Raw genomic sequence first — 56,585 nt, forward strand, 5'->3', positions numbered from 1 at the left:
GCTTCACCGTTCGACTTGCATGTGTTAAGCACGCCGCCAGCGTTCGTCCTGAGCCAGGATCAAACTCTCCGTGAATGCTTCCACGAAAGAGCGGCACGGCAACCACCGGAATAGGGCGGCCCCGCGCACTGCGTCCTCGCTAGTGTTCTACTTCAAAAGGAATCTCCAACCCCGAACAGAGTCGAGGCCGGGGATGTCAACATATCTGGCGTTGACTTTTGGCACGCTGTTGAGTTCTCAAGGAACGGACGCTTCCTTCGACCAGCCTTCCGACCGTATCTCCGGGCGCTTCGTTCTTTCGTGTTCCCAGCTTATCAGATCCGAGCTCGTGCTCTTTCCCGACTCGCTTTCGTCTTCCGCGACCTGACGGCCCTTCCGACGTTTCAAACTCTAGCCGATCCCCACTCCGAAAAGCGAATCGACCGCAATCTCCGAAAAAGCGTACGACAAATACGAACGGGGACGCGAAAGACACGCGACCCGTCACGGATCAGCCGAACCGGTTTCTCAAGGGATTGGCCACCCCGGGACCGTCCACGCAGACACGTGTCCGGTGCTCCCTGCCGAGCGACCAGTGAACACTACGCCGAATCCGGGCCCGGTGCAAACAACCGCCCGCGGCCGGCCCGGGAGGTGTCTCCCGGACCGGCCGCAGGTGGGGTTGGGGTGGGGTTCCAGGGGGTCAGACCTGGCGGGCCATCTCCTCGGCGATCGCGGCGGCGAAGGAGTCGATGTCCTGTTCGGTGGTGTCGAAGGCGGCCATCCAGCGGACTTCGCCGGTGTGCTCGTCCCAGAAGTAGAAGCGGTAGCGCTTCTGGAGGCGCTCGCTGACCTCGCGCGGGAGGAGCGCGAAGACGGCGTTGGCCTGGACGGGGCGGACCACGGTGACGCCGGGGATCTCGCGGACGGCGGCTTCGAGGCGGCGGGCCATCGCGTTGGCGTGGCCGGCGTTGCGGAGCCAGAGGTCGCCGGTGAGGAGTGCCTCGAACTGGACGGAGACGAAGCGCATCTTCGAGGCGAGCTGCATCGAGGTCTTGCGCAGGTACTTGAGGTTGCGGACCTTCTCGGGGTCGAGGACGACCACGACCTCGCCGAGCAGCAGGCCGTTCTTGGTGCCGCCGAAGGAGAGGACGTCGACCCCGGCGTCGGTGGTGAACTCGCGGAACGGGACGCCGAGCGAGGCGGCGGCGTTGGCGAGCCGGGAGCCGTCGAGGTGGACGAGCATGCCGCGTTCGTGGGCGTGCTCGCAGATCGCCCGGATCTCGTCGACCGTGTAGAGGGTGCCGAGTTCGGTGGACTGGGTGATCGAGACGGCGAGCGGCTGGGCGCGGTGCTCGTCGCCCCAGCCCCAGGCCTGCTGGTCGATCAGGGCGGGGGTGAGCTTGCCGTCGGGGGTGGGGACGGTGTGGATCTTGATGCCGGCGAGCTTCTCGGGGGCGCCGCCCTCGTCGACGTTGATGTGCGCGCTCTCGGCGGCGATCACCGCGCCCCAGCGCGGGAGCAGCGCCTGGAGGGCGACGACGTTGGCGCCGGTGCCGTTGAAGACGGGGTACGCCTCGGCGCGGTCGCCGAAGTGGCGGCGGAAGACGGTCTGGAGGTGCTCGGTGTAGGCGTCCTCGCCGTAGGCGACCTGGTGGCCGTCGTTGGCGAGGGCGATCGCGGCGAGCACCTCGGGGTGGACGCCGGCGTAGTTGTCGCTGGCGAAGCCGCGGACGGCGGGGTCGTGGTGCCGTACCGCGTCGGTGGTGCCGGGGGTGCCGGGGGTGGAGGTGGTCATCGGGCTGTCAGCCACAGGTGCTGTCCGTTCAGTTCTGCTGCGGGGCGGTCCCAGAGGGACGCCAGGGTGGTGGCCAGGTCGGCGGTGTCGGTGAAGCCGGCGAACTTGGCGTCCGGCTTCTCGGCCCGCATCTCGGGGCTGACCAGGGCCTTGATGACCAGGATGACGGCCGCCGCGGTGGGGTCGCCGTCGGGGGCGGTGGTCTCCTTGCGGAAGGAGTCGGCCATCGCCAGGGTCCACGCCTCGGTGGCGGCCTTGGCGGCGGCGTACGCGGCGCCGCCCGCGGTGGGCTTGTGCGCGGCGGCGGCGGAGACCATGGCGTAGCGGCCGGCGGGGCTGCGGAGCAGGGCGGGCTGGAAGGCCAGCGAGGTGTGCTGGAGGGTGCGGACGACGGTGTCGTGCAGGAAGTCCCAGTCGTCGATCCGGGACTCGAAGAAGGTCTTGCTGCCGCGCCAGCCGCCGACCAGGTGGAGCAGGCCGTCGACGTGGCCGTGCTCGGCCTCCAGGTGGTCGGCCCAGTCGTGGACCTCCTGCGGGTCGAGGAGGTCGATGACCTGGCTGTGCGCCTTGGCGTCGGGGACGGCGGTGCGGACGGCGGCGAGGGCGGCGTCCAGGCGGTGCTGGTCGATGTCGGCGCCGATGACGGTGGCGCCGTCGGCGGCGAGGCGGCGCAGGGCGGCCTGGCCGGCCGGGCCGCTGGCTCCGGCGACGGCGATCACCTTGCCGTCGAGGGGGCGGGTGCTCATGCGGCGACCTCCTGGGTGCTGGTGCCGGTGATGCCCTTGGTGTCGGCGATCACGCGGCGGAGTTTCTTGGACAGGGCCTCGTAGAACATGCTGAGCGGGAACTCGTCGGGGTGGACGGCGTCGCACAGCGCCTTGCGCAGGGCTTTGTCGTCGGCGAGGTCGAGCGGGAGCGCCTCGGGGCCCTTGGCCCAGGTGGAGGCGGGGTGCGGGGTGAGGTAGCGGGAGACCAGCTGGTAGGCGGCGATCCAGTGCGCGGTCTTGGGGCGGTCGATGCCGTCCCGGTAGAGCGTCTCGATCTCGGCGCAGAGCGCGTTGGTGGTGGCGGCGACCCGGTCCCAGTCGATGGTGAGGCGGTTGTCGCGCCAGCGCAGGGCGTCGTGCTTGTGCAGGTAGGCGAAGAGCAGCTGGCCGCCCATGCCGTCGTAGTTGCGGACCCGGTCGCCGGTGACCGGGAAGCGGAACAGGCGGTCGAAGAGGATCGCGTACTGGACGTCGCGGCCCTGGGGGTGGCCCTCGGCCTCCAGTTCGACCGACTCCTTGAAGGTGTTGAGGTCGCAGCGGAGCTCTTCGAGGCCGTACATCCAGAACGGGCTGCGCTGCTTGATCATGAAGGGGTCGAACGGCAGGTCGCCGTGGCTGTGGGTGCGGTCGTGGACCAGGTCCCACAGGACGAAGGTCTGCTGGGTGCGGTCCTGGTCCCGGAGCAGCTCGGCGGCGTCGGCGGGGATGTCGAGGTCGAGCTGGCGGACGGCGCTGGTGGTGACGGCGCGGAAGCGGGCGGCTTCGCGGTCACAGAAGATGCCGCCCCAGGTGAAACGTTCCGGCGCTTCGCGGACGGCCACGGTCTCGGGAAGAGCACGGCGGAGTTGGTGTCGTAGCCGGCGGTGAAGTCCTCGAAGGCGATGCCGAGGTAGCCGGGGTTGTCGAAGCGGGTGCGCTCCAGTTCGGCGATCCAGTCGGGCCAGACGACCTTGAGCAGGACGGCTTCCAGGTTGCGGTCCGGGTTGCCGTTCTGGGTGTACATCGGGAAGACGACCAGGTGGCCGGTGCCGTCGACGCGGTGCTCGTTCGGGCGGAAGGCCAGCAGCGAGTCGAGGAAGTCGGGCTCGCGGTAGCCGGTGTCGGCCCACTTGGCGAGGTCGGTCCGGACGGCGTCCAGGTAGGCGGCGTCGTGCGGGAAGAGCGGGGCGAGCTCGGCGACGGCCGCGCGGACGGTCTCGACCAGCGGGTCGACCGTGGGGCGCGGCACGGCGGAGAGGTCGATCGAGCCGTCCTTGGACTGCAGCGGCCGGAGGGCCTCGACGGCGTTCTTGAGGCGGGTCCAGGCCGGGTGGGCGACCGGGTCCGCGGCGTGGGCGTCGCCCGCGAGCGCGAGCGTCGACGAAAGATTCTGCATCACAGGCTCACTTCGACAGGAGTTATTTCGACAGGACCACGTTAAATGCGAAAGGTTCTCCGGCTCAAGACCGGTCTGACGGTAGACGCTCCAGTTCGTAGTACCGCCGCCCGCCGTTCCCGCCGCGGTGGATGAAAACGGACAGATGCGACGCCGGCCGGACCGGGGCGGCCGACCTGCCCCGACCATGCCCCGGCCCCCACCGGCCCGCCACCGGGGCACCCACGCCGGTCACGGGCCCGCTCGCGCCTCGGTGCGCCCCCGTTCACGCCCTGCTGCACCCGGGCGGGGTCGGTGATCGTGGGGGACGGCGACATCCGGCGGGTCCGGCACGGGAGAGGAAGCGGCGCACCGTCCGGCGCTGGTGGAGTGGAGGGCGCCGGGACGTCCGGCGGGTCCGGCACGGAGGGGGACGCGATGCACGGTCCGGCGCTGGTGAGCTGGCTGCTGGCGGCACTGGCCGCGAGCAGCGGCGGTTACTGCGGGTGGCGGGTGCGCCGCTGGAGCACCGGTCCGGCCTGCGGCGGGCGGCACCACCTGGCCCGCCGGGAGTCGGACGTGCTGGAGGCCGCGATGGGCCTGGGCATGGCCGGGATGGCGCTGCTGCCGGGGGTGTTCTGGGGCTGGCCGTACGCGCTGCTGGCGGCGGTGCTGCTGGTCGGCGCGCTGGCCGGGCGCGGTGCGGGGCTGCGGGTGCACCGGCTGCACCACGGGATCGGGGCGCTGGCGATGGCGTACATGGCGCTGGCGATGGCGGGCGGCGGCGGGTCGGCGGGCGGGCACGCCGGGCACCACGGGCAGCCGGGCGGTCTGCCCCTGCTCACGGGGCGCTGCTGGTGTACTTCGGGGTCTACGCGCTGTGGGAGGGCAGCCGGGTGCTGACCGCGGGCGGCGCGGTGGCGGTGGCGGGCGGTCCGGCGGTGGCGGTGGCGGTGGCGGCGCCGCTGCCGCGGGCCTGCCGGGCGGCGATGGGGATCGGGATGTTCGCGATGCTGCTGTCGATGTGAGCACGGGCGCCCGGGCGGGCCGGTCCCTCCGCGCGCGTTCCTCCGCCGCTTCCCCTCCGCTTCCCCGTTCCGCTTCCCTCCTCCGCACGTTCCACTGCCGCACGGGCGTGCGGCCGGCGGGAGGGCTGACGGGGCGTCGGGCGGGGCCGGGGCGGTGGGGGCGTGGCCTTGGTCACTGGACCGACCCGGCCGTTCCGCCCGGGCGTGCGGCGGCATAGGTTGGGGGGAAGCGCACCGCCGCGCCTCGAACCCCTCCCTCGGGGAGACCTTGCCATGACGGCACTGCTGAGCCTGCTGCTGCTCGGACTGCTGCTCGCCACCGTGGCGCCCAGCCGCCTGGCCCGGGCCCGCTGGCCGGAGCGCGAACCGGTGCTGGCCCTGTTGGTGTGGCAGATGCTGGTGGTCGCGGTGCTGCTGTGCTGCGTGCTGAGCCTGCTGCTGGCGAGCGCGGCGGCGCTGCCGGCCTGGCGGGACGTGCTGTTCTCGGCGCCCCGACCGGGGTGGAGGGCGCGTACGAGCTGGCGGGCCGCGAAGGGTGGGGCGGCTGTCGGCGGCGGTGCTGGCGGCGGGCGGGCTGTGGACGGCGGTGTCGCTGGCCCGGGAGGTCCGGTCGGCGCGGGCGGAGCGCGGTCACCGGCACGCCCAACTGGTGCGGCGCGCGCCGGAGTTGCCGATTTCGCTGCTGCCGCGTCGGCGCCGGGGGCGGGGACGGGAGCCGCTGGTGGTGCTGGAGAACGTCCGGCCACAGGCCTGGTCGCTGCCGGGGCCGCGGGCCCGGCTGGTGGTGACGACGGGGGCGCTGCAGCAGTTGTCGGACCGGGAGCTGGCAGCGGTGCTGAGCCACGAGCGCGGGCACGTCCGGGCCCGGCACCACTGGCTGGGACAGTGCGCGCAGGCGCTGGCGACGGGGTTCCCGGGGGTGGGGGTGTTCTCCGCGTTCCGGGACCAGGTGGCGGTGCTGGTGGAGCTGGCGGCGGACGACCGGGCGGCCCGGCGGCACGGGCCGGTGACCACGGCGCTGGCGCTGGCGGAGCTGAACAGCGAGGTGTTCGCCTCCTGCCCGCCGGCCCAGCTCGCGCAGTCCCCCGCCCGGGTGGACCGGCTGCTGCTGGGCGAGCCCCGGCTGCCGGTGCCGGCCCGGCTGGGCTGGACGCTGGCGGCGCTGGCCGCCCCGCTGGGCGCGGCGGCCCTGGCGGTGGCGCCGGGGCTGTCGGCGCTGCTCTGACCGGACCGCGGCCCGGCGCCCTCGCGCGGCACGGCCGTTGACGACTCGTCGGCGCCGCCCCGACGCCCGCCGCCCCGACGCCCGCCGGACGCCGCCGACGGGCCGTCAGTCCTCGGGGGCGAGCGTCTCGGCGAGGATTCGGCGGTGCACCGGGCGGGCCCGGCGGTAGCGCTCGCGGCCCTCGTCGGTGAGCGCGATGTAGATGCCGCGCCGGTCGTCGACGCAGTGCGTGCGCTGGACCAGGCCGGCCTTCTCCATCCGGGCGACCAGCCGGGAGAACGCGCTCTGGCTGAGGTGGACGGTGCCGGCCAGGGTCTGCGCGCGCTCGCCGAGGCCGGGCTTCTCCCGTTCGAACTCCCGCAGCCGCTCCAGCAGTTCGAACTCGCTGACGCCGAGCCCGTACGCCTCGCCCAGCTCGCGGTCGATGGCGCAGGAGGTGGCCGCGTGCCGGGCCAGCAGGGCGCGCCACTGCTCGCTGAGCGCCGTCTCCGCGGACGGATCGTGGTCTGGGTCGAAGTCGGTCACGCCGCCAGGTTAGCACATGCATGCGCATCTGTTGCGTCCACATTAAATGCGCTTGCATCCCATGCACATGCATGTACCGTTCTGTGCCATGACCGACACGACGGTGACCCGCACGCCTGCGGCCGACCATCCGCCCGCGACCGACCAGACCCACTGGAGCCCGCGCCTCTGGGGCGCCCTGGTGGTGCTGTGCGCCGCGATGTTCCTCGACGCGCTCGACGTCTCGATGGTCGGCGTCGCCCTGCCCTCCATCGGCGCCGACCTGCACCTGTCCGACTCCGCCCTGCAATGGGTGGTGAGCGGCTACGTCCTCGGCTACGGCGGGCTGCTGCTGCTCGGCGGCCGCGCGGCCGACCTGCTCGGCCGCCGCCGGGTGTTCCTGGTGGCCCTGGCCGTCTTCGCCGCCGCCTCGCTGCTCGGCGGCCTGGTGGACAGCGGGCCGCTGCTGATCGGCGCCCGCTTCCTCAAGGGCGTGAGCGCCGCGTTCACCGCCCCGGCCGGCCTGTCCATCATCACGACCACGTTCCCGGAGGGCCCGGCCCGCAACCGCGCGCTGTCCATCTACACCACCTGCTCGGCCGCCGGCTTCTCGCTCGGCCTGGTGATCAGCGGCCTGCTGACGTCGGCGGGCTGGCGGCTGACGTTCCTGATGCCCGTCCCGGTCGCCCTGATCGCGCTGGTCGCCGGCGTCAAGCTGCTGCCCCGGCGGCACGACGGGCACCGCGCCTCCGGCGGGTACGACCTGGCGGGCGCGGTCACCGGCACCGCGGCCGTGCTGCTGCTGGTCTTCACGGTGACGGAGGCCCAGGGCGCGGGCTGGCTGTCGGTGCGCACGATCGGGTCGCTGCTGCTGGTGGCGGCGCTGGCCGCGGCCTTCCTGGCCATCGAGGCGCGCACCGCCCACCCGTTGGTCCGGCTCGGCATCTTCCGCGACGCGGGCGTCCGCCGGGCGAACCTGACGGCGCTGACGCTGATGGGCAGTTACGCGGGCTTCCAGTTCGTGGCCACGCTGTACCTCCAGCGGCTGCTGAACTGGTCCGCGCTGGAGACGGCGCTCGGGCTGCTGCCCGGCGGCGCGGTGGTGGCGTTCTCGGCGGGCGCCGTCGGCCGGCTGCTGGACAGGTACGGCCCGGCCCGGGTGCTGCCGGTCGGCGTGGCCTCGATGGCCCTCGGGTACGCGCTGTTCCTCCGGCTGGACGAGCACAGCGGCTTCCTCGGCCTGGTGCTGCCGAGCATGCTGCTGATCGGCGCGGGCTTCGCGCTGGCCTTCCCCTCGATCAACGTGGCGGCCACCTCGGGGGTGGCGGACGACGAGCAGGGCCTGGCCTCGGGCCTGGTGAACACCGCGCTCCAGGTCGGCGGCGCGATCGTGCTGGCCGTCACCACCGCGGTGCTCACCGCGGGCAGCGCCGGCGGCACCGACGCGCACGCCCAACTGGCCGGCTACCGACCCGCTCTGCTGCTGGTGACGGGCACCACGGCGCTCGGCCTGCTGATCGCGCTGACGGGCGCGGTCCGGGCCGGTCGCCGCGGCCCGGCAGCCGGTCCGGCCCCGGTGCCCGACTACGTCTACCCGGCGACGCCGGCGGCGGCGCGCCCGGCGGAGACCTCCGCGTCGGAGGCGCTGCTGTCGGAGCGCTGAGGAGGGCCCGGGCGGTCGACCCCTCGCCGCTCCGAGCACTCCGGCCGCCGCCCGTCGGATCGTCCTCGGGGAGCCGGCTCCACCAAACCCCCGTGTTGGTGGAGCCGGTACGCGCGGTCCGCCCCAGGCCGGGCCCGAACGAACGGTTCGGGCGGACGGCGCGGTGCGGGCTTCGGAGCAGACACCATGGCAGTTGGCCGGGCCACGGTCAATGCACCCAGCCGCTCCGAGACCCAACCGACGCACTGCTCAAGGAGGTTGGGCCGCACCCCGCGCCATCCGCGCGCCGTCGGCACCACCCGCGCACCACCCGGGCCCCCGGCAGGCGGGGCGGGCAGGCCGGACGAGCAGGCGGGCCTATGGGCGGAACGGCAGCCGGACCGGCGGGCAGACCGGCCGCCCCTACTGGTTCTTGAGGATGGACTGCAGCAGGTCGAGGGTCTGCTGCGGGGTGAGGCTGTCCACGCACAGCCGCTCCATCACCTGGAGGTACTCGTCGACGTCGTCGCGCTTGTCCAGGTAGAGGGCGCTGGTGAGCTGCTCCAGGTAGACCACGTCGGGCAGGTCCTGCTCGGGGAAGCGCAGCACCGAGAAGGCGCCGCTCTCACCGGCGTGCGCGCCGAACCGGAACGGCATCACCTGGACCACCACGCTGGGGAGTTGGGCCAGTTCCACCAGGTGCTCCAGCTGGGCCCGCATCACCTCGGGGCCGCCGACCGGGCGGCGCAGCGCCGCCTCGTCGATGACGGCCCAGAACGTGGGGCCGCGCCCGTCGGTGATCAGCTTCTGGCGGCGGGCGCGCAGGGTGACCCGGCGGCCGATCTCGGCCTCGTCCAGGGTGGGCCGGTTCTGGGCGAAGATCGCCCGGGCGTACTCCTCGCACTGGAGCAGGCCGGGGACGAACTGCACCTCGTAGGTGCGGATGAGGGCGGCGGCCTCCTCCAGGCCGATGTAGGTCTGGAACCAGTTGGGCAGCACGTCGTTGTAGCTGTGCCACCAGCCGGACTTGTTGGCCTCGCGGACCAGCGCCAGCAGGGCTTCCCGGTCGGGGCCGGCGGCGAGCCCGTAGAGGCTGAGCAGGTCGGCGACGTCGCGCTCCTTGAAGGAGACCCGGCCGAGTTCCATCCGGCTGATCTTGGACTCCGAGGCGCGGATCGCGTAGCCGGCGTCCTCCCGGGTGATGGCGCACCCCTCGCGGAGCCGACGGAGCTGCGAGCCGAGGAGGATGCGGCGCACCATCGAGCCCCCGCCGGGCTGAACTGTGGTCATCTGACCAAACCTCCACGTGGACGGACCAGTTGCACAGTCTGCCATCAGTCGGGCGCACTGAGTGCCGGTAGTGGCACAGCAGGTTGCCGCTTCGGCCACTCCGGGGTCCATCTTGCACGTGCATCCGGGCCATGCATATGCCAATCGCACGACTGCACGTGAATCGACTCTTGCATCTGCCGTGAGCGCAGAGGACCATGGTGCACGTGCACTTGCACGCCCTGGCAATCCCGCGGGCACCGCGTCGACCCCATGCGCGAATCCGCACACCTTCCCGGCAACGCCCGTGCGTCGCTGGGTACTTGCGTGTGCGGACCGGTCGGCCGACGGTCCGGCGGCCGAGCGAGTCGGAGGTGACCGGCATGACCCCGGTGGGTCCCGCCGTGTCCGCCCCCTTATGGGAGGAGCTCTTCATGAGCACCGGTACGGTCCTGGCGACCGACCCTCATGTGGTCAGCTGCACCCTCGCTCCCCGCTTCGAAGCCGTGCGCACCGCGCGGGAGTTCACCAGACGGTCGCTGGACGCGTGGGGGCTCGGGGACATCTTCGACGACGTGGCCCTGGTGGCCTCGGAGTTGGTGACCAACGCGCTGCGGCACGCGCTCGGCCAGAGCGAGCCGTCCCTGGTGCCCGCGCAGGGCGCTCCGCAGCCGACGGCCGGGTCGCTGCCGATCCGGATCAGCCTGGTGCACCGCGCGCCGCAGGTGGTCTGCGCGGTCAGCGATCCGTCCAGTACCGGGCCGATCGCGCGGGAGGCCGACTTCGTGGCCGAGTCCGGCCGCGGCCTGCACCTGGTGGACTCCTTCTCCCGCTCCTGGGGCTGGCACCCGCTGGCCGGCGCCGGGAAGGTGGTCTGGGCGCTGTTCGACGCCCGCACGGAGCTGCCGGGCCCGGAGCAGCTGTCGAACGCCGGCCGGCACCGCCGCTCCGCCTGACGCACCCGCCGCCAGCCGTCCGTCGCCCGTCGCCCGTCGCCCGTCGCCCGCGAGCGATCCCCGCGGCCCCGAGTTCGGCAACCGCCGTCACCGCCCCGCGCCCGTCCACGGCCGGCCGCGCCCGGGGGCCGGAAGGAACCGGCCGGAAAGGACCGGAGAAGCACGAAGGCCGTCGTGGGAAGCCCCACGACGGCCCGGACACCCGGGAGTCGGCCCTTGGTCAGGGCGTGCCGCCCAGGTGGTCGAACTCCCCGTCCTTGACGCCGAGCAGCATCGCGGTGATCTCGTCCCGGGTGTAGACCAGCGCCGGCCCCTGCGGGAAGCGCGAGTTGCGCATCGCCACGTCGCCGTTCGGCAGCGCGGCGAATTCCACGCAGTTGCCCTTCGAGTTGCTGTGACGGCTCTTCTGCCAGACCACCCCGTCCAGGTCCGTCGCCGCCATGCCGTTGTACGCCTCACGCATTGTTTTCTCCCCATAGCCTGGCGAATGCCTCACTTGACGTGATGATAGCTCTCCTGCACGTGCATCAGCATGGGAAATTTCCTGTGCAAAGGAACGTGCCGATGCCGACACCATCCCTTCACAGCAGCGTAATTGACGGTGCGTAAGCGGACACAGCCGGGCGAAACGCCAGTCACTCCATGACCGTCCGCACACACTCGCCAGCGCGTTGTCGATCATCACCACCTTCCACACGGTTCACAGGCAGTCACGATTCACCCTGTGATCACTGTCACTTCCTGACGGAAAGCCGCCCGCTGTCGGCATCCGGCTGCAACGCGCGCGGGCACATGTCCTACGATCTGGCGCATGAGCACCGCAGCCATCCCGGGCGCGCCACTGCCCGTCCGTACGCCAGGCTCCCGTGCGCGGGGGCGCCACCGCCGTCCCGAGCGCCCCGAGATCATGCCCGGTTCGCCCGCCCTGGTGCTGGCGGTCCCGGCCGCCGCCGGGCCGGAGAGCCGCCCGGTCGTCGAGGAGCTGCTGTCCATCGTCCGCACCGAGCAGTCGGGCATCGAGGTGACGGCGGCCTACCTGGGCGGCGAGGGCGCGCCGACGGTCGCCGACCTGCTGGCGGCCGCCGCCGAGGCGGGCCTGCCCGCGCCGCTGGTGGTCCCGCTGGTGCCCGGGCCGCACGACTTCCTGCCCGAACTGCACAAGCTGGCCGCCGAGACCGGCGCCCGGGTGCTGGACCCGCTGGGGCCGCACCCGCTGCTGGCCGAGGCCGTGCACGTGAGGCTGTCCGAGGCCGGGCTGGCCCGGGCCGACCGGGCCCGGCTGTTCGCCATCGCCACCGCCGCCGACGGCGTGGTGCTGACCACCGTCGGCGGCGAGGAGGCGGCGGCCTCGGCCGGCATCACCGGCGTGCTGCTGGCCTCCCGGCTGGCGGTCCCCGTGGTCCCGGCCGCGCTGGACGTGCCGGGCTCGGTCGCCGCGGCCGTCGCGCACCTACGGGCCACCGGCTCCGAGCGCCCGGCGCTGGCCCCGCTGGTGATCGGCCCGGAGGCCGACCCCGAACTGCTGGCCACCGCCGCCGAGGAGACCGGCTGCGCGAGCGCCGCCCCGATCGGCGCCTACCCGACGGTGGGCCAGCTGATCGCCTCCGCCTACCTGGCCGCGCTCCCCGAGCCGACCCAGGAGCAGCTGGAGGCCGCCGAGGCCGCGGCCGAGCAGCAGCGCACCAGCTCGGGGGCGCACGCCGCGCGCTGACCCCGGCCCACGGACCGCGACGGGCGGGAGCAGCGAATCGACGCGCTCCCGCCCGTCGCGCTTCCCCGCCACCGGCCTGCGGCCCGCCACTCCCCCGCACCCCGACCCCGCCCCGCGCCCCGACCCGGACGGCGGCCCGACCCGGACGGCGGCCCCGGCGCAACAACAGCGGTCCGCAACAGCGGTCTGCAACAGCGGTCCGCAACACCGGCCCGCGGCGCCGCCCGTGCCACCCGGCCCGCGCGCCGGTTCAGCCCGCCGTGACGCGTCCGGTCCGCGGCGCGCTGTCGGTGAAGGCGAGCGCAGGCAGGGCCACCGGACGCGGCGGGACGGGCGCCTCGGCCGGCGCGGTGACGGCGTTCCACCGGCCGCCCGCCACCCCCTGCCCCCGCCCCCGCCTCCCCCGCCCTTGCTGAGCGCGACGGTCTGCGTCTGCCCGGCCGGGCGGAACAGGATGCGGGTCGGCTCGGGCGACTCCGGGTCGAGCCACAGCTCGCTGCCCGCCGGGCCGCCGAACTCGCAGTCCAGCACCGCGATGTCGTCGGGCTTCCCGTCGTCGGTGGCCCGGAACGCCACCCCGGCCTTGCGGTAGCCGGTCAGCCGGCTGCGACTCAGGGTGACCGGCTCCCCGGCGAGTTGGTGCTTGAGCGTGGTCACCGCGTAGTCGGACTGCCCGGCGGCGTCGATGAGCAGCCCGTCGAGGACGGTGCCCCGGTCGCGGCCCAGCGCGTGCACCGCGATGCCGCCGGCGGCGTTGCCGTACAGGACGGAGGCGGTGTAGTCGAAGTCGTTCAGGTAGGCGCCGTGCTCGATGCCCCAGCCGCCGTTGTGGTAGGCCGCGTACTGGGTGACGGTGTGGTGGTGCTCGGCGTTCAGCCAGACGAAGACGCCGTCCTCCAGGTTGTTGTGCGCCAGGCAGCGTTCGAAGGTCCAGACGCCCTCGCTGGTCTCCGGCCACTCGTAGCCGGACGCGCCGGTGGCGCCCTGGACGCCGACGGCCACGCAGTCCCGGGCCGAGGAGCCCGTCCCGGCGCCGAGGCTGAACCCGGTGAGCCGGTAGCCGCGCGGGTTGGGCTCGAAGACGGTGCGGGAGGCGACGCAGCCCTCGTAGGCGATGTCGTCGGACGGGCCCTGCGGGGTGCGGGTGTCGATCGGGCCGTCCCACCAGTAGGCGTCCTCCCAGGTCTCGTGGGAGATGCAGCCGCGGAAGGTGATGCCGTGGCTGGCGTGCGGCACGAACGCGTGGCTGCCGGTGTCGCGGACCACCACGCCCTCGACCACGGTGCCGCGCGAGGTGTCCAGCAGCATGTGGAAGTGCAGCCCGTACCGCCCAGCACCGCTTCGGTGACCGGCTTCCCCTCCCAGGTGTCCTTGCCGTCGGCGCGCGGGCCGAGCCAGCGCAGCGCGGCGTGCCGGACGTCGGGCGGGCGGCTGGAGGTGAGGTGGACGTGCGCCCGGCCCTGCGCGGTGCCCTCGACCCGGACGTTGCGGCTGAGGTTGAGCACCTCCGCGCCGAAGGTTGCGCCGCCGCCGAGCGCCACCCGGGGGTGGGCGTGCCGCAGCGGGGCGGTCAGGGTGACGGTGGCGCCGTCGACCCGCGCGACGGTCACCAGGTCGTACGCGGTGGAGAAGTCCTCGGTGTCGGGCGGCGCGGTGGGGGTGACGGCCAGTTCGTCGCCGGGCTGCCAGCCCTCGGGGCGGCGGCCAGCTTCAGCACGGTGTCGCCGGGCCCGAGGTCGGTGGCGGCCCGGGTCCAGGCGGTGCGGGGGGCGCCGTCCAGCCGCAGGTAGCCCTGGCCGGTGACCCACAGGCCGGTGTCGCTGTCGACGACGGTCATGCCGCCGCCGGCGAAGCGGCGCTCGTCGACGTGCGGGAAGCGCAGGGTGTGGGTGTGCGCGGCGTCGGGGGCCAGCGCCAGGACGCCGCGCACCTCGACGTTGCCCGCGCTGGCCAGGGTCAGCGTCCGGTCCGCGGCGAAGACCAGCGAGCCGCTCCGCTCCACCAGCAGCGAGCCGACCTCGGCGTCGGCGTCCAGCACCACCTTGTCGGTGATCCGCACCGCGCTGCCGGGGCCCGGGGGCTTGCCGCCCCAGCCCTTGGCGTCCGACCACTTGCGGCCGCCGCCGTCCAGCACCGGGGGCGGCACGGAGGGCTGCGGGCTGCCGGACGCGGGCGGCGGGGCGCCGGGGCCGTGCTGGTGGCCGGACGGCGCGGTGGCGCCGTCGCCGAGCGGCCCGGGCCGGGCGGCGGGTTCGTCGGCCCCCGCCAGGGACTGCCGCAGGACCACTCCCCCGCCGAGCGCCGTCGCCGTCCCGACCGCCAGCCAGGTCAGCATCCTGCGCCGGCCGACCGGCGGGCGCCGGTGCCGCGCCGGGGGTTGCTCGCCGTTCCGCTGCTGTTCCACCACGACCGCCTTTCCGGGGCCCGCGCCCCAGAGTCGTCGGGGGCAGCATAGGCGGGACGGCCGCCGGAAAGCGGCCGATTCCCTTTCTCTTAAGCATTCTGACGTACCGTCAGTCACCTGTTCGACGCCCGCGCCGAGGCCCTTCGCACGGCGCCCGTCGGGCGGACATAACGCCTGAACCAGTCAAATGACCCACGCCGAATACCAACAAATGCGAATATTCACCCACACATCACCATAGAGCCATAAAACGGGCACAAGATCGCTTATCGACTGACGCCCGGCCAGGTTCCGCCACCCGTCCGGGAGTTCGCCGAATATTCCTTGATCGCCGATTTCGAGCCCTGTGACGCCCGTCACCGGCATTTGCGGATTCTCCTGAATTCCGCTTAATCTCCTGCCCACGTTCGTGGACACACGGACCCAGCTCACCCGGGACGCCGAGTCCTGCCGCCGGGTGGGCCGGCTCATGCACAACGCACCACGGCAGGGGCGGGGGAACCAGGTAAGTCGCCCCGGGCGGTCGAAGGACCGCACGGGGCTCGGGGTGAAGCCGGGCGCACCACACGGTGCGCGCGGCCGGGCAACTCCAGCCCGAATCCGACAGCTCACCTCGCAGGCGTGGGAGAGGAACGCTTCTTCATGCTGCCCATCAGCGCCAAGCGCGCCCGCCGCCTGATCGCCACCACCGGTGTCGTCGGCATCGGACTCACGATCCCCTGCCTGACCGGCGGCGCCGCCTCCGCGGCCACCGTCTCGACCTGGGACAAGGTCGCGCAGTGCGAGTCCACCGGCAACTGGTCGATCAACACCGGCAACGGCTTCTACGGCGGCCTCCAGTTCACCGCCTCCACCTGGGCCGAGTTCGGCGGCACCGCGTACGCCTCGCGCGCCGACCTGGCCACCAAGGACCAGCAGATCTCCGTCGCCGAGAAGGTGCTGGCCTCGCAGGGTCCCGGCGCCTGGCCGGTGTGCTCGATCCAGGCCGGCCTCACCAAGGGCGGCGCCGCTCCCGAGGTGAACACCTCCGGCTCCGCGCAGACCCAGGCCCCGGCCCAGACCCAGACCCAGCAGCCGCAGACCCCGCAGTCGCAGCCGCAGTCCGGCGGCAAGGGCAAGTCCCAGCACAGCTGGTCGCAGGGCACCTCGCAGGCCCAGCCGCAGGCCGAGCAGAGCGCCCCGGCCGCCACCACCGACCGGGCCGCCGGCACCTACACCGTCGTGGCGGGCGACTGGCTGTCCGCGATCGCGCAGAACCAGCACGTCGACGGCGGCTGGCAGAAGCTGTACGACCTGAACCGCTCGGTCCTCGCCGAGGGTCCGGACATGATCTACCCGGGTCAGCAGCTCTCCCTCGGCGGGTCCGCCACCGCGCAGCAGTCGGCGCCGGCCACCAAGCCCTCCACCACCAAGTCCTCCACCGCCAAGTCCTCGGCCGCCCAGGGCTCGTCCTGGACGAACAACCGCTCCGCCGCCAAGCCGTCCGGCGCCCCGGCGAAGTCGTCGACCGGCTCGACGCAGACCGCCACCGCGTCGACCGCCACCACCGCGGCGACCACGACCGCCGGCACCACCACCGCCGCCAAGGCGACCGGTTCCAAGGCCGCCGCGATCGACTTCGCGCTGTCCAAGGTCGGCCAGGCGTACGTCTACGGCGGCACCGGCAACGGCGGCTGGGACTGCTCGGGCCTGACCCAGGCCGCGTTCCGCCAGGCCGGCATCAGCCTGCCGCGCGTCGCCGCCGACCAGGCGGACTACTCGACCCGCGTCTCGCTGGACAGCCTGCAGCCGGGCGACCTGCTGTTCTGGTCGAACAACGGCTCGAACTCGGGCGTCTACCACGTCGCCCTGTACGTCGGCGACGGCAAGTACGTCGAGGCCGCGAACCCGAGCGCCGGCGTCCGCACCGAGACCGTCGCCAACTGGGCCCCCGACTTCGCGGGCCGCGTCTGACACCCGGCGCACCACCGCTGCCCCCGGGGACCCTGGTCGGCCCCGGGGGCAGCGGCCTATCCTCGGCCCGAGAAGGCCCGACGGCCGACGGCCGACGACCGACGCCCGACGACCGGGGAGCAGCACCATGGCGAAGACGACGATCACGCTGGACGCGGACCTGGCCCTGGAGGTGATGATGCGCGTCGGCGCCGCCAGCCCCCAGGACGCGGTGGAGCTGGTCGTCCGCGACTACCTCTCCACCGACCGCCGCACCATCGCGCGCACCGGCGGCACCCGGGACGGCGAGCGCTTCCTCCCCCAGCCCCCCACCGCGGAAGAGGGCTGACCCCCCGGCAGGCGGCCGGGGCGCCCCGGAGCCCGCAACCTCCGTGACTGTCAAGTAACTTACCGTCTAGTAAGTTTACCGGCGAGTACCTAACCTGGGCGAACCCCCACCCCACCCAAGGGAGTTCGCTCATGGCACACCCCCTCGCCCGGGCCGCCCGCGCCGCCCGCCCACCCGTCGAGGTGCTCCGCACCGACGGGCGGGTCGTCGAGACCCGGTCCCCGTACCTGGTGCCACCGCCCGAGGAGGGGAGCCTGGGCGACCTGCCGTTCCGCAACGCGGAGGACGCACCGGAGGCGGTGGTGCTGACGCGCCGTCAACCGGACGGCTCCTGGCGGGACGTGACGGCGCGGGAGTTCGCGGACCAGGTCGCGGCGGTGGCCCGCGGCCTGGTCGCGGTCGGGGTAGGCCCCGGCGCGCGGATCGTGCTGATGTCGCGGACCAGGTACGAGTGGACGCTGCTGGACTTCGCCGCCTGGGCGGCCGGCGCGTGCGTGGTGCCGGTGTACCCGACCTCCTCGGTGGAGCAGGCGGAGTGGATCGTCCGGGACTCGGGGGCGGTGCTGGCGCTCGCGGAGGACGCCGGAACCGCCGAGGTGCTGACCGTCGCGATCGCCCGCACCGGCGGCACGGTCCCGCTGTGGCGGTTGGACGAGGACGCCGTCGGCGAGCTCACCGCGCTCGGCCGCCCCGTCCCCGCCGAGGAGCTGGGCCGCCGCCGGAGGGCCCGAGGCCCGGCGGACGAGGCGACGCTGATCTACACCTCGGGCACCACCGGCCGCCCCAAGGGCTGCCTGCTCACCCACGCCAACTTCCTCACCGAGGCGGCGAACTGCCACGCCCTGCTGGAGCCGGTCTTCGAGGAGGCGACCGGCCGGGCGCCGTGCACCCTGCTGTTCCTGCCGCTGGCGCACGTGCTGGGCCGGATGATCCAGGTGACCTGCGTGTACGGCCGGGTCCGGATCGGCCACAGCCCCTCCCTGAAACCGGCCGACCTGCGGCCGGACCTGGCCGCCTTCGGCGCGACCTTCCTGGTCGGCGTCCCCTACCTGTTCGAGAAGATCCACCAGTTGGGCCGGGCCGAGGCGCAGGCGAAGGGCGCGGTGAAGGTGTTCGACCGGGCGGCCGCGGTGGCGGTGCGCCACGCCCGGGCCGAGCTGGACGCGCTGGCCGGCGGCCGCCCGGTGCCGCTCCCGCTGCGCCTGGCGCACGGCCTGTACGACGCGCTGGTGTACCGGCGGGTGCGGGCGGCGATGGGCGGCCGGGTGCGGTACGCGATCAGCGGCGGCTCCTCGATCGACCCGGAGCTGCTGCTGTTCTTCGCGGGCGCGGGCGTGCTGGTGCACGAGGGCTACGGGCTGACCGAGAGCAGCGGCCCGTCCACGGTGAACCCGCCGCTGCGGCCGCGTCCGGGCACGGTCGGGCAGCCGGTGCCGGGCAGCGCGGTGCGGATCGCCGAGGACGGCGAGGTGTTCCTGTCCGGCGGTCAGCTCTTCGACGGTTACTACGAGTTGGGAGCGCCGCGGCCCCGGCGGCCGCAGTGGTTCGCCACCGGCGACCTGGGCCGGCTGGACGAGGACGGCTACCTGACCGTCACCGGCCGCAAGAAGGAGGTCCTGGTGACCTCCGGCGGCAAGAACGTCTCCCCCGGCCCGCTGGAGGACCGGCTGCGCGGCCACCCGCTGATCAGCCAGGCCCTGGTGGTCGGCAACGGCCGCCCGTACGTGGGCGCGCTGCTCACCCTGGACGCCGAGGCGGTGGAGCGCTTCCTCGCGCTCGACCCGCCCGCCCCGCCCGCCGCCGCACCCGCAGCACCCGCCGCGCCGGACGGCGTGGACGTCGGCAGCGCCGTCCCGGTGCACCCGGCGGTGCTGGCGGCGCTCGCCGAGGCGGTGCGGGGCGTCAACGCGACCGTCTCGCGCGCCGAGTCGATCCGGCGGGCGCGGGTGGTGGCGGGCGACTTCACCGAGGAGCGCGGCCTGCTGACGCCCTCGCTGAAGGTCCGCCGCCAGGCTGTCGGCGCCGCCTACCGCCGCGACGTCGAACAGCTCTACGCGTAGCGGACGGCCCCCGGGAGGTGGTCCTCCCGGGGGCCGTCCGCGCGGGGCGCCTCAGCCGTGCGGGGCGCCCCAGCCGTGCGGGGCGCCTCAGCCGTTGCGCGGACCCGACCCGGTGGAGCCGCGCATCACCAGCTCGGGCTGGAACATGAACTCGGAGCGCTGCGCCGGGTTCCCGCCGACCTCCTCCAGCAGGGCGTCGACGGCGGCGGTGGCCATCGCCTCGACCGGCTGCCGGACGGTGGTGAGCGGCGGTTCGGTGAACGCTATCAACGGGGAGTCGTCGAAGCCGACCACCGAGACGTCCTGCGGCACCGACAGCCCGCGCTGGCGCACCGCCCGGATCGCGCCGAGCGCCATCATGTCGGAGCCGCAGACGATCGCGGTGCAGCCCTTGTCGAGCAGCGCCTGGGCGGCGGCGTGCCCGCCCTCCACGCTGAACAGGGTGTGGTGGACGAGTTCCCCGGCCTGCTCCTCGGTGCGCCCGGTGAGCTGCCGGACGGCGGCCGTGAAGCCCTCGATCTTGCGGAGCACCGGCACGTACCGCTTCTGGCCGACCGCGAGGCCGATCTTCTCGTGGCCGAGTTCGACCAGGTGCTGGACGGCCATCCGCATCGCGGCCCGGTCGTCCGGGGAGATGAACGGCGCGGCGATCTTGTCGCTGTAGCCGTTGATCAGCACGAACGGGACCTGGCGGCCGGTGAGTTTGGCGTACCGGTCGTGGTCGGCGGTGGTGTCGGCGTGCAGGCCGGAGACGAAGACGATGCCGGCGACGCCGCGCTCCACCAGCATCTCGACGAGTTCGTCCTCGGTGGAGCCGCCCGGGGTCTGGGTGCAGAGCACCGGCGTGTAGCCGTGCCGGCTGAGCACCTGTTCGATGACCTGGGCCAGGGCCGGGAAGATCGGGTTGCTGAGCTCCGGGGTGATCAGGCCGATCAGCCCGGCGCTGCGCTGGCGCAGCCGGGTGGGCCGCTCGTAGCCGAGGACGTCGAGCGCGGCCAGCACGGTCTGCCTGGTGGTCGCGGAGACGCCCGCCTTGCCGTTGAGTACGCGGCTGACGGTGGCTTCGCTGACCCCCGCCTGCGCCGCGATGTCGGAGAGTCGCGCCGTAGTCACGATCCCAGAGCCTATTGCAACCACGTCAGACCGCCCACCACGCGGTGCTGTCGGCCGGGAGTTCTACGCCGTTCTCCGCAGGGGCGGTCTCGGCGGAGGCGAGCAGCAGGCGGCCGGGGGCGGGGATCAGGACGCCCTCGCCGGTGGTGTTCACCGTGCACACGAACGAGCCGCGGGCCGAGTCGCGCCGGAAGGCCAGCACGCCCTCGGGGGCGGGCAGCCAGCTGACCGCGTCGCCGGCGCCGAGCGCGGGCTGGGCGCGGCGGACGGCGAGCGCGGAACGGTACAGCTCCAGGGTCGAGGTCGGGTCGCCGGTCTGGACCTCCACCGACAGGCCGGCCCACTCGGCGGGCTGCGGCAGCCAGCTGGGGCCGCCGGGGTTCGGGCCGAAGCCGTAGGGGGCCTCGGTGCCGGACCACGGGATCGGGACGCGGCAGCCGTCGCGGTAGCCGTCCTGGCCGGCCTGCCGGAAGAAGGACGGGTCCTGGCGGACCTCGTCGGGCAGGTCGGTGACGTCGGGCAGGCCGAGTTCCTCGCCCTGGTAGAGGTACGCGGAGCCGGGCAGCGCGAGCATCAGCAGGGTGGCGGCGCGGGCCCGGCGCAGGCCGAGTTCGCGGTCGCCGGGGGTGCGGATCTGGGTGCCGAGGCCGGGCGGGTTGGCGAACCGGGTGGCGTGCCGGGTGACGTCGTGGTTGGAGAGCACCCAGGTGGTGGGGGCCTGCACCGGGCGCATCGAGTCGAGCGAGACGTCGATCACCTCGCGCAGCGCGGCGGCGTCCCAGCCGGTGCCCAGGTACTGGAAGTTGAACGCCTGGTGCAGTTCGTCGGGGCGGACGTAGTTGGCGGTGCGCTGGACGGTCGGGGTCCAGGCCTCGGCGACGCCGATCCGGTCGCCGGGGTACTCGTCGAGGATCTGCCGCCAGCTGCGGTAGATGGCGTGCACGCCGTCCTGGTCGAAGAACGGCATGACGTCGTTGCCGAGCAGCTTGAGCTGGTCGTGGCTGCCGAGGTCGGGCAGGCCGGGGGCCTTGACCAGGCCGTGGGCGACGTCGATCCGGAAGCCGTCGACGCCCATGTCGAGCCAGAACCGCAGGATGGAGCGGAACTCGTCGGCGACCGCCGGGTTGTCCCAGTTGAAGTCGGGCTGCTCGGGGGCGAACAGGTGCAGGTACCAGTCGCCGGGGGTGCCGTCCGGGTCGGCGGTGCGGGTCCAGGCCGGGCCGCCGAAGATGGACTCCCAGTCGTTGGGCGGCAGTTCGCCGTCCGCGCCCTGGCCGGGGCGGAAGTGGTAGCGCTCGCGCAGCGGGGAGCCGGGGCCCTCGCGCAGCGCGCGCTGGAACCACTCGTGCTGGTCGGAGGAGTGGTTGGGGACGAGGTCGACGATGATCCGCAGGCCCAGCTCGTGGGCGTCGCGGATCAGCGCGTCGGCGTCCAGCAGGGTGCCGAACATCGGGTCGACGGCCCGGTAGTCGGCGACGTCGTAGCCGGCGTCGGCCTGCGGGGAGGCGTAGAACGGCGAGAGCCAGACCGCGTCGACGCCGAGGTCGCGCAGGTAGGGCAGCCGGGCGCGGATGCCGGGCAGGTCGCCCATGCCGTCGCCGTTGCCGTCGGCGAAGCTGCGCGGGTACACCTGGTAGATGACCGCGTCCCGCCACCAGCCGTCTCTGGCGGCGTCGTTCGCGGCAGTCGTCCGGGCGGCGGGAACGGCGGCGGGAACGGCGGGCCCGGAGGCGTCGGCCAGGTTCTGGGTCATTGGACGGTCTTCCCTTGGAGGCGGTGGAAGTGGCGAGGAGGTGGCGGGGCTCAGGACTTCGCGGCGCCGGCCGTCAGGCCGGTGACCAGGTGGCGCTGCACCAGGTAGAAGACGACCGCGGCGGGGATGGCGATGAGCACCGAGGTGGCGGCCATCAGCTGCCACTGGTGGTCGTGCTCGCTGACGAACGAGGACAGGCCGACCGCCAGGGTGTACTTGTCGGACGAGAGCATGAAGGTCGAGGCGTAGGCGACCTCGCCCCAGGCGGTGAGGAAGGAGTAGAACGCCGCCACCGCCAGGCCCGGGCGGGCCAGCGGCAGGATCAGCCGCCAGAAGGTGCCGATCGGGGAGAGCCCGTCGACCCGGCCGGCCTCGTCGATCTCCACCGGGATGGTGTCGAAGTAGCCCTTCAGCAGCCAGGCGCAGTAGGGCACGGTGGTGGCCGAGTAGACCAGGACCAGGCCGGTGTAGCTGTCCAGCATGCCGAGGTTCGACAGGATGTAGTACATCGGCACGATCAGCACCGCGATCGGGAACATCTGGGTGACCAGCAGGGTCCACATCAGCTGGCGGTAGCCGGGGAAGCGCATCCGGGAGACCGCGTAGCCGGTGGAGGCGGCGATCAGCACGCCGATCACGGTGGTGCCGGCGGCCACGATCGCCGAGTTGCCGAACCAGGTGAAGAACCCGGTGTCGTCGATCACCTTGCCGTAGTTGGCGAAGGTCATCTTGTCGAAGATCTTCGCCGGGTGCAGGTAGTCGTTGTCGTCCGGCCCGAGCGAGATGTACGCGATGTACAGCACCGGGAAGAGCGCGATCAGGCTGGCGACGATCAGGGCGCCGTGCGCGAGCGCGGCGGCCAGCGGGGAGGACCGGCCGCGCAGCCGGACCTTGGCGGGGCGCTTCGCGGGGGCCGTCTCGGCGGCGGGGCGGTCGGCGGTGAGTGTCATGGGGCTGCCTGCCTGGTCGGGTTCCTCGGTCGGGGAAGCGGTCTCGGGGCTCATCCGTTGGCCTGCTCGTTCCGGGCCAGCCAGCGGCGGTAGAAGCTGGTGAAGACGAGCAGGATCGACAGCAGCAGGATTCCGTAGGTCGCGGACTGCGCGTAGTCGGAGGGCTGTTGGCCGAAGCCGAGGCGGTAGGCCCAGGTGACCAGGATCTGCGCGTCGGGGGCGCCGGAGCCGAACAGCAGGAAGATGACGGCGAACTGGTTGAAGGTCCAGATCACGCCGAGCAGCACGACGGTGGAGGAGACGGTCCGCAGGCCGGGCAGGGTGACGTAGCGGAAGCGCTGCCAGGGGCTGGCGCCGTCCATCTCGGCGGCCTCGTACAGCTCGCCGGGGATCGACTGGAGCCCGCCGAGCAGCGAGATCATCATGAACGGCACGCCGACCCAGGTGTTGACCATGATCGCGGCGGCCTTCTGCGCCAGCGGGTCGGAGAGCCAGGCCGGTTCGGGCAGGTGCAGGAAGGACAGCAGTCCGTTGACGGCGCCGCCGTCGGCGAGCATCAGCCGCCAGGAGAAGACGGTGACGAAGGTCGGCACCGCCCAGGGCAGGATCAGCACCAGCCGGTACAGGCCGCGGCCGCGCATCTTCCGGTTGAGCAGCATCGCCAGGGCCAGGCCGATGGTGTAGTGCAGGACGACGCAGATCGCGGTCCAGGCCACCGTCCAGATGAAGTGCGACCAGAAGCGGTCGTACGCGGTCGGCCCCCAGAGCACGTCCGCGTAGTTGTCCAGCCCGACGAAGTCGAAGCTGTCGGGGATGTGGTTGACGCCGATCTGCCGGCCGACGTTGAGGCTGGTGGCGTTCGTCAGGGTCAGGTAGATGCCGCGCACCAGCGGGTAGCCGACCAGCACCCCCAGGACGATCACGACCGGCGCGATCATCGCGTACGCGTACCAGTACTTCGAGTACGACAGCCTGATGCGCTGTACGACCGCAACTGCCATGGGTTGACACCTTCTCCGGGAGGTCCGCCGCCTGCCTCGGCGACTGCTGGGGGGCTGGACGGGTCCGCCCGGCCCACCGTCAGGTGTGGGCCGGGCGGCCGATCTCTTACTTGGTGAAGTCCGGGAGGAGCTTCGCGTAGTCGGTGGCGGTGGCGTCCAGGCCGGCCTTGGTGTCGCTCTGGTCCTGGACGATCTTGCCGAGGTTGGTGCCGAAGGAGCCGAACAGCGAGGCGTACTCCGGCAGTTCGGGGCGCGGCTGGGCGGAGGTCAGGATCGCCTGGAAGTCCGCGATGCCGGGGTTGGCCTTGACCTCGGCGGTGTAGGCGTCGCTGCGGGTGGGCAGGGTGCCGTTCTTCAGCGCGAGGAAGGTCTGGCTCTCGGCGGAGGTGAGGAACGCGGCGAGCTTCTCGGCGGCGGCCTTGTGGGCGGCGTCGGAGCCGGCGTAGACGGAGACGTTGTGGCCGCCGGTGGGGGCGCCGCCCTTGCCGGTGGAGCCGTTCGGGACGGCGGCGATGCCGAGGTTCTTCGGGTCGGCGAACGCGGCGCCCTTGTAGACGTTGGTGACCTCCCACGGGCCCTGGATGATCGCCGCGACCTTGCCGCTGTTGAAGGCGTCCATCATGTGCGCGTAGGCGTCGGTGGTGACGTCGGCCTTGACCGTGCCGGGCGAGGTGAACATCGACTTGTAGGTGTCGACCGCCTTGACGGCCTCGGCCGAGTTGACGGTGATCTTCTTGCCGGCGGCGTCCACCATGTTGGTGCCCTCGCCGTACAGGAACGGCATCGCGTAGTAGCCGTCCGCGGCCTTCAGCCAGAAGCCGTCGACGCCGGCCTTCTCCTTCAGCTGGGCGGCGTCGGCCTTGAGCTCGTCCCAGGTGGTGGGGGCGGCGGTGATGCCGGCCTTGGCGAAGAGCTCCTTGTTGTACATCAGGGCCAGGGTGTCGGTGACCAGCGGGACGCCGTAGACCTTGCCCGAGTACGTGGCCTGCTTGATCAGCGAGGGCTGGAAGACGGAGGCGTCGGTCAGCGCGGGGGTGCCGTCCAGCGGCTCCAGGTAGCCGGCCTTGGCGAAGGCGGAGGTCCAGCCGACCTCGGAGCGGAAGACGTCCGGGGCGCCCTTGGCGCCCATCGCGGTCTGCAGCTTGTTCTGCGCGGTGTCGAACGGCACGTTGACGAAGTTGACCTTGACGTTCGGGTTCGCGGCCTCGAACTTCTTGACCAGTTCCTGGTAGTTCGGCGCCTCATTGGTGGCGTTCGAGGTGTCCCAGTAGGTGAGGGTGACCGGTCCGCCGTCGCCCTTGGCGTCCGAGCCGGAGCCGCTGCTGCTGCAAGCCGCCATGGTGACTGCGAGAGCCGCAACGAGAGCGGAGGCCGCGATGCCACGCCGCATGGAAACTCCTTGAAAGGTGGGGGTGCCCGAGAGGGAGGAGGACCGCGCATAATGGCTGTCCCGAGCCGACTGCGCCGTTGCGGCCGTCGGGCTTGAGCAGGAACGTAACAGCGCGGCAACCGGGACTGAAAGTCCTTGCAGCAAGTTTCTGCAAGGTGACGGGGATCGTTACGTCCACGTGTCCTTAGAGTTGCCGCCGCGCGTCGTGACCAACCGTCGCCTTGCGGAAACTCCTTGCGGTCGACCGGCCCCCGACGTGCGGAAAGGCCCCCGGGAGCAGTGCTCCCGGGGGCCTTCTCGAGGCTCGGACGGTCAGCCGTCGGTGCCCAGCCGCAGCACGGTGGTCGAGCGGAACTCCTGCCCCGGCCGCAGCTCGGTCGACGGGTAGGACGGCTGGTGCGGCGAGTCCGGGTGGTGCTGGGTCTCCAGCGCCACCCCGGCGTACGGGCCGTAGGCCGTCCCGGACGGGCCGGTGACCGAGCCGTCGAAGCCGTTCGCGGTGTACACCTGGAGGCCCGGCTCGGTGGTCAGCACCTCCAGGGTGCGCCCGCTGCCCGGGTCCGCCAGCAGCGCGGCCCGCACCGGCGGCCCGTCCGCGGGGCGCTCGCGCAGCACCCAGTTGTGGTCGTAGCCGCGGGAGGACTTCAGCTGCGGGTGCTCCTCGGCGATGCCCGCGCCGATCGGCCGGGCGGTGGTGAAGTCGAACGGGGTGCCCGCCACCGGCTCGTACGGGCCGTACGGGATCTGCCGCTCGTCCACCGGCGTGTACGCGTCCGCGTCGAGGGTCAGCAGGTGGCCCAGCACGTCGCCGCGGCCCTCGCCGGCCAGGTTGACGTAGGCGTGGTTGGTCAGGTTGACCACCGTCGGCTTGGTGGTCACCGCCCGGTAGGAGATCGTCAGCTCGGAGCCGGTGAGCGTGAAGTCGACCCGGACGTCCAGCGCGCCCGGGAAGCCCTGGTCGCCGTCGGGCGAGTGCAGGTGCATCCGCACCCCGCCGGGGATCTCCTCGGCGTCCCACACCCGGTGCGCGAAGGAGTCGGGGCCGCCGTGCAGGGTCACGCCGCCGCCGGTGGGCAGCAGCGGGTGGTCCTCGCCGTCGACAGTGATCCGGCTGTCCGCGATCCGGTTGGCGTACCGGCCGACGGTGGCCCCGTAGTGCTTGGCCGGGCCTAGCAGGGTGCCCACGTCCCGGCTGGTGAGCAGCAGCTGGGCGGGGTTGCCGGAGCGGTCCGGGGCGGTCAGGGTGTGCAGCGCGGCGCCCAGGGTGATCACGGTCGCCTCGACCGGGCCGGACCGCAGCGTCCAGCGCTCCAGCCCCATCCCGGCGCCGGAGTGGTCGTACGGTGCCCGGTGCACCTCGGTGGGCGCGGCCGACGCGGTCATGGGACTGCTCCTCAGTTCGTGATCACCCTGCCCGGTCAGCGTAGCCCGACCCGGCGCGCGGACCGGCGACCCGCCCCGCGCGCCGACAGGATCGGCCGAACCGTCAGTCGGGCTGCCCGGAGCCGTCGGCGGGCAGCCCGAGGGCGTCCGCGAGCCCCTCCGGGCCGGTGCCGAGCTTGCGGTGCACGGCGGCCAGCCGCTGCTTGACGATCCCCAGCGGGAGGCCCAGCTCCTCGGCGATCCGCTGCGGCGGCAGCGGCCGGACCGCGAGCCGGGCCACCTCCAGCTCGTGCGGGTTGAGGGTGTCCTTGGCCGGGGCCAGCGGGCGGCTCGGCTGCAGCCCGGCCGAGGAGAGCACGTTGCGGGCCCGCACCTCCAGCCCGTCCGCGCCACAGTGCTTGGCCAGCTCCATGCCCTGGTACAGGTGTTCCGCGGCCTCCAGGCTGCGGCCGACCTGCACCAGCGCCGCGCCCAGGTCGACCAGGGCGTGCGCGTGCTCGTAGCCGGCCGGGGAGCGGCCCAGCCAGCCGACCGCCTCCTGGAGCAGCTCGACGGCGTGCGCGCCCTCCCAGACGCTGGCGGCCAGCCGCAGCGCGGTGCCGATCGCGGACGGCGAACCGGACACCTTGGCCCGCTCCACCGCGTCCTCGCCGTTCTTCCGGGCGGACGGCAGGTCCTGGTGCGCCATCGCCACCGCCAGGTAGCCGGCCCACGGGGCGTGCACGGTGGAGCGCCAGCCGCGCTTGTCCAGCCGGGTGCCGGTCTCGGCGAGCACCTCGACGGCCATCCCGTAGTCGCCGCGCGAGATCAGCAGCTTGCCGTAGATGGTGGCCACGTCGGGCAGCAGCAGCGCGGTCTGGTGGTACGGCGGCAGGAAGCGGTACTTGACCGCGATCTCCCACGCCTCGTGGTCGCGGCCGCGGGCCAGCAGGGTGTCGATCAGCGCGCCGACCAGGTTCCAGGTCAGCGGCAGGCCGGCGCCCATCCGGTCGGCGATCCGCAGGCCGCGGCGCAGGAAGTCCTCGGCCTCCGGGAGGAAGCCGCGGCGCAGCCGGGCGTAGCCCATCAGGAAGTAGGCGAAGCCGCGGTGCGCGCCGCTCCATCCGGCGATCTCGAACTCCAGGATGGCGGAGCTGAACAGCTTCTCGGCGCGGGCGAGTTCGTCGTTGTAGGCGAAGCACAGGCCGAGCAGCGCGGGCAGTTCGAAGTTCCAGGTGGTGTTGGTCCAGCCGAGGCCGCGCGGCAGCCGGCCGTCGACCAGGGCGTCCTCGGCGGCCCGCAGCGCCTCGGTGGCGCTGCCGCCCTGGAGCGTGAGGTCCCAGGCGTACAGCGCGCGGACCGGGCGGGCCACCTCGCTGTCCGGGTCGACCTCGGCGACCAGCCGGCGGACCCGCGCGGCGCGCCCGGGTCCGTCCTCCTCGTCCCGTTGCAGGGCGGTGTAGAGCAGGTGGGCGACCAGCAGCCGGACCCGGCCGGGGCCCTCCGGGGCGCGCTCGGACTCGTCCAGGCAGAGCGCGGCGGCCGCGCTCAGGTCGCCGCCGTGGGCGATCACCTCGGAGAGCCGGAACACCGCCTCGACCCGCAGGTCGGGGCTGAGGCCGTCCTCCATGTCGATGGCGCGGCGCAGTTGGTTGGCGGTGGCGCCGGGGTCGGTGAGCAGGCTGGCGCAGGCCAGCTCGTACAGCACCTCGGCCTGGTCCTCCTCGTCCGGCGGCTCGTTCAGGGCGCGCTCCAGACAGCGGCGGGCGGCCTCGGGGGCGCCGATGGCCAGGTTCTCGGCGGCGGCCCGGCGCAGTTTGCGCACGATGACGTCGTCGCCCTCCCCGGGGTGGGTCTCCAGCAGGTGGCGGGAGGAGGAGAGCAGCGAGCCGCCGCTGTTCTCGATCGCGGTGGCGGCCATGCCGTGCATGCCGGTGCGGACGGCGGGCGGGATCGACTGGTAGATCGAGGTGGCGATCAGCGGGTGGACGAACTCCAGCCTGCCGTTGGGCTGGCTGGTGAGGACCCGCATCCGGCGCAGCACCTGGATCGACTCGGCGGCCTGCGCGGGGCCCTGCCCGCAGATCGTGGCGGCCAGCTCCTCCTTGATCTCGGTGCCGAGCAGCGCGGCGGCCCAGGCGAAGCGCAGCACGGTGGTGCCGAGCTTGTCGAGCCAGTAGTCCCGGCCCTCGCCGCGGGCGGCCGCGGCCAGGTCGCGCAGCCGGGGCGAGTTCTCCTCGACCGGTTCGAGGTTCTGGTCGCGGACCTCGCGCAGCAGCGCCACCGTGTCGTACGGGGCGCCGGCGGTGACCGCCCAGACCTGGCGGCAGAACGCGTCGTCGGCCTCGGCGAACTCGCCGTGCACGATGGCGGCCACCGAGACCGGGTTGAGCGGCAGCAACTCGTGCTTGCGGGCGGCCCGTTCGTGGATCTGCTGGGCCAGCGCGCGGGCCTCGTCCTCGAACTCGTGCCGGTAGGCGAAGACCAGCAGCACGGGCAGTTCGCGGGCGCGCACCGCGAAGGACGCCAGCCAGGTCAGCGACTCCTGGTCGACGGCGTGCAGGTCGTCGACGATCACCACCAGCGGGGCGCGCCGGGGCGCGAGCTGGGTGATGACGAAGTCCAGTCCGTCGCGGACGCTCTGCGGGTCGATCCGCTCGACCTCGTCGGACGGCGGGGCCAGTCCGATGGCCGGGGCGACGATGTTGTGCCAGCTGCCGAACACCTCCTCGACCTCGGCCTCGTCCAGGTCGCTGAGCACCGGCAGGAGCAGTTGCCGCAGCACCCGGAACGGCTCCCGGCGCTGGCGCTCGCTGCCCCGGGCGAACAGCACGGTCGAGTCCTGGCGGGCACCGGCGATCCGGCGGACCTGCTCCAGCATCGAGGTCTTGCCGATGCCGGGCGAGCCGGAGAAGACCAGCAGCTCGCCGATCTTCAGGCCGCCCGCGGCGAATTCGCGGCACAGCCTGTCCACGGCCTGATCGACGGAACGCAGTTCCTGATCGCGTTCCCAAAGCCGCTGACCGACCGCGCCTGCGGCGGCCTCCCACTCCTGCGGCCCGTTCTGCTCTTCGGCCACGTCCGTCCCTCCGCCTCGCCGTCCGGCACTCCGTTCCCGACCTTAGCGCCGTCGCGGGCCGCGCGGGCGGCGTTCGTGCAGGCAGCGGCACCTGACGCAGGGTTAGACGGCAACGGCCGGGGCAAATCCCTTACCAGCCATGACATCTGACGATCCGATCGGATAACTTTCAGACCACAAAGGTGTAGTGGATCTTGGCCGGGGAAGGCCATCGCCGGGACCGCGCACCCTGATCAGCGGCGCACCGGAAACAGGCTGCACTGGAGACACGTTGGCTGCAATACCCCCGCTCTTCTGCCCCATCCCGTCCGGCCTGCACCCCGATCACGAAGCCGTCGGCAAGAGCACCGAACTCTGGCTCGAAACGATGGGCTTCGCCGCGGACGCGGAACGGCGGCGCCGTCTCCTCGCCATCGGCGCGCACGAGTTCGTCTGCCGGATAGCCAAGGACGCGGACGGCACCACCGGGCTGGAACTGGTCTCGCAGTGGCTGTGCAGCATGCTCACGCTGGACGACGAGTGGGACACCGGCAGGCTCAGCCGGGACCCCTCCCGTGTACTCACCATAGCAGCCACACTACTGGCTGTTATCAATTCGCCGAATTCCCACCCGGACGAGACCGACCTCTACGTCGCCTCGGTGCGCGACGTGTTCGCCCGGGCCCGCGACTGGGCCCCCGCCCTGTCGGTCAAGCGCTGGGCGGACAGCCAGCTGGAGTCCTTCATGGGCGCCGCCGCCATCGTCGCCTACCGCACCGAGCGCCGGCCGATGACGCTCTCCGAGTACCTGACCATCGGCCCGCTGGACCGCGGCAGCCGCTCCTGCATCGAGATCATCGAGGTCTGCGAGCGCACCGCCATTCCGCAGTCCCAGCTGGACTCGCCCCGGGTGCACGCGCTGACCGAGGCCGCCAAGTTCCTGGTGCTGGTCTCGGCCGACGTCTACTCCTTCCGCCGCGAGGACGACCACGGCGCGCTGGAGAGCAACATCGTGGACGCGCTCCAGCGGCACCTGGGCTGCGGCCGGGAGCGGGCCCTGCTGGAGGCCGCCGCCCTGCACGACCGCACCATGTGCCTGTTCCTCCGCCTCGCCGACCGCACCTCCCGCCGGGCCGGGGCCGAACTGCGGCGCTACATCCAGCAGTTGTCCAACCTGGTGAGCGGGAACCTGGAGTGGGGCTTCACCTCCGCCCGCTACACCGAGCGCACCCCCGGGACGCTCCCGACCGCCGAACGCGCCGAACGGCCCGCCGACGGCCGGCTCACCCCGCCGCCCTACCCCGAGATCGCCTGGTGGTGGGACCAGCTGTGGTGACGGCCGGCCCCGACGGACCGCTCCGGGCGCTCCGGGCACCGCTCGGGCCGTGACGCGCCGCTCAGGCCAGCAGCCGGGCCTTCGCCGCGGCGAACTCCTCCGGGGTGAGCAGCCCCTGCTGCGCCAGCTGCGCCAACCGGGCCAGCTTGTCCGCCACGTCCTCGCCACCGGGAGCAGGGGCGGCAGCGGGAGCGGCGGGCACGGGTGCCGGCGCGGCCTGCTGCTGCGCGGCCCGGTCCTGCTCGGCCTGCAGCTCGGCGATCGCCTCGTCCTGGCCCCGCTCGTCGGCGGCCCGCCGGGCCCCGGCCCGGCCCGCGGCGTACGCGGCGCCGCCCACCACCAGCCCGCGGGCCAGCGGACGGCCCACCGGGCGGACCACCCGGACCGGCCGGATCGGCCTCATCGGTCGGAACACGCCGTCCTCACTCTCCCGTCGCGACGCGCGCCTCGGCGGCGCGGACGGCCTCTTCGATGTTCTCCGGCGGAATGCGCACCCCGGAGGCGATCCGGCCGCCGACCGCGCGCAGCGCCGCGGCGGCCTCCTCGGCCCACAGGTGCTCGACCAGCACGATCAGCGCCGCGCTGCCGGGCTCCAGCAGTTCGGCCACCTCCTGGGCGTCCTCCGGCCCGATCAGCGGCAGCTCCTCCTCTTCCAGGCCCGCGACGCCCTGCAGGTGTTCGAAGTCGGTCAGCTCCCCGTAGGTCGCCTCGCCCCCGGCGTCCCGGACGACCGCCAGCGAGTCGATCACCCGGACCCCGGCCGCGTCCCGCAGCCGGACCAGCACACCGGCCGCCTCGGCGCTGACGGTCGCCTCCGGGAAGGTCAGGACGAGCAGTTCGGCCGGTCCCATCAGGAACCCCCTTCCGCGGGCGAATCCCCGGTGTTCCTCGTGTCGCGCATATCGGGATCAGACCACACGGATGCCGCAGGGGCGCGGCACGCCACGCGGTCGGCGGACCGGACCGGGCTCCGGGTGGCCCAAGGCGGCTGGCGGACGGCGGCCCGCCGTGGTCCCGTCGAGGCAGGACAAGATCCACCGTCAAGGAGCCAGCCGCCATGACCATCGCCGTCGACAAACTCTCCGACCCGGCCGTCCGCCGCCTGCTCGGCGCCGTCAACTCCGGTGACCGGGACGCCTTCTTCGCCGCCCTGACTGAGGACGCCACGATGTCCGACGACGGCTCGGAGCGCGACCTGGCGGACTGGGTCGACCGGGAGATCTTCTCCTCGCACGGGCACATCGAGGTGCAGACCGAGAAGTCCGGCGGCCGCGCCGTGGTCGCCGACTACCGCAACGACACCTGGGGCGAGATGCGCACCGCCTGGCGCTTCACCGTCGCCCCGGACGGCCGGGTCAGCCGCTTCGAGACCGGCCAGGCCTGACGCCCGTCCCGGCCCCGTCCCGGCCCGTCCCGCTCCGCCCCTTCCCGCCCGCTCCCGGGCGCCGGTCTCAGCCCCGTTCCGCCAGGCACTGCCGGACGGCGGCGATCAGCGCCCGGGAGCGGACGTCCCCGGTGACGCCCGGCTGCATGCCGTTGGTGACGTAGCCGAAGCCGATGCCCAGCTCCGGGTCGGCGAAGCCCAGCGAACCGCCCCGGCCCGGGTGGCCGAAGCTCGCCGGGGAGGCCATCGGCGAGGTGCCGCCGTGCCGGAAGAAGCCCTGGCCGAAGGTGGTGTTGACGATCAGCACCCGGTCCGGGCCCTGCACCGAGGGGCCGGCCGCCTCGGCCAGCGTGCCGGGCTCGAACAGCGCGGGCAGCCGCTGCCCGGGCGCGTCGGCCCGGTCGGCGGCGCCGATCAGCGCCGCGTAGAACCGGGCCAGCGAACGGGCGGTGCCGATCCCGCCCGCGCCCGGCACCTCGACCGCCTGCACCGCCGGGTCGTTCAGGTCCACGCTGCTGCGCACCGCGCCGAACGAGCGGGCGGTCAGCGAGTGCGGGTCCCGGTAGGCGTCCAGCACGGACTGCTTGGGGCGCATCCGCATCCCGCCGGGGGCGAGCCGGGCCGCCTCCGGCGCGGGCAGGTCGACCAGCCGGCCGACCCGGCCGGCCGCGGCGGGGGGCAGGCCGATCCACAGGTCCAGGCCGAGCGGGGCGGCGATCTCCTCCGCGAAGTACCGGCCCACGCTGCGGCCCCCGGCCCGCCGGACCACCTCGCCGACCAGCCAGCCGAAGGTCAGCGGGTGGTACCCGTGCGCGGTGCCGGGCTCCCAGGCGGGGGCCTGGGCGGCGACGGCAGCAGCGGCCGGCTCCCAGGCCAGCACGTCCTCGATCCGCAGCGGCACGTCCAGCGCGGGCAGCCCGGCCTGGTGCGAGAGCAGCCAGCGCACCGGCACCCGCCCCTTCCCGGCCTGCGCGAACTCCGGCCAGTAGGAGGCCACCGGCGCGTCCAGGTCGAGCAGCCCGCGCTGCGCGAGGTGCAGCGCGGCGGAGGCGGTCAGCCCCTTGGTGACGGACCGCAGCACCTGCGCCGTCCCCTCCTCCCAACCGACCGCCGGGGCCGGCCGGGCCCCGACCTCCGGCCGGGCGTCCCCGCCCCACAGGTCGACCACCTTCCGCCCGTCGAGGTACAGCGCGAAGGCCGCGCCCAACTCCCCGTACTCCCGGAAGTTGCCCGCGAAAGCCTCCCGGACCGGCTCGAACCCGGCCGCCGCGAACCCCTGGATCTGCTGGTTCTCCACCCTTCCACCCTAGACAACCGCGCTCCCCCGCGATCACTTCGCGGTCCCCCGGGACCACTCCGCCGTCATTCCCCCCTCATTCCACCGTCCACCCGATGTGCCCGATGCCCGAGGAGTAGACGGCGCAGTGGCCGGAGGACTCCTCGGTCCGGCCCGGCAGGGCCGTCACCGAGTTGCCCGTCACGTCCGGCGCCCAGCCGCAGACGATGTCGGCGTGGAAGGTGACCGGGGAGCCGGTGTTGTTGGTGCAGTCGACGCCTCCGTACAGCGGGTCGTTGTGGTGGATCCAGGTGGTGCAGTCCAGGCCCGAACGGACCGACTCGACGGCAGCGGCGGCGGCCGGGGCCGGGGCGGCCGAGGCGGGCAGCGCGGTGCCGAGCGCGACCAGGGCGGCGGCGACGGACAGGGCGGCGGCGCGGTTCTTCAACTCTGCTCCTCGGAAAGGTTCCTGACGTTCCGACCGGGTCATTCCCGGGCCGATCCCTGCGTATACCAACTCTTTCGGGTGACACCGCCGCGGACCACCGGCGCACGCCACAATGGCGGACATGGACACTCCCGCCACCGGCCCGGCCGCCGACTCCGCCACCGGCCCCTTCACCGGCCCCTTCACCGGCCCCGCCACCAACCTCGACGAGATCCTCGACGTGGTCGACGAACAGGACCGGGTGCTGCGCACCGCCCCCCGCTCCGAGGTCTACCGCGACGGCCTGATCCACCGCTGCGTCTTCGTCCTGGTCCGCGACCCGCGGGGCCGGATCTTCACCCACCGCCGCACCGACACCAAGGCGTTCGCCCCCGGCGCCCACGACTGCTTCGTCGGCGGCGTGGTCGGCGCCGGCGAGAGCTACCCCGAGGCCGCCGTCCGGGAGGCCGAGGAGGAGCTCGGCGTCAGCGGCATCCGCACCCGCCCGCTGTTCCGCTTCCTCTACACCGACGGCGACCGCTACAGCTGGTGGTCCGACGTCCACGCGGCCGAGTGGGACGGCCCGGTGCACCCCCAGGAGTCCGAGGTCGCCTGGTACGACTGGCTCACCGAGGAGCAGCTCGCCGAACGGCTCACCAGCTGGGAGTTCGTGCCGGACGGCCGCGAGGCGTACCGCCGCTACCTGGAGCGGCGCGCCACCGCCTGACCACCGCCCGCCCCGGCCTGCCGCCCCGGCGGCGCTCCCGCCGCTCCCCGGGCCCTCGTCGCCCCCGGCCGTGCCCGAAGAACTAGGGTGGGCCGCATGGCTTCCCGTACGCCGCCCGCGGCCCCCCGCGCGGAGGAACAGCGTCCCGCCGCCCGCGCGCCCCGGCGGCGGCTGAGCGTCGACGAGCGCCGCGAGCAGCTGATCGCGGTGGCGCTCCAGCTGTTCTCGGACCGCGCGCCCGAGGACGTCTCGATCGACGACATCGCCGCCGCCGCGGGCGCCTCCCGCCCGCTGGTGTACCACTACTTCCCGGGCAAGCAAGCCCTGTACGAGGAGGCGCTGCGCCGGGCCGGGCGCGAGCTGGCCGGGCGGTTCGAGGAGCCCGGCGAGGGCCCGCTCTCCGAGCGGCTGTACCGCGTCATGGGCCGCTACCTCGACTTCGTGCAGTCCCACGCGGCCGGTTTCACCGCACTGCTGCGCGGCGGCTCGGTCGCCGCCAGCCCGGACGCGGACGCCGTCATCGACCAGGTCCGGCGGGCCGCGCAGGAGCAGATCCTGCTGCACCTCGGCGTCCCGGCGCCCAGCCCGGCCCTGCGCCGGACCGTCCGGGCCTGGATCGCCAACGCCGAGATCAGCTCGCTGGACTGGCTCTCCGACAGGCCCGTCCCGGTCGGGACGCTCCAGCTCCAGCTGGTCCAGGAACTGGTCGCGGCGCTCGCCGTCACCGCCACCCGCGACCCGGAACTGGCCGCCCTGCTCGGCGAGTTCTTCGCCACCGAACGCCCCGACGGCCCGACCGCCCGGCTGCTCCGCGACCTCGCCGCGACCTTCGCCGCCCCCGCCCTCACCGAGTCCCTGTTCCGGCTCGCCGCCCCGCCCGCCCCCTGACCTCCCGTCGCCCCCGGCCAACCCACCGTCCGCGCCGTCGCGGTCTGATAAGAATTGGCTGAACTGTCCACACCCGAGAACGAGGGGGCTCGGCGAATGACGCAGGACGGCTTCGCCGCCGCAGACCGGATCACGGCCACGCTGGACGCGGCGTGCGCCGCACTTCTCGGCAGCCGCGCCACCCACTACCAGGCCGACGCGCTCACCGCGTTCCGCCGCTCCGAACACCCCGCCGCCAAGGCCCTGTTCGGCCTGCGGATCAGCCAGATCGGCCCCGGCCTGCTCGCCGTGCCCCGGCTCGGCACCGTCGTCGAGGTGTCCGCCAACCGCCGTCCGAACGCCGCCGCCGGCCGCGAGGCCGTCCCGGTGCTGGCCCAGCGCTACGGGGCGTCGGCACTCGGGCTGACCGACGTGTCGGCGGCCTCCGCGCTGCGGCTGTCCGCCGAGCCGGTCGGGCTGGACGAGGAGGGCGTGGCCGGGTTCACCCGGGCGCTCGCCGCGCTCGCGGAGCCGAGGACGACGGTGGCGCCCGACGAGCTGCCGACCGGCTCGGGGTGGAGGCCCGGCTGGTGGTGCCGCCCGCGTTCCACACCCTGACCGTCCGCGGCTCGGGCAACGCGCTCTCCGCGCACCTGGCGGAGACCGCCGAGGAGGTGTTCTCGGGCGGCACCCCGGCCGAGCGCAACGACTTCGCGGTGGTCGCGGCGATGCTGGCCGAGCGGTTCGCGGCGGCGGACGTCGCGTACGCGGGGGTCGGCGCCCTGCTGGTGAACGGCCGGCGCTCCCGGGTGTCGCTGGTGGTGTCGACCGTCCAGTGCGCCCAGCCGATCCAGGACCTGGCGGTGGACCTGTCCACCGAGCGCCCGTACGCCGAGGTGTGGACGGTGCTGCTGCCGTCCGGCCCGGCCGCGCTGCTGGTGGAGACCCGGGCCGTCCCCGCGCTGAAGGAGCTGCGGGACGAGAGCCCGAGCGGCCGGGTGGTGAGCACCGCGGTCGAGGCGTTCCTGCCGATGCCGGACGGGGCCACCGTGCTGACCGTCCAGCTGACCACCTCGGACACCGAGGACTGGGACGTGTACACCGAGGTCTTCGCGGACCTGCTCTGCACGGTCCAACTCGCTTGGGACGGCGTGGCGGTGGCCCCGACGCCGGTCCCGGTGGGCCGGACCGTCCCGGCGCAGCCGCCGGCCACGCCCGCACCCGCGACGGTGCCCGCGCAGGCCGCCGCTCCGACCCCCGCTCCGACCGCGCCGGCGGCCCCGCCGGTGTCCCCGCCGGTGCAGGCCCCGGCACCGGTCGCCGCGCCCGAACAGCCCGACAGCCCGTCGGGGACGGCGGTGCGGGTACCGCCCTCCGACTTCAACCCGTTCGGCACCCCGGCCCCGGGCGACCTGCCCGCCCAGACCACCGCCTCCCCGGTGTTGGCCTCCACGGACGCGTTCGCCGCACCCGGCGCCGGCCCGGCCGCCGGGGAACGGGAGGAAGCGGACCCGACCAAGGGCCGGCTGGTCAACGTCCCGCCCCCGGACTTCAACCCCTTCGCCTCCACGGCCCCCAGCACCCCGGCCGCCCCCGTGGCCCCAGCTGCCGCCGACCCCTTCGCGGGCAGCGACCCCTTCGGCGCCCCGGCCCCGGCCCCCGCCGCGCCGGAACCGGCCCCCGAACAGGCCGACCCCACCAAGGGACGCCTCGTCAACGTCCCGCCGCCGGACTTCAACCCCTTCGCCGCAACCACCGCCCCCGCCACACCGGCCACCGGCGCCGAAGAGCGGGAGGAGGCGGACCCGACCAAGGGCCGCCTGGTCAAGGTCCCCCGGCCGACTTCAACCCCTTCGCCTCCGCCGCCCCCGCCGCCCCGGTCGCTCCCGCGACCCCGGCTCCGGCCGCCGACCCGTTCGCGGGCAGCGACCCCTTCGGCGCCCCGACCCCCGCCGCCGCCGCGCCGGAACCGGCCCCCGAACAGGCCGATCCCACCAAGGGACGCCTCGTCAACGTCCCGCCGCCCGATTTCAACCCCTTCGCCGCGGCCGCCCCCAGCACCACCAGCACCCCCGCCGAGGAGCCGGAGGAGGCCGACCCGACCAAGGGCCGCCTCGTCAAGGTCCCCCCGGCCGACTTCAACCCCTTCGCCTCCGCCGCCCCCGCGCCACCACCCCGGCCGCCCCCGCGACCCCGGCTCCCGCCCCCGCCCCGGTGGCACCCGCCCCGCGTCCGGCGAGCGCCGACCCGTTCGGGACGACGCTCTCCTCCGAGCCGTCCGACCCGTTCGGCACCGTGGCCACGCCGTCTCCGAGCGCCCCGGCCGCGAACATCCCGCCGCGTCCGAGCGCCCCGCCCGTGGTCCCGGCCCCGGCCGCCCCGGCGGAGCCGGCGGACCCGACCAAGGGCCGGCTGGTCAACGTCCCGCCGCCGGACTTCAACCCCTTCGCCGCAGCCGCCCCCGGCACCACCACCGCCGCCGAAGCCCCCGCCGAGGAGCCGGAGGAGGCCGACCCGACCAAGGGCCGCCTCGTCAAGGTCCCGCCGCCGGACTTCAACCCCTTCGCCGCGGCGGCTCCGCGCAGCAACGCCCCGGCCCAGCCGGCGGCCCAGACCCCGCCGCCCCCGCCTGCGAGCAGCCCCTTCGGCTGATCCCGCACCCGTCCCACCGAACGGCGAGCCGGTCCCCGGCTCGCCGTTCGCCTTTCCGCCGACCCGTCAACCGGTCCGACCTGCCAGCCGGTCAGCCTGTCAGCCGGTCAGCCCGTCTCCACTGCCCGCCGGTCGTCGACTTCCTCGGCGAGCGAGGCCATCCGGTAGAGCGCGACGAAGTAGCCGGTGGCGTACGAGTCGGCGGCGAAGGCGGGCAGCAGGTCGGCGAGGAGGGCGAGGCGCTGACTCAGGTGCTCGCGGTGGCGGGTGGCGAGCGGGCCGTCGAGGGCGGCGGCGGTGCAGGCGGTGAGGGTGGTGGCGAGGGTGAGGAGGCACGTGCCGCCGGGTTCCCGGTCGTGCCAGCCCGGGGGAACCGCAGGGCCTCGAACTCCGCCAGGAGTTGTGCCAACAGTTCGATCTCACGTTCGAGCATGCCAATGATCATGCCGCACCCACCGGCTCGATGGGAACGCGTGTCACACACATCATCCTCACGCACTCCCCGCCCCCGCCCGCGCCTGGCCCGTCCTCCCCCGCGACCGCGCCGCCGGAGGACCCGCCGCTCAAACCCCCGACTCCCGTCCCCTTGCGGAAACTTCGGCGCGGTCCAGACCCATTGCCATTCCATTACCTGATCCCTACCCTCCGATGACACAGGACCTCCCGGGCTCCCCGACGGCCGAGGAGTCCGCCTCCCGCGCCCGCCCGCCAGGGCCCCGGCCGGGTCGCGGCCTGCCATCCGTACCTGCACGCGCACCTCTCCTCCCCCACAGGCAGTGGAGCCGTCCCGCGCGTGCCCCGCGCGGCGCCGCTCCCGGACAGGAGCCCCTTCCTGCGCAGACGTCGGTACCGCCTCCCCCTCCTCGCCGTCGGCAGCCTGCTCGCCCCGCTGCTGACGGTGTCCCGGCCGGCCGGGGCCGCGCACGCGGCCGAGCCCACCGCGGTCTTCCACCAGGACCAGGACTGGGGCACGGGTCACGGCGGCGGCTACACCGTCACCAACGCCGGCAGCGCCGCGATCAACGGCTGGACGCTGGAGTTCGACCTCCCCGCGAACCACACCCTCGGCGTGCTGTGGAACGCCACGTACACCGCCGCGGCCTCGCACGTCACGGTGAAGAACCAGAGCTGGCAGCCGCAGATCGCCCCCGGCGCCTCCTACGACTTCGGCTTCAACGTGGCCTACTCGGGCCCGTACGCCGAGCTGCGGAACTGCAAGCTGAACGGCCGGCCGGCCGTGCGACGGCGGTGGCGGCGACACCCAGCCGCCGACGGCCCCGGCCGGCGTCACCGCGACCCAGTCCGGCGCGGGCCGGGCCACGGTCTCCTGGACGGCGTCCACCGACAACGTCAAGGTCGCCGGGTACGACGTGCACGAGGGCGGGACGCCGGCCCTGTTCGTCCCCGCCCCCGCCCCGCCCCCGCGGCGACGGTCTCCGGCCTGGCCCCGGACACCCCGTACACCTTCACCGTGAAGGCCCGGGACGCGGCGGGCAACACCTCGTCCGCCTCCCACCCGGTGACGGTCCGCACCGGCAAGGTCGACCCGCGGACCGGCCTGACCATCGGCTACTTCACCCAGTGGTCGGTGTACGCGCGCGGCTACAGCGTGAAGAAGCTGGACACCTCGGGCAGCGCCGCGCAACTCGACTACCTGAACTACGCGTTCGCCACCATCCACCCGTCCACCAAGCAGTGCTTCCTCACCAACAAGGCGGCGGGCAACGACTCCGACCCGAACGCGGGCGACGGCGCGGGCGACGCCTGGGCGGACTTCGGACGCGGCTGGGACGCGACCACCTCGGTGGCGGGCACGACCGACACCTGGGACCAGAAGCCGGCCGGCAACTTCAACCAGCTCAGGCAGCTCAAGGCCAAGTACCCGAACCTCAAGGTGCAGATCTCGCTGGGCGGTTGGTCCTACGGCAAGTGGTTCTCCGACGCGGCGGCCACCGACGCCTCGCGCAAGGCGCCGGTCTCCTCCTGCATCGACCTGGACTGGGAGTGGCCGAACTCGGAGGGCCACCTCGGCAACGTCGTCCGGCCCGCCGACAAGGCCAACTACACCCTGCTGGTCCAGGAGTTCCGCCGCCGGCTGGACGCCCTCGGCGCGAGCACCGGCACGCACTACACGCTGAGCGCCTTCCTGCCCGCCGACCCGGCGAAGATCACCGCGGGCATCGACATCCCGGGCCTGTTCGGGGCGTTCGACTTCGCCACCGTCCAGGGCTACGACCACCACGGCGCCTGGGAGACGACCACCAACCAGCAGTCCGCGCCGAAGGTCGCCGCCGGCGACCCGTCCGCCCCGGACCGGCGCTTCAGCTCCGAGATCGCCGTCAGCGCGTACCTGAACGGCGGCGCCCCGAAGTCGGAGCTGACGCTGGGCGTCCCGTTCTACGGCCGCGGCTGGACGGGTGTGCCGCGCGGCAGCACCAACGGCCTGTTCCAGCCCGCGACCGTGCTCGCCAACGGCCTGAAACAGCAGGCAGTTTGACGGAGCCGTCTACCGCATGAAGGAGTACGGCAACTCATCGCCTCAGGCGCGGCGTGCCAGGTGGACCACATCGGGCACGCCGCGCTCGACCGGCACCTCCTCGGTCCGGACGTCGGTGAACCCGGCCTCCCGCAGCGCCCGTTCGAAGGCGGCGGACGGCTGGGCGCTCCACACCGCCAGCACCCCGCCGGGGTTGAGCCGGGCGGCGGCGGAGGCCAGCCCGGCCGGGGCGTACAGGCGGCCGTTCTCGGTGCCGACCGTCCAGTCGGGGCCGTTGTCGACGTCGAGGCAGAGCGCGTCGTAGCGCTCCCCGTCCCGCCCGAGGTACTCGACCAGGTCGGTGTGCAGCACCTCCACCCGGGGGTCGTCCAGCGCCCCGGCGGAGAACGCGCCGAGCGGGCCGGTGCGGTGCCAGTCGATGATCGCCGCCTCGCGCTCGACCACCGCGATCCGCGCCCAGCGCGGCTCGGCGGCGGCGTGCGCCAGCGAGAAGCCGACGCCCAGCCCGCCGATCAGCACGCTGGGGCGCTCCACCGCCGCCAGCCCGTCCAACGCGGCCCGCACCAGCAGCCGTTCGGAGCGGCCGTCGACGGTGTCCATCAGGAAGCAGCCGTTCACGATGACCTCGCAGTGCTCCCCGCGCCGCCGCAGCACCACCTCGCCGCTCGCGCTCTCCCGCCGGTCGAGCACTTCGGCCTCGGACAGGCCCTGGCGGCTGGGCAGCACGGACATGCGGCAACTCCTGGGAAGGTCGGCACCGGTCGTTGACCCACTGACCCTAACCGACCCGGCCGGTCACCGTGGGCTACCCCTGCGGATCGGGCGTGAACCCGGCCGGCGCGACCGGCGCGCCGCCCTTCACCTTCGGGCTGCGCCGCCCGCGCCGCTCCAGCCACTTGGCGAACCAGGAGAGCAGCAGACACATCCCGATGTAGACCGGGGCGATCACCATGACCACCGGGATGAACGGCAGGTCGTAGTCGAGGTTGGTGGCGATCAGCTTCCCGGCGTGCAGGAACTCCTCGTAGGTGATCAGGAACCCGAGCGAGGTGTCCTTGAGCGCCACGACCAGCTGGCTGACGATGGTCGGCAGCATCGCCCGGTTCGCCTGCGGCACCAGCACGTACGCCATCACCTGGGTCTTGCGCAGCCCCAGCGCGTACGCCGCCTCCCGCTGCCCCCCGGGCACCGCGAGCACCCCGGCCCGGAACACCTCGGCCAGCACCGAGCCGTTGTACAGCGTCAGCCCGGCGACCAGGGCCCACATCGGCGGCGCCTTGAGCGCGACGAAGATGAAGAAGATCATCACCAGCAGCGGCATCGCCCGGAAGAACTCCACCACCACGGTGGAGACCCAGCGCACCACCCGGTGCTCGGAGAGCCGCCCGGCGGCGAACAGCGCGCCGAAGGGCAGCGCGAACAGGGCCGTCCAGCCGAAGGCCTTCAGGGTGTTGGCCAGGCCGCGCAGCAGCAGTTCCTGGACGCCCTTGTACTCGAAGGGCATCCACTTCTGGTACGTGAACTGCTGGGTGTGGAACAGCATGTAGACCACCCAGCCGATCACCGCGACGATCAGCAGCAGCGCCAGCCACCCGTACAGTCGGTGCCGGGCCAGCGCCTTCGGACCGGGGACGTCGTACAGCGCGGAGGACTCCACCGTCATCGGGACACCGCCACCCGTCGTTCCAGCAGGTTGAACAGGGCGCTGATCGCCAGCGTCAGGACCAGGTACCCGAGCGCGATCCAGACGAAGGTCCAGACAATGCTGTAGCCCAGCTCGTTGAGGGTCCGGTAGGTGCCGAGCAGTTCGACCACGCTGAACGACCCGGCGATCGCGGTGTTCTTCGCCAGCGCGATCATCACGCTGCCCAACGGGGCGACCACCGCCCGGTACGCCTGCGGCAGGATCACCAGGCCCAGCGTCTGGGTGAAGGTCAGGCCCAGGCTGCGGGCCGCCTCGCCCTGCCCGACCGGCACCGTGTTCACCCCGGAGCGCAGCGTCTCGCAGACGAACGCCGAGGTGTAGCAGCCCAGCGCGAGCACCGCGAAGGTGAAGAACGGCAGCGTGATGTCGAACCGGGGCAGGCCCAGCACCACGATGAAGAACAGCAGCGTCAGCGGCGTGTTGCGCAGCACCGTCACCCACCCGGTGCCGAACGCCCGCAGCGGCTTGACCGGCGACACCCGGAAGCCCGCGACCACCACCCCGAGCACCAGCGCCAGCGCCGCGCTCACCAGGGTCAGCCACAGCGTGCCGAGGAACCCGTGCCAGTACGTGGACCAGTTGTCGGTCAGGACGTTCACCTGTCCTCCTCCCTCTACTGGTACCGGTCGACGGCCGGCGGCTCGGGCGCGGGCACCCCGGACAGGCCGAGCGTCGCCTCGTACGCCTTCTTCCAGTCGCCGTTCTGCTCGTGCCGCTCCAGCGCGTCGTCCAGTGCCAGGCGCAGCGCGGTGTCGTTCTTCGGCACGCCGATGCCGTACGGCTCGGTGGAGAACGGCTGCCCGGCGATCTTCAACTCGTCCGGGACCTTCGCCGCGTAGCCCTGCAGGATCGCGTTGTCGGTGGTCACCGCGTCGACCTGGCCGGTGATCAGGTTGTCCACGCAGGCCGAGTAGGTGTCGTAGCCGATCAGCTCGGCCTTCGGGTAGTCCTGCTGGATGCGCTGGTACGGGGTCGCCCCGGCGGCCGAGCAGACCTTCCGCCCGGCCAGGTCCTGCGGCCCGTCGATCCCGGTCTCGTCCTTGCGGACCAGCAGGGACTGTCCGGCGATGAAGTACGGCCCGGCGAAACCGACCAGCTTCTTGCGGTTGTCGTTGATGGTGTAGGTGCCCACGTAGTAGTCGACCTGTCCGTTCTGCAGCGCCGTCTCGCGGTTGGCGGAGGCGATGGTGCGGAACTCGATCTGCTCCGGGGCGAAGCCCAGGTCGGCACCGACCATCTTGGCGATCTCGATGTCGAAGCCGGAGTACTCGCCGGTCGCCGGGTTCTTCTGCCCCAGGTACGGCTGGTCCTCCTTGACGCCCACCACCAGGTGGCCGCGGGCGCGGGCCGCGTCCAGGGTCGGCGAGCCGGTGACGGCGTCGCCGCCGCGCACCTGGTAGCTGGGCAGCGCGCCGGCCTGCGGGCCCTTCGGCGGCGGGGTGCCCTCCTTGCCGCAGCCGGACAGGCCCGCCAGCACCGCCAGCACTGCGAGCACCGCGAGCAGCGGCACGAGGCGTCTCCTCACCCGGACCACCTCAGTGCTTCAGGATCTTGGAGAGGAAGTCCCGGGCCCGTTCGCTGCGCGGGTCGGCGAAGAACTCCTCGGGGACGCGGTCCTCGACGATCCGGCCGTCCGCCATGAACACCACGCGGTTGGCGGCCGACCGGGCGAAGCCCATCTCGTGGGTCACCACCACCATGGTCATGCCCTCGGCGGCCAGCGAGCGCATGACCTCCAGCACCTCGTTGATCATCTCGGGATCGAGCGCGGAGGTCGGCTCGTCGAACAGCAGCGCCTTCGGGTCCATCGCCAGCGCCCGGGCGATCGCCACCCGCTGCTGCTGGCCGCCGGACAGCTGCGCCGGGTACTTGGCCGCGTGCGCCTCCAGCCCGACCCGCTCCAGCAGTTGGCGGCCCTTGGCCTCCGCCTCGGCCTTCCCGCGCTTGCGGACCTTGACCTGGGCCAGCGTCACGTTCTGCAGCACCGTCTTGTGCGCGAACAGGTTGAAGGACTGGAACACCATCCCCACCTCGGCGCGCAGCTTCGCCAGGCCCTTGCCCTCCGCGGGCAGCGGCTGCCCCTCGATCAGGATGCTGCCGCTCTCCACCGTCTCCAGCCGGTTGATCGCCCGGCACAGCGTGGACTTGCCCGATCCGGAGGGGCCGATCACCACCACGACCTCGCCTCGGCCCACCACCAGGTCGATGTCCTGGAGCACGTGCAGCTGCCCGAAGTGCTTGTTCACGCCGCGAAGTTCGATCAGCGGTTCCCCCACCGGACCGCCCGGCACCCCTTCCGGCACCCCTTCCGGCACCCCTTCCGGTGACGCCCCGGCGCCCTCCCCCGGGGCCGTCACCTGGCGCGCCGCCCCTTCAGCAGCCAGCCCAGCGCCGTCCCGGCCAGCAGCGTCGCCAGCAGTGCGATCCACAGCGGGCAGGTGACGGTGAACACCCAGAACTGGATCCTCACCTTCTCCAGGTTGGCGAACAGGAACCAGATCGCCAGCACCACGATGACGCCGATCCCGATGTACCGGGTCGGAATCCCCGCGATCTCGTTGCGCTGGGTGCCTGACGGAGAACCACCTGATGTCTTGGTCACCCCCGCAGTCTGCGCCCGCCCCGCCCACCGGCCACCGCGCCACCCCGCCGCCGGCCGCCATTCACCCGCCCGTTCACCCGTCCGCGCCACATCCCCGCCGGGGCGGCCCCCGGCGGGCGGCGGACGGGTGGTGCGGCGGCGGGGCCCGCCCACTGGACCGCCGCCCCTCCCGTCGGGCCGTCACCTCTCCCCGGGTCTCCTCGGATATCTCCCCGGATCTCCCCGGATCTCCTCGGGTCTCCCCGGGCCGCTACCTCTCGTCGCGCCAGGACCGCCAGAGCGCCGCGTACGGCCCGCCGGAGGCCACCAGCTCCGGGTGCGGCCCGTACTCGGTGATCCGACCCTGCTCGACCACCGCGATCACGTCGGCGTCGTGCGCGGTGTGCAGGCGGTGGGCGATCGCCACCACGGTGCGCCCGGCCAGCACCCGGGACAGCGAGCGCTCCAGGTGCCGGGCCGCCCGCGGGTCGAGCAGCGAGGTGGCCTCGTCCAGCACCAGGGTGTGCGGGTCGGCCAGCACCAGCCGGGCCAGCGCCAGTTGCTGGGCCTGGGCGGGCGTCAGCGCGGCGCCGCCGGAGCCGACCTCGGTGTCCAGCCCGTCCGGCAGCGCGTCCACCCACTCCTCGGCGTCGACCGCGGCCAGCGCGGCCCGCAGCTCGGTGTCGTCGGCCTCCGCCCGGGCCAGGTGCAGGTTGTCCCGCAGGGTGCCGACGAAGACGTGGTGCTCCTGGTTGACCAGCGCGACCTCGGTGCGCACCCGCTCGGCCGGCATCCGCGACAGCTGGGCCCCGCCGAGCGTGACCAGGCCCCGGCCCGGCGCGTAGATGCCCGCCAGCAGCCGGCCCAGCGTCGACTTGCCCGCCCCCGACGGCCCGACCAGGGCCACCCGGCTGCCCGGCTCGACGTCCAGCGTGATGTCGCGCAGCACGTCCGCCCCCTCGTGGTAGCCGAAGCTGACCTCCCGGGCCTCGACCCGGCGGCCGTCCGGGCGCAGCGCCGCGTCGGTCTCCGGCTCGGCGACCTCGTGGACGCCGACCAGCCGGGCCAGCGAGGTCTGCCCGACCTGCAACTCGTCGTACCAGCGCAGGATTCGGGAGACCGGGTGCACCAGCGCCTGGGCGTACAGCACGCCGGTGGTCAGCCGGCCCGGGCTGACCCAGCCGTGCAGGGCGAACAGCCCGCCCAGCACCAGGGTGCCGAGCACGGCCAGCGCGTAGGTGCCGTCCACGGTGGGGAACCAGACGCTGCGCAGCCACAGCGTGTACCGCTCCCAGGAGACCCACTCGCGGATCTTCCGGTCGGTCAGCTGCACCCGGCGGTCGCCGAGCCGCAGCGCCTCGACCGTCCGCCCGGCGTCGACCGTCTCGGCGAGCACGGTGTTGACCGCCGCGTACCCGGCCGACTCGTTGCGGTAGGACTGCGGGGCCCGGCGGAAGTACCACCGGGAGGTGAAGAACAGCAGAGGCAGGCCGAGCACGGCGGTGGCGGCCAGCAGCGGCGAGGTGACCAGCAGCGCGCCGAGCACCAGCGCCACCGAGACCACGGCGACCACCAGTTCGGGCACCGCGTCGCGCACCGAGCGGGCCAGCCGGTCGATGTCGGTGGTGCCCCGGGAGACCAGGTCCCCGGTGCCGGCCCGCTCCAGCACGCCGAGCGGCAGCGCCACCGAGCGGACCAGGAAGTCCTCCCGCAGGTCGGCCAGCGCCTCCTCGCCGAGCACGCTGCCGCGCAGCAGCGACAGCCCGGTGAACACCGACTGCACCACCAGCGCGGCCAGGTACCACCCGATCGCGGCGGCGATCCGCCCGCCGCCGCTCCCCGCCGACAGCGACTGCACCAGCGACCCGAGCACCGCCGGCCCGACCAGCCCGGCCACCGTCGCCGTCCCGTGCAGCGCCACCACCGCCGCCAGGCCCCCGCGGTGCCGCCGCAGCAGCATCCGCCCGTACGCCCGCACGGCCGCGGTGGAGCCGACCGGCAGCGTGGTGGCCGGCCCCTGTTCGTGGATCTTCGGGGGCTTCACGGCGTGCTCCTTCGGTTTCGACCGCGGTTGCGGCGACGACTACGGCCACGGCTGCGGCCACAGCTACGACTGCGGATCGGCCGGACGTCCGGACGGCGGTCGGCCGCCGGGGCGGATCGGGAGCCGGACGGGTGCCCGCTCACTCCGCACCCCCCGGCAGCGCCGAGCCCACCGGCACCTCGGCCGCCTCCGCCGGACCGCCCGGCCCCACCGCCCCCGGCGCGCCCACCGGCTCCGGCGCGCCGGTCTCCGGCGGCGCGCTCTCGTCCCGGGTGACGACGGCCCGGTAACGCGGCTCGGCGGCCATCAGCTCGCGGTGGGTGCCGGTGGCGGCGACCCGGCCCCGCTGGAGCAGCAGGACGGTGTCGGCCTGGTCGAGCAGCAGCGGGCTGGTGGCGAAGACCACCGTGGTGCGCCCGGCCCGCAGTTCGCGCAGGCCCGCGGCGATCCGCGCCTCGGTGTGGGCGTCGACGGCGCTGGTCGGCTCGTCGAGCACCAGCACCGGCGGGTCGGCCACCAGCGCGCGGGCCAGCGCGAGGCGCTGGCGCTGGCCGCCGGAGAGCGAGCGGCCGCGCTCGGTGATCCGGGCCGCCATCGGGTCGCCCGCGCATTCGGGCGAGCCCTCGACCAGCGCCTCCAGCGCGTCCTGCGCGCGGGCGGCGGCCAGCGCCTCGGCGGGTCCGATCCGGCCGGAGCGGGGGACGTCGAACAGGTCGGCCAGGGTGCCGGAGAGCAGTACCGGCTCCTTGTCGTGGACCAGCACCGCCGCCCGGACGGCGGCCAGCGGCACCCCGTCCAGGGCGACCCCGCCGAGCCGGACGGAGGGCTTGGCCCGCTCGCCCTCGGCGAGCACCGGCCGCCCGCCGAGCCGGGCCGCCAACTCCCCCGCCGCGTCCGGGTCCCCGCAGACCACGGCGGTCAGCCGACCGGCCCGGACGGTCAGCCCGCTGACCGGGTCGTGCAGGTCCGACCGCGCGGCCCGGCGCACCAACTCCGCCACCCCGGCCGAGCCGGCCGCCACCCCCGCGCCGTCCACGTCCACCGCCCCGTCCGAGCCGGCCCCGCCCGGCACGTCAACGCCGCCCGCGCCGACCCGATCTGACGCTCCGTCACCACCACCCCCGGTCGCCCCGCCCTCGCGGGTCAGCGAGAGCACCTTGACCGCCCGCCCGGCGGAGACCCGGGCGACGCTCCAGGCGTGCGCGGCCTCACCGATCACCCGCAGCGGGGCGGCGAGGAAGGCGGTGGCACCGTAGACGGCGATCAGCTCGCCGACGCCGATCGACCCGTCGAGGGCCAGCCGGGCGCCGTACCAGGTGACGCCGATGACGAACAGGCCGGGCAGCAGCACCTCCTGGGCCTGCATCACCGCCCAGGTGCGGGCGGTGCGGACGGCGGCGGCCCGGACCCGCTGGGAGGCGGCCCGGTAGCGGCGCAGGAACAACTCCTCGCCGCCGATGCCGCGCAGCACCCGCAGCCCGGCCACGGTGTCGGCGGCCAACTCGGAGGCCCGGCCGCCGAGCGCCCGCTGCTCGGTGTAGCGCCGCTCGAACGGCCCGAGCAGCGGCCACACCGCGGCGGCCAGCACGGGCACCCCGAGCAGCACGGCCAGCCCGAGGCCGGGCTGGCGCCACAGCACCACGGCGCTGACGCCGAGCCAGGCCAGCACCGCGCCGCGCAACCGGGCGGTGAGCTCGACGTACCAGCCGATCTTCTCGACGTCGCCGCTGGAGACGGCGACGATCTCGCCGGTGGCGATCCGCCGGCTCAGGCCGCCGCCCAGCGCGGAGGCCTGGCGGGCCACCAACTGGCGGACCTGGGAGGCGGCGTGGATCCAGTTCCACACCACCTGGCGGTGCACCAGCACCGTCATCGCGGTCTGCGTGGCGGACAGCAGCAGGGCGAGCAGCCCGGCCGTCAGCAGGGCGCGGGTGTCCCGGTCGACGACGGCCTGGACGCCGCGGCCGACCGCGACGGGCAGCGCGGCCATCGAGCCGAGCTCCAGGGTGCACCACAGCGTGGCGAGCGACTGGCCCCGGCGCTGGGCCCGGCCGAGCCAGCGCAGGAATCCGAGCGGTGAACTGAGGTCCGGGCTGCCGGGATCGGACAGCGGAAGGGGGACGAGCGGCATGGTCGCTCCGTTACGGGGACGGGACGGGCAGGGGAACGCCCGGACGGGACGGAACAGGACAGGGAGCAGGGAGAGCAGGGAGGACGTCCGGGCGGGGCGGCGGCCCGGCCGGGGGAACACGGGCGGGCGGCGTCGGTCGGCCGGGCCCGGTGCGGGCTCCGGCGCGTCGGAGGTGCGCGGCGGAAGGCGTGGTCAGCTCGTCACATGCGGTGAGCCTGGCCGTCACGCTGTGACGCACGCAACAGGTTTTCCGGCGGATCGGCCCGATCCGGCCGTCGGCCCCGTCCACTTTCATCCGTTCCGGGAACTCTCCGGTGCGGGGAATAAGCCGGAGTTCACCGCCGTTGCCACCGCTCCGGAAGCAGAGAAGCAGAAGCCAACCGCAACCGAAGGGCACTCCTTCCGTGACCAGCACCCCCGCAGTACCCCCGACCACCTCGACCCCCTCGGCCGGGGCGGTCCCCGCGGTCCCCTCGATCGCACTGAACAACGGCGTGCGAATCCCGCAGCTCGGCTTCGGCGTCTGGCAGGTGCCGGACGAAGAGGCCGTCCCGACGGTGCGCACCGCGCTGGAGGCCGGCTACCGCTCGATCGACACCGCCGCGGTCTACGAGAACGAGACGGGCACCGGCCAGGCGATCGCCGAGTCCGGCGTGGCCCGCGACGAGCTGTTCGTGACCACCAAGCTGTGGAACTCCGGCACCGTCGACTGGTCCGGCGAGCAGGGCCGCGGCCGGGTGCTGCGCGCCTTCGACGAGTCGCTCGGCCGCCTCGGCCTCGACCGGCTGGACCTGTACCTGATCCACTGGCCGCGCCCGATGCACGGCAACACCTTCCTGAACATCTGGCGCGCCTTCGAGCAGCTGCACGCCGAGGGCCGGGTCCGCGCGATCGGCGTCTCGAACTTCCGGGTGCCGGACCTGGAGCTGCTGCTCAAGGAGGCCGAGGTGAAGCCGGCGCTCAACCAGATCGAGCTGCACCCCTACTTCCCGCAGGCCGAGCTGCGCGCCCTGCACGCCGAGCACGGCATCGCCACCGAGGCGTGGAGCCCGCTGGGCCAGGGCAAGGACCTGCTGGCCGAGCCCGCCCTGCTGGCCGTCGCCGCCAAGCACGGCCGCACCGCGGCCCAGGTGGTGCTGCGCTGGCACCTGCAGTCCGGCGTGATCGCCATCCCGAAGTCGGTCACCCCGCCCGCATCCGGGAGAACCTGGACGTCACGGGCTTCGAGCTGGACGCCGAGGACCTGGCCGCGATCGACGGGATCGCCACCGGGCAGCGGATCGGCCCGGACCCGGCCGCCTTCGACTGGAACTGACGCCCCGTCCGCTGACGCAGAGTCAGCAGGGAGCGGGTCCGTGAACGTCGGAAGGGGCCGACACCCGAGGGTGTCGGCCCCTTCCGACACGTCCCGGGCGGTGCCGCGTGACCGTCCGGGGCGCGGTCGCCGCCCGAACGACCGGGCGACGCTTTGCAGAATCGTTACAGCCGGGCCGCCTTCGCGAGCAGGGCGAGCGCCTGCGCGTGCTCCTGCGGCTCCAGCGGGGAGAGCAGCGCCTCCTGGACCTCGCGGACCCCGGCGGTGGAGCGGTGCAGCAGCTCCTGGCCGGTCGGGGAGAGCGAGAGCAGGTTGCGGCGCCCGTCCGAGGGGTCGCGGCGGCGCAGCACCAGGCCGCGCCGGACCAGCCGGCTGACCATCTCGGCCATCGTCGCCTTGTCCAGCGAGGCCAGCTCGCCGACCGTGCGCTGGTCGGCGCCCGGCTCGGTCTCCAGCGCGTCCAGCACCGCGTACTGAGGTGCCGTCAGGTCGGTGCCGACCTTCTCCGACCAGAGCTTGGTGTGCACCTGCTGGGCGACCCGGATCAGGTAGCCGATGGCCCGCTGGGCGTCCAGCGTGGGCCGGGCGTCCCCCATCACGGCGACCGCGGAGGGCTCCAGCCGGGCTATCCGGGCCATCACCCGGACGATCTCCTGCTGCTCCTCGGGGCTGAGCGGCTCGAACAGGGTCCGCTGGACCCGGACCACGCCGCCGGTCGCCTCGCGGACGGCCTGAGCGCCGTTCTGCGAGAGGGCCAGCAGCTTGCGCCGGCCGTCGGCCGGGTCCCGGCGGCGGAGCACCAGGCCCCGCCGGACCAGCCGGGCGACCATCTCGGCCATGGTCGCCTTGTCGAGCGAGGCCCGTTCGCCGACCGTGCGCTGGTCGGCTCCGGGCTCCAGGGCCAGTACCAGCAGCACCGCGAACTGCGGGGCCGTCAGCTCGGTACCGACGTATTCGGACCACAAGCGGGTGTGCACCTGCTGGGCCACGCGGATGAGGTGACCGGGCGACTGCTGCAGTCGGCCGGGCACGCGGGTTGTCGGGATCTCCCCCAGCACCATGAAATCCGTCCCGGTGTCACGCCCGGGTGTGTGTGGGACACCCGAGCGGGGCAGTAACGGCGAGTGAGCATCCCGCTGTGAGTGAGGACGCGCCGGCCGTGCAGCCGGTGGCTGCTGGCGCACACTATACAAACGGTCGGCCTGGACTGGCAGGTAGGGGCGCAGAGTAGTCGCAGGTTCGGCGAAGTTGGCATATTTCCCCCGTATGTCGGGTCCACGACCAATCCGGTTCACCCGCTCGGCCGCTTCTCGCCCTCACCCTCCGTCACCTGCGGCGCTGCCCCTGGTCGGAAACCCTACCCGTCGGTAAGGTTGCCGGGCTGCGCTGTGCGCACCCCCTTTATTTCTCATCCACGGGTCACCGGCCCGCGCCGGTCCCGTCGTCCGACTTCGAGAGAGACGAGTACGAAGATGACCGAGCAGAGCACGTCCGTGACCGCCGACGCTCCGGTGCGGGTGGCCGTCGTGACGGGTGCGGCCCGTGGGATCGGAGCGGCCACCGCGCTCCGGCTGGCCGCGGACGGTTACGCCGTCGCCGTGGTCGACCTGGCGGAGGACGCCGCCAAGGACACCGTCGAGGCGATCGAGGCCGCGGGCGGCCGCGCGCTGGCCGTCGGCGCGGACGTCTCGGACGCGGAGCAGGTGCAGGCCGCGGTGGACCGGATCGCCGCCGAGCTGGGCACCCCGGTGGTGCTGGTGAACAACGCGGGCGTGCTCCGCGACAACCTGCTGTTCAAGATGTCCGAGTCGGACTGGGACACCGTGATGAACGTCCACCTCAAGGGCGCCTTCCTGATGACCCGCGCGGTGCAGAAGCACATGGTGGCGGCCGGTTTCGGCCGGATCGTCAACCTCTCCTCCTCCTCCGCCCAGGGCAACCGCGGCCAGGCCAACTACTCGGCCGCCAAGGCCGGCCTGCAGGGCTTCACCAAGACCCTGGCGATCGAGCTCGGCAAGTTCGGCGTCACCGCCAACGCGGTCGCCCCCGGCTTCATCGCCACCGACATGACCGCGGCCACCGCGGCCCGGGTCGGCATGGAGTTCGAGGCGTTCAAGCAGGCCGCCGCCTCCGCCATCCCGGTCCAGCGGGTCGGCGTGCCGGACGACATCGCGCACACCATCTCCTTCCTGGCCTCCGAGGGTGCCGGCTTCGTCTCCGGCCAGGTCATCTACGTCGCGGGCGGCCCGCTCGACTAGTCGGACGGCCGGACGGGCGGCGCGCGACACGCCCGCGGCGCGTTCGTGGTGCGCCGCCCGGGGCCCGGGTCCAGACTCGATGGCAGACCTCCCGCCGCCGGCCCGGCGGCGGGCGCGCCCCGTCGGAGGGGCCGGGCCGGTCCCTCCGACGCTCCACCCACGGAGGATCTTGATGACCGATTCCACGGACAGCGAGTCCATGCCGACGCCCGACAACCTGCTGCACACCGGGGCCGAGCACCCGGTCGACCCCGAGGACCTGGTGATGGCCTCGGGGCGCACCCCCACCCCGAAGCTGCTCGCGAAGGCCAAGAAGCAGCTGGAGGAGCAGGGCGCGGCGGCCGTCGAGCGGCTGCTGCCCTGAACCCGGCGCCGCCCGTTCGAATCGGCGGCCGATTTCCCGGAAGCGACCCGGAAGTGACCTGGGTCACGGGAAATCGGCCGCCTCATTCGTTCCCGCACTACCCTCCGGCCTATTGGAGAAACCGCCGGAATGCGGCGCTCCGGAGCGCCGGGGAGCGTGATTTCCCCCACCCTCCGCCCCTTTCCCCCGCCGCGGCCCCGGGGGTTGAACTGCCGCTATGGAGAACCCGGGGACGACACGTCACCGCCGGGTGACAGATCGGCCGAATAGCCCGGGTCTCTCCGGGCCGACCGGTAATGTCGAGGCCGTGCCAGCCAAGCCCGAATCCCCCGAGCAACCGATATCGACCGCACCGCGCACGGTTCCGGTCCGATCCGGACACGGTTCCCTCACCGGAACGACCGATTCCGCGCTCCCGTCGATCAGTCGGCGGCACGCCCTGCTCTTCGGCCTGGTCGGGGTGCTCTACCTGGCGGTGGTCCTGGCCATCCTGTACGACTCCCCGCTGGTCGACCTGGACTGGTCCCTGCAGCAGCTGCGGCCGTACCGGCAGTGGCCCGGGGCGCTGCCCTACCTCGACATCTGGGTGATCGCCGGACAGCGCGGCCCGACCGCGATCGCGGCCTGCCTGTGGCTGGGCTGGCGCTGCTACCGCGCGCACTCCGCCCGGCCGCTGCTGGTGATGGGGATGGCGCTGCTGCTGCTGAACGTCACGGTCGGCGGGGTGAAGATCCTGACCGGCCGGTTGGGCCCGCACTACGCGCACTACGTGGGCTCGCCCGAGCTGTTCTCCGGCGGCAGCATCTTCCCCTCGGGACACACCGCGAACGCCGTGGTCACCTGGGGCGTGCTGGCCTACCTGGCCACCCGCTGGCGGCGCACCGGCACCGTGCTGGCCGGGCTCACCGCGGCCTCGATCGGGCTGACCACCGTCTACCTGGGCACCCACTGGATCTCGGACGTGTTCGCGGGCTGGGCGGCGGGCGCGCTGGTGCTGCTCTCGCTGCCGCTGGCCGAGCCGGCCGTCGCCGCGCTGGACCGGCGGGTGCTGGCCGCCTGGCACCGGGAGGGCCGCTTCGCCCGCCCGGCCGCCGCGCCCCGGCCCCGCCCGACGGCGGCGGCCCGCCCGGCGTGGCCGCCGCACCCGCTGCCGTCCTCAGCTCAGCCCGCCCAGGCGCGCTCCACCACGCCGTCGCACACCGTCAGGTTGAGCCGGTCCGAGCGGTACTCCATGGTCAGCAGCGCCTCCGGCGCCAGCACCCGCACGGTGCGCCAGCCGCGCTCGGCAGCCAGTGCCCGGGCCGGTTCCACCGGCAGCCCCGGGTAGTCGTCCAGCCGGTCGTCCATCGTCCCGCCTCCCCGTTCCCGAAAGGGTGGTGCCCCGCGAGGGGTCCTACCCTGGAAGGGTACGAGGGAGGCGGTTGCGTATGCGGCGGGCCAGGACGCCGAAGGTGTGGCGGAGCGGGAGCGAGCCGGTCACCGCGCGCAGTGACCTGAAGCTGCGGTTCCTGCTGTCGGTGCTGTTCGTGCCGTTCTTCGCGCTGTGCACGGCCGGGTTCGCGGTGTGGGCCGCGCTGGCCTCCCCGCACGGCGCGCCCAGCAGCGGGACGCTGGTGGTGTTCGCGGTGGGCTGCGGGGTGCTGACCCTGGTGGCGGCGGCGGACCTGTGGGTCGTGGTGCGCCGCCGCCGCACCGAGCTGTGAGCCCGCGGCGCCGTCAGGCCGGTGCCGCGGGCCCGGTCAGCGCGAGCCGACCGCCTGCTTGACCAGGGTCCGCCCGAAGTCCCACATCAGGCCGCTGCCGCGGTGGGCGTCGTCCATCACCTCGGTGAAGGCGTCGACGAAGCGGTCGACCTCCTTCTCGGTGACGATCAGCGGCGGGATCAGCTTGATCACCTCCAGGTGGTCGCCGGAGACCTGGGTGAGGATACGGTGCCGCTGGAGCAGCGGGACGACCACCATCTGTGCGAACAGGCCCTTGCGGGCGGCCTGCAGCGCCGTCCAGCCGGTGCGCAGCTTGAGCGACTTGGGGCGGCCGAACTCGATGCCGATCATCAGCCCGCGCCCGCGCACCTCGGCGAGCAGCTCGTACCGCTCGGTCAGCGCCGCCAGCCTGGTCCGGAACAGCTCGCCGACCTTCGCGGCGTTCTCCACCACGCCCTCCTGCCGCATCACGTGCAGGGTGGCCAGGCCGGCCGCCATCGCCTGGGCGTTGGAGCCGAAGCTGGCGGAGTGGACCAGCACCCGGTCCATCGAGGAGTACACCTTCTCGAAGATCCACGACTTGCCGAGCGTCGCCCCGATCGGCACGTACCCGCCGGAGAGCGCCTTGGCGGCGCACACCAGGTCGGGGTGGACGCCCTCCTCGGCCTGGTAGGCGAAGAAGGTGCCGGTGCGGCCGACGCCGGTCTGTACCTCGTCGCAGATCAGCAGCGCCTTGTGCTCGTGCAGCAGCGCCTGGGCGGCGGCCAGCCAGCCGGGCGGCGGGGCGAGCACGCCCTTGCCCTGGATCGGCTCGACGATCAGCGCCGCGACGTCGCCCTTCTTGAGCTCCTTCTTCAGCGCGGCCAGGTCGCCGAGCGGGACCGGGGTGTCGGGCAGCAGCGGGTCGAAGCCCTTGCGGAAGCCGCCCTCGCCGTTGACGGACAGCGAGCCGGCGGTCAGGCCGTGGAAGGCGTGGTCGCAGTACAGGACGCGGCGCTTCCCGGTGGCGTACCGGGCGAACTTGAGCGCCGTCTCGACCGCCTCGGTGCCGCTGTTGCCGAAGAACACCCGGTCCAGGCCGGGCGCGTGGGCGATCAGCTGCTCGGCGAGCAGGCCGGGCAGCGGGGAGCAGTCGAAGCGGGTCAGGTCGGCCGTCTCCAGCTCCATCACCTGCTCGATCGCGGACCGGACGGCGGGGTGGTGCCGGCCGAGCGCGAAGATGCCGAAGCCGGCGAGCATGTCGAGGTACTCGTTGCCCTCGGCGTCGTAGAAGTACGGGCCTTTGGCGCGTTCGTAGTACCGGTCGAAGCCGATGGTGTGCAGCATCCGGGGCAGCTGCGGGTTGAGGTAGCGGGCGTGCAGTTCGTAGCGCTCGCCGCCCCGGGCGTCGAGCAGGGCGGCGAGGTCGAGCGGTTCGGCCTGGGTCACGCTGGTTCGCTCCAATCGGTCACTTGCGCGGCACCCTGGGCCGGTACTCCTGGGCGCCGCTCCGCGTGCCGGGCAGCAGGCGGCGGGCGTAGGCGGCGGTCTGGGCGGCGACGCCGGTGCCGGTGAGCCCGATCTCCTCGAGGATCTCACCGCGCGAGGCGTGCGCCAGGAACTCCTGCGGGATGCCCAGGTCGCGCAGCGGGGTGTCGACCTCGGCGTCCCGCATGGCCTGGGCGACGGCCGCGCCGACGCCGCCGGCCCGGCCGTTGTCCTCGACGGTGACCA

Annotated in this window: 49 protein-coding genes, 1 rRNA gene, 2 pseudogenes and 1 riboswitch (2 of these 53 running past the window's edge); of the genes and pseudogenes, 21 read left to right on the top strand and 31 right to left on the bottom strand. The window is 73.6% G+C overall.

Features of this window, described 5'->3' with window-relative positions; all coding sequences use genetic code 11:
- The 4 genes and pseudogenes from QMQ26_RS07920 to QMQ26_RS07935 all read right to left on the bottom strand — a co-directional run.
- Window positions 1-75: ribosomal RNA gene (locus tag QMQ26_RS07920) — 16S ribosomal RNA — on the bottom strand; it reaches 1,442 nt to the left of the window's first position.
- A 607-nt stretch (window positions 76-682) separates the two neighbouring features.
- Window positions 683-1,777 (bottom strand): threonine aldolase family protein, encoded by a 1,095-nt coding sequence (locus QMQ26_RS07925; protein ID WP_282206464.1) that lies wholly within the window; start codon window positions 1,775-1,777, stop codon window positions 683-685.
- Window positions 1,774-2,523 (bottom strand): SDR family NAD(P)-dependent oxidoreductase, encoded by a 750-nt coding sequence (locus QMQ26_RS07930; RefSeq protein ID WP_100835477.1) that lies wholly within the window; start codon window positions 2,521-2,523, stop codon window positions 1,774-1,776. The genes QMQ26_RS07925 and QMQ26_RS07930 overlap by 4 nt, the downstream gene beginning before the upstream one ends.
- A pseudogene (locus QMQ26_RS07935) lies at window positions 2,520-3,919 on the bottom strand (DUF6421 family protein). The gene QMQ26_RS07930 and the pseudogene QMQ26_RS07935 overlap by 4 nt, the downstream one beginning before the upstream one ends.
- A gap of 417 nt (window positions 3,920-4,336) precedes the next feature.
- On the opposite strand from QMQ26_RS07935, the gene QMQ26_RS07940 reads away from it, so the two are divergent.
- The 3 genes from QMQ26_RS07940 (at window position 4,337) to QMQ26_RS07945 (ending at window position 6,151) form a co-directional block, all read left to right on the top strand.
- Window positions 4,337-4,801 carry a DUF5134 domain-containing protein gene (locus QMQ26_RS07940; RefSeq protein WP_318552215.1) on the top strand — a complete coding sequence of 155 codons (465 nt, stop codon included), beginning with the start codon at window positions 4,337-4,339 and terminating at the stop codon, window positions 4,799-4,801.
- Window positions 4,795-4,926, top strand: a complete 132-nt coding sequence (locus QMQ26_RS37395; protein ID WP_318552216.1) for a hypothetical protein — start codon at window positions 4,795-4,797, stop codon at window positions 4,924-4,926. Before QMQ26_RS07940 ends, QMQ26_RS37395 begins: the two co-directional genes overlap by 7 nt.
- A gap of 535 nt (window positions 4,927-5,461) precedes the next feature.
- The gene (locus QMQ26_RS07945; protein WP_282205214.1) at window positions 5,462-6,151 is read left to right on the top strand and encodes a M56 family metallopeptidase; all 690 of its coding nucleotides are present in this window, start codon (window positions 5,462-5,464) and stop codon (window positions 6,149-6,151) included.
- A 105-nt stretch (window positions 6,152-6,256) separates the two neighbouring features.
- Here the strand turns inward: QMQ26_RS07945 and QMQ26_RS07950 are convergent, their stop codons facing one another.
- Window positions 6,257-6,676: a MarR family winged helix-turn-helix transcriptional regulator gene (locus QMQ26_RS07950; RefSeq protein ID WP_100835480.1), complete on the bottom strand. Its 420-nt coding sequence runs from the start codon at window positions 6,674-6,676 to the stop codon at window positions 6,257-6,259.
- A gap of 88 nt (window positions 6,677-6,764) precedes the next feature.
- Here QMQ26_RS07950 and QMQ26_RS07955 point away from each other — a divergent pair, with 88 nt between their 5' ends.
- Window positions 6,765-8,318 (top strand): MFS transporter, encoded by a 1,554-nt coding sequence (locus tag QMQ26_RS07955; protein WP_282205215.1) that lies wholly within the window; start codon window positions 6,765-6,767, stop codon window positions 8,316-8,318.
- Between the two features lie 402 nt (window positions 8,319-8,720).
- Here QMQ26_RS07955 and QMQ26_RS07960 read toward each other — a convergent pair whose 3' ends face one another.
- Window positions 8,721-9,587, bottom strand: a complete 867-nt coding sequence (locus tag QMQ26_RS07960; RefSeq protein ID WP_111557066.1) for a helix-turn-helix domain-containing protein — start codon at window positions 9,585-9,587, stop codon at window positions 8,721-8,723.
- Between the two features lie 413 nt (window positions 9,588-10,000).
- Here QMQ26_RS07960 and QMQ26_RS07965 point away from each other — a divergent pair, with 413 nt between their 5' ends.
- Complete coding sequence (locus tag QMQ26_RS07965; protein WP_282205216.1) at window positions 10,001-10,522, top strand: ATP-binding protein; 522 nt, start codon at window positions 10,001-10,003, stop codon at window positions 10,520-10,522.
- A 220-nt stretch (window positions 10,523-10,742) separates the two neighbouring features.
- On the opposite strand, the gene QMQ26_RS07970 is transcribed toward QMQ26_RS07965, so the two are convergent.
- Window positions 10,743-10,985: a DUF397 domain-containing protein gene (locus tag QMQ26_RS07970; RefSeq protein WP_030462206.1), complete on the bottom strand. Its 243-nt coding sequence runs from the start codon at window positions 10,983-10,985 to the stop codon at window positions 10,743-10,745.
- A gap of 348 nt (window positions 10,986-11,333) precedes the next feature.
- Between QMQ26_RS07970 and QMQ26_RS07975 the strand changes: the two genes are divergently transcribed.
- On the top strand, window positions 11,334-12,233 hold the full coding sequence (locus tag QMQ26_RS07975) for a sirohydrochlorin chelatase (RefSeq protein WP_282205217.1): 900 nt from the start codon (window positions 11,334-11,336) through the stop codon (window positions 12,231-12,233).
- Between the two features lie 1,606 nt (window positions 12,234-13,839).
- Here QMQ26_RS07975 and QMQ26_RS07980 read toward each other — a convergent pair.
- On the bottom strand, window positions 13,840-14,637 hold the full coding sequence (locus QMQ26_RS07980) for a G8 domain-containing protein (RefSeq protein ID WP_282205218.1): 798 nt from the start codon (window positions 14,635-14,637) through the stop codon (window positions 13,840-13,842).
- Between the two features lie 467 nt (window positions 14,638-15,104).
- A riboswitch (cyclic di-AMP (ydaO/yuaA leader) is annotated at window positions 15,105-15,274 on the top strand.
- Between the two features lie 5 nt (window positions 15,275-15,279).
- Between QMQ26_RS07980 and QMQ26_RS07985 the strand changes: the two genes are divergently transcribed.
- From QMQ26_RS07985 to QMQ26_RS07995, 3 genes are all read left to right on the top strand, one after another.
- Window positions 15,280-16,590 (top strand): transglycosylase family protein, encoded by a 1,311-nt coding sequence (locus tag QMQ26_RS07985; RefSeq protein WP_282205219.1) that lies wholly within the window; start codon window positions 15,280-15,282, stop codon window positions 16,588-16,590.
- Window positions 16,591-16,717: 127 nt separating this feature from the next.
- Complete coding sequence (locus QMQ26_RS07990; RefSeq protein ID WP_282205220.1) at window positions 16,718-16,918, top strand: hypothetical protein; 201 nt, start codon at window positions 16,718-16,720, stop codon at window positions 16,916-16,918.
- A 131-nt stretch (window positions 16,919-17,049) separates the two neighbouring features.
- The gene (locus QMQ26_RS07995) at window positions 17,050-18,978 is read left to right on the top strand and encodes an AMP-dependent synthetase/ligase (protein WP_282205221.1); all 1,929 of its coding nucleotides are present in this window, start codon (window positions 17,050-17,052) and stop codon (window positions 18,976-18,978) included.
- Between the two features lie 87 nt (window positions 18,979-19,065).
- Here QMQ26_RS07995 and QMQ26_RS08000 read toward each other — a convergent pair whose 3' ends face one another.
- The 7 genes from QMQ26_RS08000 to QMQ26_RS08030 form a co-directional block, all read right to left on the bottom strand.
- A complete protein-coding gene (locus QMQ26_RS08000) occupies window positions 19,066-20,091 on the bottom strand; it encodes a LacI family DNA-binding transcriptional regulator (protein WP_199846941.1) in 1,026 nt (341 codons plus the stop codon).
- A 25-nt stretch (window positions 20,092-20,116) separates the two neighbouring features.
- Window positions 20,117-21,844, bottom strand: a complete 1,728-nt coding sequence (locus tag QMQ26_RS08005; RefSeq protein WP_282205222.1) for a glycoside hydrolase family 13 protein — start codon at window positions 21,842-21,844, stop codon at window positions 20,117-20,119.
- A gap of 50 nt (window positions 21,845-21,894) precedes the next feature.
- Window positions 21,895-22,848: a sugar ABC transporter permease gene (locus tag QMQ26_RS08010; RefSeq protein ID WP_404814092.1), complete on the bottom strand. Its 954-nt coding sequence runs from the start codon at window positions 22,846-22,848 to the stop codon at window positions 21,895-21,897.
- Window positions 22,845-23,795 carry a carbohydrate ABC transporter permease gene (locus QMQ26_RS08015; protein ID WP_282205224.1) on the bottom strand — a complete coding sequence of 317 codons (951 nt, stop codon included), beginning with the start codon at window positions 23,793-23,795 and terminating at the stop codon, window positions 22,845-22,847. Before QMQ26_RS08015 ends, QMQ26_RS08010 begins: the two co-directional genes overlap by 4 nt.
- Window positions 23,796-23,901: 106 nt before the next feature.
- The gene (locus QMQ26_RS08020) at window positions 23,902-25,185 is read right to left on the bottom strand and encodes an extracellular solute-binding protein (RefSeq protein ID WP_282205225.1); all 1,284 of its coding nucleotides are present in this window, start codon (window positions 25,183-25,185) and stop codon (window positions 23,902-23,904) included.
- Window positions 25,186-25,497: 312 nt separating this feature from the next.
- Entirely contained in the window at window positions 25,498-26,568 is a 1,071-nt protein-coding gene (locus QMQ26_RS08025) for an aldose epimerase family protein (RefSeq protein WP_282205226.1), read from the bottom strand.
- 103 nt (window positions 26,569-26,671) lie between these two features.
- Window positions 26,672-29,521: an ATP-binding protein gene (locus QMQ26_RS08030; RefSeq protein WP_404814093.1), complete on the bottom strand. Its 2,850-nt coding sequence runs from the start codon at window positions 29,519-29,521 to the stop codon at window positions 26,672-26,674.
- 376 nt (window positions 29,522-29,897) lie between these two features.
- Here QMQ26_RS08030 and QMQ26_RS08035 point away from each other — a divergent pair, with 376 nt between their 5' ends.
- Window positions 29,898-30,941: a terpene synthase family protein gene (locus QMQ26_RS08035; protein WP_159073025.1), complete on the top strand. Its 1,044-nt coding sequence runs from the start codon at window positions 29,898-29,900 to the stop codon at window positions 30,939-30,941.
- 61 nt (window positions 30,942-31,002) lie between these two features.
- Here QMQ26_RS08035 and QMQ26_RS08040 read toward each other — a convergent pair whose 3' ends face one another.
- Both QMQ26_RS08040 and QMQ26_RS08045 read right to left on the bottom strand, forming a co-directional pair.
- Window positions 31,003-31,356, bottom strand: coding sequence for an SHOCT domain-containing protein (locus QMQ26_RS08040; protein WP_282205228.1), 354 nt, complete (start codon window positions 31,354-31,356; stop codon window positions 31,003-31,005).
- A 7-nt stretch (window positions 31,357-31,363) separates the two neighbouring features.
- Complete coding sequence (locus QMQ26_RS08045) at window positions 31,364-31,792, bottom strand: DUF6325 family protein (protein ID WP_282205229.1); 429 nt, start codon at window positions 31,790-31,792, stop codon at window positions 31,364-31,366.
- 206 nt (window positions 31,793-31,998) lie between these two features.
- Between QMQ26_RS08045 and QMQ26_RS08050 the strand changes: the two genes are divergently transcribed.
- The gene (locus tag QMQ26_RS08050) at window positions 31,999-32,325 is read left to right on the top strand and encodes a nuclear transport factor 2-like protein (protein WP_100835497.1); all 327 of its coding nucleotides are present in this window, start codon (window positions 31,999-32,001) and stop codon (window positions 32,323-32,325) included.
- A gap of 67 nt (window positions 32,326-32,392) precedes the next feature.
- Here the strand turns inward: QMQ26_RS08050 and QMQ26_RS08055 are convergent, their stop codons facing one another.
- Together QMQ26_RS08055 and QMQ26_RS08060 are read right to left on the bottom strand one after the other, a co-directional pair.
- Window positions 32,393-33,622 carry a serine hydrolase domain-containing protein gene (locus QMQ26_RS08055; protein ID WP_100835498.1) on the bottom strand — a complete coding sequence of 410 codons (1,230 nt, stop codon included), beginning with the start codon at window positions 33,620-33,622 and terminating at the stop codon, window positions 32,393-32,395.
- 76 nt (window positions 33,623-33,698) lie between these two features.
- On the bottom strand, window positions 33,699-34,049 hold the full coding sequence (locus QMQ26_RS08060; RefSeq protein ID WP_282205230.1) for a hypothetical protein: 351 nt from the start codon (window positions 34,047-34,049) through the stop codon (window positions 33,699-33,701).
- A 121-nt stretch (window positions 34,050-34,170) separates the two neighbouring features.
- On the opposite strand from QMQ26_RS08060, the gene QMQ26_RS08065 reads away from it, so the two are divergent.
- The 3 genes from QMQ26_RS08065 to QMQ26_RS08075 all read left to right on the top strand — a co-directional run bounded on the left by QMQ26_RS08065 (window position 34,171) and on the right by QMQ26_RS08075 (window position 36,240).
- A complete protein-coding gene (locus tag QMQ26_RS08065; RefSeq protein ID WP_282205231.1) occupies window positions 34,171-34,755 on the top strand; it encodes an NUDIX hydrolase in 585 nt (194 codons plus the stop codon).
- 96 nt (window positions 34,756-34,851) lie between these two features.
- Window positions 34,852-35,643: a TetR/AcrR family transcriptional regulator gene (locus QMQ26_RS08070; protein ID WP_282205232.1), complete on the top strand. Its 792-nt coding sequence runs from the start codon at window positions 34,852-34,854 to the stop codon at window positions 35,641-35,643.
- 96 nt (window positions 35,644-35,739) lie between these two features.
- Window positions 35,740-36,240 (top strand): hypothetical protein, encoded by a 501-nt coding sequence (locus QMQ26_RS08075; RefSeq protein ID WP_282205233.1) that lies wholly within the window; start codon window positions 35,740-35,742, stop codon window positions 36,238-36,240.
- Here the strand turns inward: QMQ26_RS08075 and QMQ26_RS08080 are convergent.
- Window positions 36,125-37,075, bottom strand: coding sequence for a hypothetical protein (locus QMQ26_RS08080; protein WP_282205234.1), 951 nt, complete (start codon window positions 37,073-37,075; stop codon window positions 36,125-36,127). The genes QMQ26_RS08075 and QMQ26_RS08080 overlap by 116 nt on opposite strands.
- 761 nt (window positions 37,076-37,836) lie before the next feature.
- On the opposite strand from QMQ26_RS08080, the gene QMQ26_RS08085 reads away from it, so the two are divergent.
- Both QMQ26_RS08085 and QMQ26_RS08090 read left to right on the top strand, forming a co-directional pair.
- The gene (locus QMQ26_RS08085) at window positions 37,837-38,274 is read left to right on the top strand and encodes a hypothetical protein (protein ID WP_282205235.1); all 438 of its coding nucleotides are present in this window, start codon (window positions 37,837-37,839) and stop codon (window positions 38,272-38,274) included.
- A 793-nt stretch (window positions 38,275-39,067) separates the two neighbouring features.
- Window positions 39,068-40,771 (top strand): glycosyl hydrolase family 18 protein, encoded by a 1,704-nt coding sequence (locus QMQ26_RS08090; RefSeq protein ID WP_282205236.1) that lies wholly within the window; start codon window positions 39,068-39,070, stop codon window positions 40,769-40,771.
- Window positions 40,772-40,813: 42 nt separating this feature from the next.
- Here QMQ26_RS08090 and QMQ26_RS08095 read toward each other — a convergent pair whose 3' ends face one another.
- The 8 genes from QMQ26_RS08095 to QMQ26_RS08130 form a co-directional block, all read right to left on the bottom strand.
- Complete coding sequence (locus QMQ26_RS08095) at window positions 40,814-41,503, bottom strand: spermidine synthase family protein (protein ID WP_282205237.1); 690 nt, start codon at window positions 41,501-41,503, stop codon at window positions 40,814-40,816.
- Between the two features lie 73 nt (window positions 41,504-41,576).
- Window positions 41,577-42,434, bottom strand: a complete 858-nt coding sequence (locus QMQ26_RS08100; protein WP_100835506.1) for an amino acid ABC transporter permease — start codon at window positions 42,432-42,434, stop codon at window positions 41,577-41,579.
- Complete coding sequence (locus QMQ26_RS08105) at window positions 42,431-43,075, bottom strand: amino acid ABC transporter permease (RefSeq protein WP_100835507.1); 645 nt, start codon at window positions 43,073-43,075, stop codon at window positions 42,431-42,433. Before QMQ26_RS08105 ends, QMQ26_RS08100 begins: the two co-directional genes overlap by 4 nt.
- A 14-nt stretch (window positions 43,076-43,089) precedes the next feature.
- A complete protein-coding gene (locus tag QMQ26_RS08110; protein WP_282205238.1) occupies window positions 43,090-44,001 on the bottom strand; it encodes a glutamate ABC transporter substrate-binding protein in 912 nt (303 codons plus the stop codon).
- A gap of 10 nt (window positions 44,002-44,011) precedes the next feature.
- Window positions 44,012-44,752 carry an amino acid ABC transporter ATP-binding protein gene (locus QMQ26_RS08115; RefSeq protein WP_100838380.1) on the bottom strand — a complete coding sequence of 247 codons (741 nt, stop codon included), beginning with the start codon at window positions 44,750-44,752 and terminating at the stop codon, window positions 44,012-44,014.
- A gap of 77 nt (window positions 44,753-44,829) precedes the next feature.
- Window positions 44,830-45,078, bottom strand: coding sequence for a LapA family protein (locus QMQ26_RS08120; RefSeq protein WP_100835509.1), 249 nt, complete (start codon window positions 45,076-45,078; stop codon window positions 44,830-44,832).
- Window positions 45,079-45,328: 250 nt separating this feature from the next.
- Window positions 45,329-47,101 (bottom strand): ABC transporter ATP-binding protein, encoded by a 1,773-nt coding sequence (locus QMQ26_RS08125; RefSeq protein WP_100835510.1) that lies wholly within the window; start codon window positions 47,099-47,101, stop codon window positions 45,329-45,331.
- Between the two features lie 139 nt (window positions 47,102-47,240).
- Window positions 47,241-49,232 (bottom strand): ABC transporter transmembrane domain-containing protein, encoded by a 1,992-nt coding sequence (locus QMQ26_RS08130; RefSeq protein WP_282205239.1) that lies wholly within the window; start codon window positions 49,230-49,232, stop codon window positions 47,241-47,243.
- A gap of 476 nt (window positions 49,233-49,708) precedes the next feature.
- Between QMQ26_RS08130 and QMQ26_RS08135 the strand changes: the two are divergent.
- A pseudogene (locus QMQ26_RS08135) lies at window positions 49,709-50,547 on the top strand (aldo/keto reductase).
- A gap of 164 nt (window positions 50,548-50,711) precedes the next feature.
- Here the strand turns inward: QMQ26_RS08135 and QMQ26_RS08140 are convergent.
- Window positions 50,712-51,512, bottom strand: coding sequence for a MarR family winged helix-turn-helix transcriptional regulator (locus QMQ26_RS08140; RefSeq protein WP_282205240.1), 801 nt, complete (start codon window positions 51,510-51,512; stop codon window positions 50,712-50,714).
- 507 nt (window positions 51,513-52,019) lie between these two features.
- Here QMQ26_RS08140 and fabG point away from each other — a divergent pair.
- The 4 genes from fabG to QMQ26_RS08165 all read left to right on the top strand — a co-directional run bounded on the left by fabG (window position 52,020) and on the right by QMQ26_RS08165 (window position 54,872).
- Entirely contained in the window at window positions 52,020-52,805 is a 786-nt protein-coding gene (gene fabG / locus QMQ26_RS08145; RefSeq protein ID WP_100835513.1) for a 3-oxoacyl-ACP reductase FabG, read from the top strand.
- A 172-nt stretch (window positions 52,806-52,977) separates the two neighbouring features.
- Window positions 52,978-53,169, top strand: coding sequence for a hypothetical protein (locus tag QMQ26_RS08150; RefSeq protein WP_282205241.1), 192 nt, complete (start codon window positions 52,978-52,980; stop codon window positions 53,167-53,169).
- A gap of 460 nt (window positions 53,170-53,629) precedes the next feature.
- Complete coding sequence (locus QMQ26_RS38205) at window positions 53,630-54,496, top strand: phosphatase PAP2 family protein (protein WP_404814094.1); 867 nt, start codon at window positions 53,630-53,632, stop codon at window positions 54,494-54,496.
- Window positions 54,497-54,620: 124 nt separating this feature from the next.
- Window positions 54,621-54,872, top strand: a complete 252-nt coding sequence (locus QMQ26_RS08165) for a DUF6343 family protein (protein ID WP_282205242.1) — start codon at window positions 54,621-54,623, stop codon at window positions 54,870-54,872.
- A gap of 36 nt (window positions 54,873-54,908) precedes the next feature.
- Here the strand turns inward: QMQ26_RS08165 and QMQ26_RS08170 are convergent, their stop codons facing one another.
- Both QMQ26_RS08170 and dxs read right to left on the bottom strand, forming a co-directional pair.
- Window positions 54,909-56,300 (bottom strand): aspartate aminotransferase family protein, encoded by a 1,392-nt coding sequence (locus tag QMQ26_RS08170; RefSeq protein ID WP_100835516.1) that lies wholly within the window; start codon window positions 56,298-56,300, stop codon window positions 54,909-54,911.
- A 19-nt stretch (window positions 56,301-56,319) separates the two neighbouring features.
- Window positions 56,320-56,585: the 3' portion of a 1-deoxy-D-xylulose-5-phosphate synthase gene (dxs, locus tag QMQ26_RS08175; protein WP_282205243.1), read on the bottom strand. The gene runs 1,660 nt beyond the window's last position; only the last 266 of its 1,926 coding nucleotides appear in the window; the start codon falls outside the window, past its right edge; its stop codon occupies window positions 56,320-56,322.

This window comes from Kitasatospora fiedleri (assembly GCF_948472415.1).
In the GTDB taxonomy this organism is placed as follows: domain Bacteria; phylum Actinomycetota; class Actinomycetes; order Streptomycetales; family Streptomycetaceae; genus Kitasatospora; species Kitasatospora fiedleri.

Bases quoted from the DNA above. Each gene is read 5' to 3' on its own strand.
- QMQ26_RS07925 (WP_282206464.1), bottom strand. From the start codon at position 1,777: ATGACCACCTCCACCCCCGGCACCCCCGGCACCACCGACGCGGTACGG.
- QMQ26_RS07930 (WP_100835477.1), bottom strand. From the start codon at position 2,523: ATGAGCACCCGCCCCCTCGACGGCAAGGTGATCGCCGTCGCCGGAGCC.
- QMQ26_RS07940 (WP_318552215.1), top strand. From the start codon at position 4,337: ATGCACGGTCCGGCGCTGGTGAGCTGGCTGCTGGCGGCACTGGCCGCG.
- QMQ26_RS07955 (WP_282205215.1), top strand. From the start codon at position 6,765: ATGACCGACACGACGGTGACCCGCACGCCTGCGGCCGACCATCCGCCC.
- QMQ26_RS07960 (WP_111557066.1), bottom strand. From the start codon at position 9,587: ATGACCACAGTTCAGCCCGGCGGGGGCTCGATGGTGCGCCGCATCCTC.
- QMQ26_RS07965 (WP_282205216.1), top strand. From the start codon at position 10,001: ATGAGCACCGGTACGGTCCTGGCGACCGACCCTCATGTGGTCAGCTGC.
- QMQ26_RS07970 (WP_030462206.1), bottom strand. From the start codon at position 10,985: ATGCGTGAGGCGTACAACGGCATGGCGGCGACGGACCTGGACGGGGTG.
- QMQ26_RS07975 (WP_282205217.1), top strand. From the start codon at position 11,334: ATGAGCACCGCAGCCATCCCGGGCGCGCCACTGCCCGTCCGTACGCCA.
- QMQ26_RS07985 (WP_282205219.1), top strand. From the start codon at position 15,280: ATGCTGCCCATCAGCGCCAAGCGCGCCCGCCGCCTGATCGCCACCACC.
- QMQ26_RS07990 (WP_282205220.1), top strand. From the start codon at position 16,718: ATGGCGAAGACGACGATCACGCTGGACGCGGACCTGGCCCTGGAGGTG.
- QMQ26_RS07995 (WP_282205221.1), top strand. From the start codon at position 17,050: ATGGCACACCCCCTCGCCCGGGCCGCCCGCGCCGCCCGCCCACCCGTC.
- QMQ26_RS08005 (WP_282205222.1), bottom strand. From the start codon at position 21,844: ATGACCCAGAACCTGGCCGACGCCTCCGGGCCCGCCGTTCCCGCCGCC.
- QMQ26_RS08010 (WP_404814092.1), bottom strand. From the start codon at position 22,848: ATGAGCCCCGAGACCGCTTCCCCGACCGAGGAACCCGACCAGGCAGGC.
- QMQ26_RS08015 (WP_282205224.1), bottom strand. From the start codon at position 23,795: ATGGCAGTTGCGGTCGTACAGCGCATCAGGCTGTCGTACTCGAAGTAC.
- QMQ26_RS08020 (WP_282205225.1), bottom strand. From the start codon at position 25,185: ATGCGGCGTGGCATCGCGGCCTCCGCTCTCGTTGCGGCTCTCGCAGTC.
- QMQ26_RS08025 (WP_282205226.1), bottom strand. From the start codon at position 26,568: ATGACCGCGTCGGCCGCGCCCACCGAGGTGCACCGGGCACCGTACGAC.
- QMQ26_RS08045 (WP_282205229.1), bottom strand. From the start codon at position 31,792: ATGGGACCGGCCGAACTGCTCGTCCTGACCTTCCCGGAGGCGACCGTC.
- QMQ26_RS08050 (WP_100835497.1), top strand. From the start codon at position 31,999: ATGACCATCGCCGTCGACAAACTCTCCGACCCGGCCGTCCGCCGCCTG.
- QMQ26_RS08065 (WP_282205231.1), top strand. From the start codon at position 34,171: ATGGACACTCCCGCCACCGGCCCGGCCGCCGACTCCGCCACCGGCCCC.
- QMQ26_RS08070 (WP_282205232.1), top strand. From the start codon at position 34,852: ATGGCTTCCCGTACGCCGCCCGCGGCCCCCCGCGCGGAGGAACAGCGT.
- QMQ26_RS08075 (WP_282205233.1), top strand. From the start codon at position 35,740: ATGACGCAGGACGGCTTCGCCGCCGCAGACCGGATCACGGCCACGCTG.
- QMQ26_RS08095 (WP_282205237.1), bottom strand. From the start codon at position 41,503: ATGTCCGTGCTGCCCAGCCGCCAGGGCCTGTCCGAGGCCGAAGTGCTC.
- QMQ26_RS08100 (WP_100835506.1), bottom strand. From the start codon at position 42,434: ATGACGGTGGAGTCCTCCGCGCTGTACGACGTCCCCGGTCCGAAGGCG.
- QMQ26_RS08130 (WP_282205239.1), bottom strand. From the start codon at position 49,232: ATGCCGCTCGTCCCCCTTCCGCTGTCCGATCCCGGCAGCCCGGACCTC.
- fabG (WP_100835513.1), top strand. From the start codon at position 52,020: ATGACCGAGCAGAGCACGTCCGTGACCGCCGACGCTCCGGTGCGGGTG.
- QMQ26_RS08150 (WP_282205241.1), top strand. From the start codon at position 52,978: ATGACCGATTCCACGGACAGCGAGTCCATGCCGACGCCCGACAACCTG.